Annotated in this window: 45 protein-coding genes, 1 tRNA gene and 3 pseudogenes; 40 read left to right on the forward strand and 9 right to left on the reverse strand. The window is 68.8% G+C overall.

Annotated features, from left to right (window positions below):
* The first annotated feature begins 364 nt into the window (after positions 1-364).
* Entirely contained in the window at positions 365-991 is a 627-nt protein-coding gene (locus ACZ3TS_RS20190; protein ID WP_467619666.1) for a hypothetical protein, read from the forward strand.
* Here the strand turns inward: ACZ3TS_RS20190 and ACZ3TS_RS20195 are convergent.
* Positions 909-1,739, reverse strand: coding sequence for an IS5 family transposase (locus tag ACZ3TS_RS20195; RefSeq protein ID WP_467619668.1), 831 nt, complete (start codon positions 1,737-1,739; stop codon positions 909-911). The genes ACZ3TS_RS20190 and ACZ3TS_RS20195 overlap by 83 nt on opposite strands.
* 919 nt (positions 1,740-2,658) lie before the next feature.
* The gene (locus tag ACZ3TS_RS20200) at positions 2,659-4,176 is read right to left on the reverse strand and encodes an AAA family ATPase (protein ID WP_467619670.1); all 1,518 of its coding nucleotides are present in this window, start codon (positions 4,174-4,176) and stop codon (positions 2,659-2,661) included.
* Between the two features lie 383 nt (positions 4,177-4,559).
* On the opposite strand from ACZ3TS_RS20200, the gene ACZ3TS_RS20205 reads away from it, so the two are divergent.
* From ACZ3TS_RS20205 to ACZ3TS_RS20235, 7 genes and pseudogenes are all read left to right on the forward strand, one after another.
* Positions 4,560-6,083, forward strand: a complete 1,524-nt coding sequence (locus ACZ3TS_RS20205; RefSeq protein WP_467619673.1) for a TIGR02677 family protein — start codon at positions 4,560-4,562, stop codon at positions 6,081-6,083.
* Positions 6,080-7,555: a TIGR02678 family protein gene (locus ACZ3TS_RS20210; RefSeq protein ID WP_467619675.1), complete on the forward strand. Its 1,476-nt coding sequence runs from the start codon at positions 6,080-6,082 to the stop codon at positions 7,553-7,555. Before ACZ3TS_RS20205 ends, ACZ3TS_RS20210 begins: the two co-directional genes overlap by 4 nt.
* Positions 7,552-11,706 (forward strand): TIGR02680 family protein, encoded by a 4,155-nt coding sequence (locus tag ACZ3TS_RS20215; RefSeq protein ID WP_467619676.1) that lies wholly within the window; start codon positions 7,552-7,554, stop codon positions 11,704-11,706. Before ACZ3TS_RS20210 ends, ACZ3TS_RS20215 begins: the two co-directional genes overlap by 4 nt.
* Entirely contained in the window at positions 11,696-12,946 is a 1,251-nt protein-coding gene (locus tag ACZ3TS_RS20220; RefSeq protein ID WP_467619678.1) for a TIGR02679 family protein, read from the forward strand. The genes ACZ3TS_RS20215 and ACZ3TS_RS20220 overlap by 11 nt, the downstream gene beginning before the upstream one ends.
* Before the next feature lie 703 nt (positions 12,947-13,649).
* Positions 13,650-14,703: pseudogene (locus ACZ3TS_RS20225) on the forward strand (IS630 family transposase); the annotation flags it as partial.
* A gap of 134 nt (positions 14,704-14,837) precedes the next feature.
* Complete coding sequence (locus tag ACZ3TS_RS20230) at positions 14,838-15,410, forward strand: hypothetical protein (RefSeq protein WP_467619680.1); 573 nt, start codon at positions 14,838-14,840, stop codon at positions 15,408-15,410.
* 81 nt (positions 15,411-15,491) lie between these two features.
* Positions 15,492-15,776 (forward strand): annotated as a pseudogene (locus ACZ3TS_RS20235) (ISKra4 family transposase); the annotation flags it as partial.
* Between the two features lie 58 nt (positions 15,777-15,834).
* On the opposite strand, the gene ACZ3TS_RS20240 reads toward ACZ3TS_RS20235, so the two are convergent.
* Positions 15,835-16,551, reverse strand: coding sequence for a YoaK family protein (locus tag ACZ3TS_RS20240; RefSeq protein WP_467619682.1), 717 nt, complete (start codon positions 16,549-16,551; stop codon positions 15,835-15,837).
* A gap of 219 nt (positions 16,552-16,770) precedes the next feature.
* Here ACZ3TS_RS20240 and ACZ3TS_RS20245 point away from each other — a divergent pair, with 219 nt between their 5' ends.
* Complete coding sequence (locus ACZ3TS_RS20245) at positions 16,771-17,664, forward strand: LysR family transcriptional regulator (RefSeq protein ID WP_467619683.1); 894 nt, start codon at positions 16,771-16,773, stop codon at positions 17,662-17,664.
* 780 nt (positions 17,665-18,444) lie between these two features.
* Positions 18,445-20,142 (forward strand): lamin tail domain-containing protein, encoded by a 1,698-nt coding sequence (locus ACZ3TS_RS20250; RefSeq protein WP_467619684.1) that lies wholly within the window; start codon positions 18,445-18,447, stop codon positions 20,140-20,142.
* Between the two features lie 400 nt (positions 20,143-20,542).
* Here the strand turns inward: ACZ3TS_RS20250 and ACZ3TS_RS20255 are convergent, their stop codons facing one another.
* Complete coding sequence (locus tag ACZ3TS_RS20255) at positions 20,543-21,076, reverse strand: hypothetical protein (RefSeq protein ID WP_467619685.1); 534 nt, start codon at positions 21,074-21,076, stop codon at positions 20,543-20,545.
* Between the two features lie 485 nt (positions 21,077-21,561).
* Here ACZ3TS_RS20255 and ACZ3TS_RS20260 point away from each other — a divergent pair, with 485 nt between their 5' ends.
* Entirely contained in the window at positions 21,562-22,572 is a 1,011-nt protein-coding gene (locus tag ACZ3TS_RS20260; protein ID WP_467619687.1) for a DUF6414 family protein, read from the forward strand.
* Positions 22,573-22,680: 108 nt separating this feature from the next.
* Positions 22,681-24,000: a DUF6602 domain-containing protein gene (locus tag ACZ3TS_RS20265; RefSeq protein ID WP_467619688.1), complete on the forward strand. Its 1,320-nt coding sequence runs from the start codon at positions 22,681-22,683 to the stop codon at positions 23,998-24,000.
* Between the two features lie 97 nt (positions 24,001-24,097).
* Here ACZ3TS_RS20265 and ACZ3TS_RS20270 read toward each other — a convergent pair whose 3' ends face one another.
* Complete coding sequence (locus ACZ3TS_RS20270; RefSeq protein ID WP_467619691.1) at positions 24,098-24,376, reverse strand: hypothetical protein; 279 nt, start codon at positions 24,374-24,376, stop codon at positions 24,098-24,100.
* 62 nt (positions 24,377-24,438) lie between these two features.
* Entirely contained in the window at positions 24,439-25,641 is a 1,203-nt protein-coding gene (locus ACZ3TS_RS20275) for an IS110 family RNA-guided transposase (protein WP_355131445.1), read from the reverse strand.
* Between the two features lie 1,069 nt (positions 25,642-26,710).
* On the opposite strand from ACZ3TS_RS20275, the gene ACZ3TS_RS20280 reads away from it, so the two are divergent.
* The 3 genes from ACZ3TS_RS20280 (at position 26,711) to ACZ3TS_RS20290 (ending at position 29,582) form a co-directional block, all read left to right on the forward strand.
* Positions 26,711-27,190 carry a YxiG-like protein gene (locus ACZ3TS_RS20280; RefSeq protein ID WP_467619693.1) on the forward strand — a complete coding sequence of 160 codons (480 nt, stop codon included), beginning with the start codon at positions 26,711-26,713 and terminating at the stop codon, positions 27,188-27,190.
* A gap of 596 nt (positions 27,191-27,786) precedes the next feature.
* Positions 27,787-29,022, forward strand: a complete 1,236-nt coding sequence (locus tag ACZ3TS_RS20285) for a helix-turn-helix domain-containing protein (protein ID WP_467619695.1) — start codon at positions 27,787-27,789, stop codon at positions 29,020-29,022.
* Positions 29,019-29,582 (forward strand): flavoprotein, encoded by a 564-nt coding sequence (locus tag ACZ3TS_RS20290; protein ID WP_467619697.1) that lies wholly within the window; start codon positions 29,019-29,021, stop codon positions 29,580-29,582. The genes ACZ3TS_RS20285 and ACZ3TS_RS20290 overlap by 4 nt, the downstream gene beginning before the upstream one ends.
* Positions 29,583-29,798: 216 nt before the next feature.
* On the opposite strand, the gene ACZ3TS_RS20295 is transcribed toward ACZ3TS_RS20290, so the two are convergent.
* Positions 29,799-30,194: a GntR family transcriptional regulator gene (locus ACZ3TS_RS20295; RefSeq protein ID WP_467619698.1), complete on the reverse strand. Its 396-nt coding sequence runs from the start codon at positions 30,192-30,194 to the stop codon at positions 29,799-29,801.
* 154 nt (positions 30,195-30,348) lie between these two features.
* On the opposite strand from ACZ3TS_RS20295, the gene ACZ3TS_RS20300 reads away from it, so the two are divergent.
* The 17 genes and pseudogenes from ACZ3TS_RS20300 to ACZ3TS_RS20380 all read left to right on the forward strand — a co-directional run bounded on the left by ACZ3TS_RS20300 (position 30,349) and on the right by ACZ3TS_RS20380 (position 43,719).
* Positions 30,349-30,648 (forward strand): hypothetical protein, encoded by a 300-nt coding sequence (locus ACZ3TS_RS20300; RefSeq protein WP_467619699.1) that lies wholly within the window; start codon positions 30,349-30,351, stop codon positions 30,646-30,648.
* On the forward strand, positions 30,645-31,643 hold the full coding sequence (locus tag ACZ3TS_RS20305; RefSeq protein WP_467619701.1) for a DUF2637 domain-containing protein: 999 nt from the start codon (positions 30,645-30,647) through the stop codon (positions 31,641-31,643). The genes ACZ3TS_RS20300 and ACZ3TS_RS20305 overlap by 4 nt, the downstream gene beginning before the upstream one ends.
* On the forward strand, positions 31,640-32,290 hold the full coding sequence (locus ACZ3TS_RS20310; RefSeq protein ID WP_467619702.1) for a GGDEF domain-containing protein: 651 nt from the start codon (positions 31,640-31,642) through the stop codon (positions 32,288-32,290). The genes ACZ3TS_RS20305 and ACZ3TS_RS20310 overlap by 4 nt, the downstream gene beginning before the upstream one ends.
* Positions 32,290-32,673: an RRQRL motif-containing zinc-binding protein gene (locus tag ACZ3TS_RS20315; RefSeq protein ID WP_467619703.1), complete on the forward strand. Its 384-nt coding sequence runs from the start codon at positions 32,290-32,292 to the stop codon at positions 32,671-32,673. The genes ACZ3TS_RS20310 and ACZ3TS_RS20315 overlap by 1 nt, the downstream gene beginning before the upstream one ends.
* Before the next feature lie 77 nt (positions 32,674-32,750).
* Entirely contained in the window at positions 32,751-34,982 is a 2,232-nt protein-coding gene (locus ACZ3TS_RS20320; RefSeq protein WP_467619706.1) for a cell division protein FtsK, read from the forward strand.
* Between the two features lie 141 nt (positions 34,983-35,123).
* Positions 35,124-35,378: a hypothetical protein gene (locus tag ACZ3TS_RS20325; protein ID WP_467619707.1), complete on the forward strand. Its 255-nt coding sequence runs from the start codon at positions 35,124-35,126 to the stop codon at positions 35,376-35,378.
* 28 nt (positions 35,379-35,406) lie between these two features.
* Positions 35,407-35,601, forward strand: coding sequence for a hypothetical protein (locus ACZ3TS_RS20330; RefSeq protein ID WP_345546985.1), 195 nt, complete (start codon positions 35,407-35,409; stop codon positions 35,599-35,601).
* Positions 35,602-35,615: 14 nt separating this feature from the next.
* Positions 35,616-36,092 (forward strand): hypothetical protein, encoded by a 477-nt coding sequence (locus ACZ3TS_RS20335; protein ID WP_365301948.1) that lies wholly within the window; start codon positions 35,616-35,618, stop codon positions 36,090-36,092.
* Between the two features lie 11 nt (positions 36,093-36,103).
* On the forward strand, positions 36,104-36,568 hold the full coding sequence (locus ACZ3TS_RS20340) for a hypothetical protein (RefSeq protein WP_467619711.1): 465 nt from the start codon (positions 36,104-36,106) through the stop codon (positions 36,566-36,568).
* 90 nt (positions 36,569-36,658) lie between these two features.
* Entirely contained in the window at positions 36,659-37,558 is a 900-nt protein-coding gene (locus tag ACZ3TS_RS20345; protein ID WP_365316263.1) for a bifunctional DNA primase/polymerase, read from the forward strand.
* Positions 37,555-38,712, forward strand: coding sequence for an AAA family ATPase (locus tag ACZ3TS_RS20350; RefSeq protein WP_365316261.1), 1,158 nt, complete (start codon positions 37,555-37,557; stop codon positions 38,710-38,712). The genes ACZ3TS_RS20345 and ACZ3TS_RS20350 overlap by 4 nt, the downstream gene beginning before the upstream one ends.
* Positions 38,709-38,903 (forward strand): helix-turn-helix transcriptional regulator, encoded by a 195-nt coding sequence (locus ACZ3TS_RS20355; protein ID WP_365316259.1) that lies wholly within the window; start codon positions 38,709-38,711, stop codon positions 38,901-38,903. The genes ACZ3TS_RS20350 and ACZ3TS_RS20355 overlap by 4 nt, the downstream gene beginning before the upstream one ends.
* On the forward strand, positions 38,900-40,360 hold the full coding sequence (locus ACZ3TS_RS20360; protein ID WP_467619714.1) for a tyrosine-type recombinase/integrase: 1,461 nt from the start codon (positions 38,900-38,902) through the stop codon (positions 40,358-40,360). Before ACZ3TS_RS20355 ends, ACZ3TS_RS20360 begins: the two co-directional genes overlap by 4 nt.
* Before the next feature lie 304 nt (positions 40,361-40,664).
* Positions 40,665-41,108 (forward strand): annotated as a pseudogene (locus ACZ3TS_RS20365) (tyrosine-type recombinase/integrase); the annotation flags it as partial.
* A gap of 352 nt (positions 41,109-41,460) precedes the next feature.
* On the forward strand, positions 41,461-41,862 hold the full coding sequence (locus ACZ3TS_RS20370; protein WP_467619715.1) for a hypothetical protein: 402 nt from the start codon (positions 41,461-41,463) through the stop codon (positions 41,860-41,862).
* A gap of 660 nt (positions 41,863-42,522) precedes the next feature.
* Complete coding sequence (locus tag ACZ3TS_RS20375; RefSeq protein WP_467619718.1) at positions 42,523-43,290, forward strand: hypothetical protein; 768 nt, start codon at positions 42,523-42,525, stop codon at positions 43,288-43,290.
* 255 nt (positions 43,291-43,545) lie between these two features.
* Positions 43,546-43,719, forward strand: a complete 174-nt coding sequence (locus ACZ3TS_RS20380; RefSeq protein WP_467619719.1) for a hypothetical protein — start codon at positions 43,546-43,548, stop codon at positions 43,717-43,719.
* Between the two features lie 395 nt (positions 43,720-44,114).
* Here ACZ3TS_RS20380 and ACZ3TS_RS20385 read toward each other — a convergent pair whose 3' ends face one another.
* Together ACZ3TS_RS20385 and ACZ3TS_RS20390 are read right to left on the reverse strand one after the other, a co-directional pair.
* Positions 44,115-45,044 carry a S41 family peptidase gene (locus ACZ3TS_RS20385; protein ID WP_467619876.1) on the reverse strand — a complete coding sequence of 310 codons (930 nt, stop codon included), beginning with the start codon at positions 45,042-45,044 and terminating at the stop codon, positions 44,115-44,117.
* A gap of 394 nt (positions 45,045-45,438) precedes the next feature.
* Positions 45,439-45,510, reverse strand: a tRNA-Arg gene (locus ACZ3TS_RS20390).
* A 299-nt stretch (positions 45,511-45,809) separates the two neighbouring features.
* Between ACZ3TS_RS20390 and ACZ3TS_RS20395 the strand changes: the two genes are divergently transcribed.
* From ACZ3TS_RS20395 to ACZ3TS_RS20430, 8 genes are all read left to right on the forward strand, one after another.
* On the forward strand, positions 45,810-46,322 hold the full coding sequence (locus ACZ3TS_RS20395) for a response regulator (RefSeq protein ID WP_467619720.1): 513 nt from the start codon (positions 45,810-45,812) through the stop codon (positions 46,320-46,322).
* Positions 46,323-46,715: 393 nt separating this feature from the next.
* The gene (gene nrtL / locus ACZ3TS_RS20400; protein WP_467619721.1) at positions 46,716-47,909 is read left to right on the forward strand and encodes an ArgS-related anticodon-binding protein NrtL; all 1,194 of its coding nucleotides are present in this window, start codon (positions 46,716-46,718) and stop codon (positions 47,907-47,909) included.
* 24 nt (positions 47,910-47,933) lie between these two features.
* Positions 47,934-49,325, forward strand: a complete 1,392-nt coding sequence (gene lysA / locus ACZ3TS_RS20405) for a diaminopimelate decarboxylase (protein WP_467619723.1) — start codon at positions 47,934-47,936, stop codon at positions 49,323-49,325.
* A gap of 278 nt (positions 49,326-49,603) precedes the next feature.
* On the forward strand, positions 49,604-50,896 hold the full coding sequence (locus tag ACZ3TS_RS20410) for a homoserine dehydrogenase (RefSeq protein ID WP_467619725.1): 1,293 nt from the start codon (positions 49,604-49,606) through the stop codon (positions 50,894-50,896).
* 6 nt (positions 50,897-50,902) lie between these two features.
* Positions 50,903-51,961, forward strand: coding sequence for a threonine synthase (gene thrC, locus ACZ3TS_RS20415; protein WP_467619726.1), 1,059 nt, complete (start codon positions 50,903-50,905; stop codon positions 51,959-51,961).
* 244 nt (positions 51,962-52,205) lie between these two features.
* On the forward strand, positions 52,206-53,123 hold the full coding sequence (gene thrB, locus ACZ3TS_RS20420) for a homoserine kinase (protein ID WP_467619729.1): 918 nt from the start codon (positions 52,206-52,208) through the stop codon (positions 53,121-53,123).
* Between the two features lie 408 nt (positions 53,124-53,531).
* Positions 53,532-55,484 (forward strand): transcription termination factor Rho, encoded by a 1,953-nt coding sequence (gene rho / locus ACZ3TS_RS20425; protein ID WP_467619730.1) that lies wholly within the window; start codon positions 53,532-53,534, stop codon positions 55,482-55,484.
* Positions 55,485-55,908: 424 nt separating this feature from the next.
* Complete coding sequence (locus ACZ3TS_RS20430; RefSeq protein ID WP_467619732.1) at positions 55,909-57,057, forward strand: LCP family protein; 1,149 nt, start codon at positions 55,909-55,911, stop codon at positions 57,055-57,057.
* The last annotated feature ends 614 nt before the right edge of the window (positions 57,058-57,671 follow it).

A 57,671-nucleotide genomic window follows, 5' to 3' on the forward strand; every position in this document is an offset into this window, starting at 1 on the left:
CGCGCCCACCTGATCCACGTCCCCGCCCGGATCGCCCGCTCCGCCCGGCGCCTCACCCTGCACCTACCGCACAACTGGCGCTGGCAGCACGCCTGTACACACCTCTTCGACACCGCCCACGCCCCGCCCGAACCCGGCTGACAGCCCCTGCCCACCCCGCCCGCCAGGGCCCGACCGGAACCGAACCGTGGAAAAGCTGGGCAGACCACCAGATACCACCTGCCCAGGCACAGACACCGACCCGGAACCCGCTCAAAAACCCGTCAGAAGATCCATTTCAGACCACGTCGGTGGATCAAGGCTAAGTGCGTTGTGGCAAAGGGAGTCCCTGTTCGATGAACAGGGACTTCTTCGTGTGCGGGGCATGATCGTGGAGGGGTGGGGGCAGGCAGCGGACGACTTGTCGTGGATCGAGGAGGGTGCGATGCCGTCGGTGCTGGGGTTGATGGAACAGCGTGAGGCGCGGGCGAGGCAGGATCTGGAGTCCTGGACGGAAGTTCTGGAGCAGGCTCAGGCCGAGGTGGATGCCGCGCGGGAGCGAGTCGAGCGGGCCCGGGTGGGGCGTGAGGAGCTCGTGTCGGTGCTGGCCGGGGAGAGCCCGGTGAATACGCCGGTTTCCGTGCCGTCCGGTGGTGAGATGGCTGCCGCCGTGGGATCGAGCGGCCCCGGCGCGGGGCATGGCGAGCGGCCGCCGGTGTGGCGGTCGGGCATGGGCGAGGAGGTGCTCGGCGGCCTGTATCGGGAGGTGTTCGCCGCGGTGATGACCGCCTCGGGGCCGATGAACGGGGTGGAGCTGACGCGGGCGGTGGGCCGCGAAGCGGAGATCAAGAACGAGGTGGAGAAGATCCGTCACCGTGCCTACGTGCTGGAGAAGCGGGGCTGGCTGGTGCGGGCGAAGGACGGACGGTTCATGCCCGCGCCTTCAGCAGTCGGCCGGGACGCTTCTCCGGCCAGCGCGGAGCGTCCCCGGCCAGGCGCCGGGACAGCCTGATCACGGCGGCCCACCACACCATCTGGGCGTGGTGGTCGAGGCGGCGTTCGTGGTCGCGGTTGAGGCGGCGTGAGCGCGACAGCCAGCTCAGCGTGCGCTCCACCACCCACCTGCGGGCCAGTACGACAAATCCGCGCCTGTCGTCGGAGCGGCGCACGACCTCGACGCGCACTCCGTGGCGGGCGAACGCCTCGGCCAGTGCGGGGCCCTGGTAGGCGCTGTCGACCCACACCAGCTTCAGCAGGCGGCCCGGCTGGTCCATGAATGTCTCCAGCAGCGCGGGGGCGGCCTTGGAGTCGTGCACATCGGCCGTGGTCACGGTCACTTCCAAGAGCAGGCCCTCGGTATCGGTCAGGATGTGGCGCTTGCGCCCATCACGTGACTTGCCGCCGTCGTATCCGCGACTGTCCTGGCCGACGGTCTCGGAGGCGTCCACCGACTGACTGTCGATGACTCCCGCGCTGGGCTCAGTGTTGCGGCCTGAGCGTTCCCTCGCCGTGCGGCGCAGGCGTTCGTGCAGTTCACGCACGTAGTCGCAGGCCCGCCACCGGCGGAAGAAGTCGTAGACCGCGCGCCAGTACGGGAAGTCGACCGGCATGGCCATCCACTTCACGCCGTTGTCGACCAGGTAGCGCACAGCGTCCAGCATCTCGCGATGGCAGTACGCCTCCGGACGCCCGCCCCGCTTCAGGAGCCAGGCCGGCACCGGCATTGCGGAGCGGACCTCGGCCCACTCTGCGTCCGTCATGTCACTCGGATAGCAGCGCGCCCGCTGTCCCGGAGCGATCGAACCGAACCGGTGCACGTAGCAGTCACACCCAGGGGTGACCGCAGTGGACGCAGCCACAGTGGTACTGCTCAACTGATCAGGCAACGGGCTTCCTTGGTCGTGCTGGTGTCGTAACCGCGTCACTACCAAGGGGCCCGTTCTCTCATGCCCTCGACCGCACCCGAACCTCAGTCCAGACGATCACCCGCTGCCGCTCGAACAAGATCCGGTTTGCCACAACGCACTAAGGGAGGGGCGACGACGGGCTGACAGCGATCGCCTTTGCCGCCTCAGACTGCCTGTGGCTTTGGCGAGCGACGGCCTATAGGGAGTCGCCAACCGCAAGATCGAAGAGCTGTTGCGCGACTACGATGGCCGGCAGCCTCCAGCAAACCACCCGCCTGACCGACACCCAGGCCAAACTCTACAAGGACTGCGGCGTGCCCATCCCGCCAAAGATGAGCGGCCTGAAGACCCCCGAATAGCTCCTGACCTGGGAAAACGCCCTCCGGAGCCGTGGGCAAACGGCCCCGGAGCGTCCTCATGCCCATCGCCCCAGGTCAGCCCACGGATCCGGCACCGCCGCATGCCCACCAACTGTCGAACTCGGGAGCCGCTTCGGGCGGCATACGCCTGCACAAACACGAAGACCCCGGCCTCAGCGTTTCCGCTGGTGACGGGGTCTTTGGGCACCTCATGCAGGGTGCCCCCGGCGGGGGACATGGAGGATGGGGACGGGAAGAGCCCCACATCAATGGGGATGCGCTGACCATCCAGGCGGTGATGTCGCTGAAGCGGTAGGTCGGAGCTGCACTTCCGCGTTCCCGGTCGGTTTCCCGAGCCCTCACTGGAACATCGGGAATGGTCCATGGCGTCCGTCCCGCGACACTGGCGCATGTCATGCCAGGCCGCGGAGGGGCCCGTCGCCGTACAACGCTCCGATGTCTACCAGGAGGACATCACGGCGGCGCCTGGCGGTGTCGATGACGTCGGGATGGAAGCCGTGCAGGGAGAACAGCGCGAGAACCGCGTCATCGGGTCGATGCCCCTGGTCGGCGAGGAGGGCACGGATATGTTCGAGGCGCTCGAGGTCCTTCAGTCCGCGGGGCTGGACGGTGGCCTTGGCCTCGCCGATCAGCGCGATGGCCGCCCGGGGGCTTTGCGGGCGCTCGCCGGGGGCCACGGCGAGTAGGTCGACCTCGTGCCTGGTCCGGGCGGCCGGGTCGGCGATCTCCGCCGTGCCCACCGCGCCGAGCGACAGCCCCGTCTCGTCGATGGCGAAGGAGCGGGCCCACACGCGCGCGGTCTCCTCGAAGTGCGGGCCGAGGATCTTCGAGTGGTACGTGGGCCGGGACGACTGCCACACCTGGGCTCCGCGCCGCCGTTCCACCAGGTCCACCATGGGCAGGGTGATCAGCTGGTTGAAGCGGATCACCGGGTCCGCCACGCTGATGACGGGGTGCCGTGCCTTCAGCAGGTCCTGCTCCTTGCGGAGGTAGCCCGTGGACTCGAGTACCTCCAGCGGAGCGACCATGGCGGAGCGGGAGCGCTCCAGCATCGAACCGACCTTCGCGGGGGTCGAGGCGCCCCGGGCCACTGCGGACAGCACGTCGTAGTACAGCGTGCGGTGGGTGATCCGCGGGTCCTCGCGCAGCAGGAACTCCGCCTCCACCCGGGAGTACAGGGCCCGCCCCGGGTCCAGCAGGGTGCGCTCCACCCAGGGGCCGAACTCTGCCTCGCTCTGCGGCGCCGGTCCCGCAGCCAGCGGCCGGTAGCCGGGGGCGCCGCCCAGCACGGCATCGACCTGCAGTGCCACCGCCGGATCCTCGATCCCCCAGTGGATGCGGGCGGTGCGGTAGTCGAAGGCCGGCAGACGCAGGTCCAGCACGGCCCGGCCGCGCAGCGGCTTGGTGCCGGACAGCAGCTCCGACATCACGCTCATCGCCGAGCCGCACAGCACGATCCGGCCGCCGGGGGCTTTGCCTGACTGCGACTGGTCGTACAGCAGTTGCAGGAACCCGGGGATCTCCGGGGAGTGCTGCAGCAGGTACGGCAGCTCGTCGATGACGATCAGCGGCGCCCCCGAGGCCCGGTTCACCACTTCCAGCGCGGCGGTGAGCACATCCCGCCAGTCGTCCAGCCGCATCGCCCCGGGCCGCACCCCCGCGTGCGCGGCGATCGCCTCGGTGAACCGGTGCAGCGCGGGCACCCGGCCTTCCTCTTGCACTGCGGTCAGATACAGCCCGCCCACCGCCTCTGTGAGAGCCTCCAGCAGGAACGACTTCCCGTTCCGCCGCCGCCCCGAGACGATGGCCAGCCGCAGCTCGGGGGCGGGCTCGGCGAGGAAGTCGTTCAGCAGGGCCCACTCGTGGTCACGGTCCAGCAGTCGCTCCGGCTTTCCCAGCTGTTCCGCCATGCCCCTCCCACTTTGTTAAGATGAGCCTTAACGAGATACGTTCAGGCCTAACCCTAACGCCCCCCGCGCCGTGAGCGCCACGCTGCGGGTGCCCCCGTGGTGTCTCGTGTTGGCGATGGCACGCAGGCGCGAATTTCCGGTCGGCGGGAATGGCCCCGCATGGCGTCCGGCCGCGGAGGCCGACGCCAATGACGGTGGTGCGGGTATCCGGTGCCACGACCTGTCCGCTATGAGGGCGGGAAATTCGGCAGGGGCTGTGGAGGGCGGCGTACGGTAGCACAGGGAGCGCAACGCGAGGAGCGCGTTGAAGGAGACGGTGGCCCGTACGGCAGACTGGGTGTCGCTCATGCCGTCCCCGACCCAACGAGAGAGCCATCGTACCCGTGACCGACGAGCCCGCGGCCCCGGAATCCGCCGACGAGGACGCCTTCGGTATCGACGCGTTCACCCTGGACGACCGGCTGCGGCTGTTCCACTTCGCAGCCGCCGAGAAGCGCCACGAATACCTGTGGCTGTTGCGTGCCTTCGACCGGGGGCGGGCCAACTACCAGGTGCTGCTGCACGCCTCGGACGCGGCGAGGCTCCTGAAGCGGCTCGCCGCCGACCACCCCGGCGCGGCGGCCGTCGGGGACGTGCAGCCGCTGCTCGACGCGCTCGCCGACTGGCAGGTCCTCGACCGGTCGTACGACGGGACACGCGCCGCGAACCTCGCCGAGTACCGCAACCGGCACTACGTCTACCAGTTCACCCAGGCCGGCTACCGGGCCTACCGGGCGGTGGAGGACGTACTCGGCGCGCGGCTGGAGGATGCCCAGCTGTCCCGGCTCGTCTTCCCTGACATCCTCGCCGACCTTCACGCGCTGGCCGACGCCAACGCCGCCGGCGACGCGGAGGAGGTGTACCGCAAGCTCGGCCGCCTGGACTCCGTACTGAGCGAGATGGCGCAGCGCGCCGCCCGGTTTTACCTGATGCTCGGCGACCTGGCACGGACCAACGACGCCCGGCCCGAGGTGTTCCTCGCTCACAAGGACGCTCTGCTGGCGCATATGCGGGAGTTCACCGCCGAGCTCGGCCGCTACGCCCCGCTGCTCGCCGAGGCCGTCGGGAAGGCCGCCGTCACCGGCGTCGACCGGATGGTCGAGCACGCCGCCGAGGCCGACGAGCGGCTCTTCCGCAGCCCCGCCGAACGCCTCGCGGACTGGCGGCAGCGTTGGCAGGGCATCGTCCACTGGTTCGCGGAGCGCGAGCACAGCGAGGCCGAGCGGCTGCAGGACGCCACCGTCACCGCCATCCGCTCCGTCCTCGCCCTGCTGCGCCGGGTCACCGAGGCCCGCCGCGGCGGGGTGAGCCGGGAGAGTCAACTGCGGCACCTCGCCCAGTGGTTCACCTCCTGCGAGAGCGACGAGGACGCGCACGCCCTCTTCCAAGCCGCCTTCGGGCTCGGCGCGCCCCGCCACATCGCCGTCCCGTACGCCGACCCCGAGCTGATCGCGGGACGTACGTCCTGGTGGGAGGCGGAACCGGTCGAGCTGGCGCGCACCCTGGTCCAGTCCGGCCGCAGCCCCGGCCTGCACGGCCCCGGCCGCATCGAACGCAATGAAGCCCAGCGGGAACGGCTGCGCGCCGAGCAGTTGAAGCAGCAGGCCGAGCGCCGCACGGCTGCTGCCTCGCTCGCTACGGACGGAGCGCATGGCAGGGTGCTGGGCGAGGCTGAGACGCGGGTCCTGCTGGCGCTGATGGACGTGGCGCTCGCCGCTCGCGTGCCGGCCAGCCGCAGCGTCACCGCCGGCTCCGGTTCCGCCCACGGCGTACGCCTCACCCTCAGCCCCGTCGAGGGCTCCACCACGGTGCACACCGTCCGCGGCAACCTGCACCTGAACGGGCTGCGACTGGAGGTCACGGCATGAGTGCGGAGCGAAGCACCTCCGCTCCGGGTGGCGGTGGGCGACGGGCAGCGGAGCGTGTCGCCGAGCACGTTTCACCTCTCGAACTCGCCGACTACCAGAAAGCCGTTAGGCTGGCCCTGCGGCATCCGCTGATCACATCCTCGTATCCGGACCGGGTGGCCCTGCCGACCGTGCGCCGCTGGGCGGCGCAGCTGCGCACCGACCTCATGGAGGTCCTCGGCTACCGGCTCGTCACCACGGCCGACACCGCCCGGCTGCTGCGCGTGCAGGACCACCTTGACGCGACACGGCCCGCCGTCACCCGCGCCGGCCGTCCCTTCGACCGGCGCCGCTACGCCTACCTCGTCCTCACCCTCGCCGCCCTCGGCCGCCACGGTGCGCAGGTCGCCCTCGGCGAACTCGCCGACGCGGTCGCCGCCGACGCCGCGCGCATCGACGGCCTCGGCCTGGACACCACCCGCAAGACCGACCGGGACGCCTTCGTCGACGCCGTCACCTGGCTCACCGAGCGCGGCGCCCTCTCCATCACCGACGGCTCCGCCACCGCCTGGGCCGGCGACCCCGAGCGTGCGGAGGCCCTGTATGACATCGACCGCGAGATCCTCACCGCCGTCCACCAGCCCACCCGAGTCCTGCAACACCTCACCTCGGTGACCGGGCTCCTCGATTCCGGCAGCGCGCTGGGCCTGGCCACGGGCCGCCACGTGCAGCGCCGCGATCAGGCCCGCCGTGCTCGCCGTCTCGTTCTGGAGAACCCGGTCGCGTACTACGCCGACGCCGACCCCGAACTGCTCGGCCAGCTGCGTGCCCCCTCACTCGCCGAGGACCTTCAGCGCCTGACCGGCCTTGCCGTGGAGCGCCGTGCCGAGGGCGTCGCGCTCGTCGACACCTCCGGCAGGCTGTCCGACATCCGTTTCCCCGGTGGAGGTACGGTCGCCCAGGCCGCGCTGCTCCTTGGCGCCCGCATCAGCGACGCCGCCCGGCGCACCGGGCGGCACGCCCCCGACCTGCTGCCCGCTCCGACCGCCGCGGAACGCCTCGCCGCGCGCGTGCGCCGCATCGACGCGGCTCTCCCGGCGCGCGGACTGCTCGCCGAGCTTTCCGCACCGGAGGAGGAGCCTGCGTACGAGACACGCGAGGCGGAGGAGACAGAGGACGAGCGGGAGGAGATCCGCTACCCCTTTGTCACCGACTCCTGGCTGCGCGGCAGGCTCAAGGAGATCATCGGCGAGTATGGCAAGGGTTTCGCCGCCGACCTGCGCGAGGACCCGGACCGGCTGCTCGCCCAGGTCCTGGACCTGCTGGCCGCCCTATCACTGGTCGCCCGCGTCGACGGCGGAGTCCTCGCGCTTCCGCTCCTCGCCCGCTACCGCGGGGTCAGCGCCCGCGTGAAGTCCCGTATCGCCGCCCCTCGGCCCGCCGCCCAGACCCCCCTGTTCGCCGACGCAACCGTGAAGGACCCGACGCCGTGAGCACCCCGGCCAGCACCCTTGCCCCCACCTCGGCCGCCCGCTACGTCCCCACTCGCGCCGGGATCGTCAACCTCTGGGACTACCGGGACGAGGAGTTCTCCTTCGCGGGCGGCTGGCTGGTGCTGCGCGGGCCCAACGGCTCCGGCAAGACCAAGGCCCTCGAAGTGCTCTTCCCGTTCGTCCTCGACGGCCGTATCGACCCCAAGCGGCTCAATCCGTTCGCGGCCGAGGACCGCACGATGAAGTCCAACCTGCTCTTTCGCGGGCAGGACAGCGCACTCGGCTACGTCTGGATCGAGTTCACCCACCGCGACAGCGGCGAGGCCGTCACCTGCGGCATCGGCCTGCACGCCCAGCGCCACCGCGACACCCCCGCCCGCTGGCACTTCGTCACCGACGGCCGTGTCGGTGAGGACTTCTCCCTCCTCACCGACGACGACCGGCCGATGACGAAGAAGCAGCTCGCCGCCGAGCTCAGCCACGAGTTGATCGCCTCCCCGACCGACTACCGCGCCGCCGTCGACCAGCGGCTGTTCGGCCTCGGCCGGGAGCGGTACGAGCAACTGCTCACCCTCATCCTCACGCTGCGCCGCCCGCAGCTCGCCAAGAACCTCGACCCGGCCAAGCTCTCGGACACCCTCACCGAGGGCCTGCGCCCGCTGGACGACGACCTGATCGCCGAAGCGGCCCGCTCCTTCGACGACATGGAGTCCGTGCAGCGCACCCTGGAAGGGCTGGCCGCCGCGGACGACGCCACCCGGGCCTTCCTCGCCGGCTACTCCACCTACCTGCGCGTCCACGCCCGCGTGGCCGCCGACCGGCTCACCGCCCGCCGCACGGAGACCGCCGCCCGCACCGCCGCCCTGGACACCGCCGCGGCACAGCTGGCGGCGGCCCGCGAGCAGCAGGCCGCCGCCGAGACGCGCGCCGAGAGCGCCGACGCCGCGCTCATCGCCCTGCGTGCCCGCCCCGACCAGCTGCGCTCCTCCGCCGCCTACCAGGCCGTCGAGCAGCTCGCCGACCTGGAACGCCTGGTGCGCACCTGCGAGCACACCGCCCAGCAGGCCGCCGCGGAACGCGAACGCCGCACCGCCGCCACCGGCCGCGCCCGCGCCGAAGCAGAACGCGCGGCCCAGCTCGCCGCCGAACTCGAGGCCGCCGTCTCCCGTGACGCCGCCGCCGTCGCCGACCACGCCCGCACCGCGGGCATCGCCTGGACTCCGGCCGACGCCGAACCCGCCCGGCTCGCCGAGCGGTCCGCCGCGCTCGCCACCGCCCGCCACGACGGCGTGCGGGCCCTGCGAGCCGCCCAACAGGACTGCCGCAGCGCCGAACAGGCCCGCGATCTCGCCCGCAGCGCCCTCGACCGCGCCCAGCAGGCCGTCACCGGCGCCGAAACCGCCGAGTCCGAGGCCGAGGGGGCGGTCGAGGCCGCCCGCGCGCAGGCCCGGGAGGCGCTCACGCAGTGGACGCGGGCCCATGGCCCGCTTCTCCCCGAGGGTGCCGCCGACCGACTCGCCGAAGCCCTCGACCTCACCGGCGAAGACGTCACCCGCGAAGGCCTCACCGGCGAGGGGGAGGTGGCCACCCTCGCCGACACCTTCGCCGAGGCCGCCGCCCCCGCCGTGCAGGAACTGCGAGACACCCTTGCCGCCCTGCGCACCCGGCGCACGGACCTCGAACGCCGCCGCGCCGAGACCGAGGCCGAGCGCGACCGCATCGCCGCCGAGCATGACGACGCCCCTCCCGCCGCCCGCGGCCGCACCGCCGACCGTGCCCAGGGTGGGGGTACCTCCCAGGCCCTTAAGGCACTGGGGGAGGGCGTACCGCTGTGGCAGCTCGTCGACTTTGCCGAGCATCTGACGGAGGAGCAGCAGGCCGGTCTGGAAGCAGCCCTGGAGGCCTCCGGCCTCCTCGACGCCCTCGTCACCGTCGAGGACACCGCCGTGCCGGCCGGGCACAGCGACGGCTACCTGCACGCCCGCACACCCGTCGACGGACCCAGCCTCGCCGACCTGCTGCGCCCGGAGGACGGCACACCGATCCCCGCCGCGCGTGTCACCACCGTCCTGCGCTCCGTCGCCGTCACCTCCGACCCCGGCTCCGGCACCGCGCAGATCACCCCGGACGGCCGATACGTCGCCGGCGTCCTCGTCGGCGCGCACACCAAGGAGCACGCCGAGTACGTCGGTGCCACCGCCCGCGAGCGCCGCCGCGCCGCCCGCATCGCGGCCTGCGAGGCCCTGCTCGCCGAACTCGCCGCCGAGCTCGCTGAGCTGGCACGTTCCCAGGCCCGCACCGATGCACGGCTGGAGGCGTACGCCGCCGCCCGCGCCGCCCTGCCCCGCACCACCGGCATCACCGCCGCACTGCGCGAACTCGACAAGGCCGCGGCGCGGCTGCGCGCCACCCGCGAGGCCGTCGACGCCGCCCAGGCCTCGTACGACGAGGCCGTGGCCGCCTGTTCGGTGGCCGAGCGCGCCCTGCGCCGCACCGCCGCCGAGCACGGCATCGCCCCCGACCGCGTCGACGCCGTAGAGACCGCCACCCGTGCCTTTGAGGCCGCGGTACGCGAACTCGCCGCTCACCGCCGCGAACACGCCCGGCAGTCGGAGGCAGCCGAAGCTGCCACCTACCGGCTGAGCGCGGCCGCCGAAGACGAGGAAGCCGCCCTGGACACCGAGCGCGCCGCGTGTCGCCGCCACGCCGAGGAGGCCGCCAAGTTCGACACCCTCCAAGAGGCCGTCGGCGCGGAGGCGCAGGAAGTGATGCGCCAGGTACAGGAGGCCGAAGACGCCCTCGACGGCGCGGTCCGGGAAGCGGAGACGGCCACCGCCGCCCTGCACACCGCCATCGCCGCCTCCGCCTCCGCCGAGGCCCGCCGTACCGCGGCGGCCGAGGCCCGCTCCGTCGCCGCCGCCGAGGTGAAGGACACCGCCCGGGGCCTCGCCCCGTACGCGGCTCGGGAACTGCTCGATATCCTGCGCTGCCCGCCCGGGCTCGCCTGGCCCGCCCAGGAGGCGGACTGGGCAGGCGCTGAGTTGCCCTCCGCAGCGGTCGCCGTCCACGAGGCGATCCTGGCCGCCACCCGCGACCTCGCGCCCACCGAGACCAGCGTCAAGCAGTCCGTCACCCGCCTGACGAAGGCCCTGGACGACCTGCAGGCCCAGCTCGCCGCCGCTGGACAGGACTACCGGCCCGAATGGGACGGCTCCGACGGCGTCATCGTGGTACGCGTCGCCGACGAGGAAGGGCTGCTGCCCGTCGCCTCCTTCGCCGAGAAGATCGCCGAGCACCGCCGTGACCAGGCCGAGCTGCTCAGCGATTCCGAGCAGCGCATCCTCGAGGACGCCCTGCTCACCCGACTCGCCCAGCAGATCCACGACCGCACGGTCGACGCCCGCGACCTCATCCGGCGTATGAACGCCGACATGCGCGAACGCAGGATGTCCTCCGGCACGACGGTCGGTGTCAGCTGGCTGCTCGCCGACGACCTCGACGACGAGCAGCGCGCCGTCTGCGCGCTCCTCGACGCGGACGCGGCCCGGCTCGGTCCCGAAGGGCTCGCCCGGATCCGCACCCACTTCGCCGCGCAGATCAAGAACGCCCGCGCCCGCCACCGCGACCTGCCCTACCGCGAACTGCTGACCCAGGTGCTGGACTACCGCCGCTGGCGGCAGTTCGCCTTCCAGCTCGTACGCCCCGACAGGAGCGAGGAGCGGCTCACTCGCGCCCGGCACAGCCGCCTCTCCGGCGGAGAGCAGTCCGTCTCGCTGCACCTGCCGCTGTTCGCCGCCGCGCACGCCATGCTCAACTCCGCACACCCGCACGCCCCACGGCTGCTCGCTCTGGACGAGGCGTTCGCTGGCGTCGACGACACCGGACGCGGCGAACTGATGTCGCTGGCCGCGCAGTTCGACCTCGACCTGTTCATGACCGGATACGACCTGTGGGCCGCACACGCCTCCGTTCCCGCCGCCGCCCACTACGACCTCGCGCACTCGGCGATCGACCACACCGTCTCCGCTCTGCTGCTCCTCTGGGACGGTGAGAAGCTGCTCGCCGACGACATCGGCGACCTCACCGCGGCTCTCGGCTCACCCGGCACCCGCCGCGTACCCGCGCCGGAGGAGGTCGGCGTTGCCGACTGAGCAGCACAGTTACGAGGAATTGCGCGGCGAGGGTTGGACCCGGCTGCTGGCCGCCGCCCGCCGCAAGCTGGAGCGCACCTCAGGCGCGCTCGACGGCGAGATAGGCCTCACCGCTCCAAGCGAGGCAGAGCGCCGCACCGTCATCGGCGTCACCGGCCGCTACCGTCCCGAGACCGCCAAACGCCTCGCCGTCCCTCTGACCGCCCTCGAGGCCTACCTGTACGACCGCTACGGCACCGGCCTGCTCCAGACCCTCGGCCGCCTGAACGGCCCCCTTCGCGACCGGCCCGCCGAACGCGCCGATGAGGACGCCCACCGCGAACGGGTCCTGGCCTCCGCCCACTCCAGCCGCCTCGCCACCGAGAGCTGGTTCGCGGACTGGCTGGACCGCCTCGCCACCGACGGCACCCTGACCCGCCTACTGCGCCGCGGGGACGCACTCCTGGTCGACGCGGCGGTGCGCGTCCTGGAGGAACTCGAAAACCTCCGCGAGGCCCCCTCCCGCATCGTGCCGCTGCCGGTCCTCGCCGAATGGACCACCGGCGACACCAAAGCCCTCGTCCCCGGCACCCCGCTCGAACAGCTCGTCCTGCGCGCCCTCGCCCAGCGCACCGGCGGCGACGTCCCGCGCGAGAGGGCCGGACGCCGTGCCCTGTGGGAGAGCGCGGGCGCCATCGCCGACGACCTCGCCAGCCAGGTCCTCGTCCTAGGCATCCGTCCCGAGGGCGACACGGTGGTCTGCGACTGGCTGCGCGATGCCGCCGACTTCGGAATCCCGTTCCGGCTCACCCTCCACCAGCTGGCAGCCGACCCCGTCGTCCCCGCCGCCCGTGACATCTACGTGTGCGAGAACCCGGCCGTTCTGCGCACGGCCGCAGCCGAACTCGAACCCGGGAGCGCGGCCCTGGTGTGCACCGAGGGCGTACCGTCCGCCGCCTGCCACAAGCTGCTCGCCGACGCGGTACGAGCCGGAGCCCGGCTGCACTGGCGCGCCGACTTCGACTGGCCGGGCCTGCGCATCACCGCCACCGCCGTGAAACGCCACGGGGCCCGCCCGTGGCGCATGACCACCGCCGACTACCGGGAAGCCCTCGACCAGGGCCAGTCCACACCGCTCGGCGGCCCGCCCGTGGCCAGCCCCTGGGACCCCGAACTGGCCCGGACCATGGGGGGGTCGGGTCAAGCCGTCATGGAGGAACGCCTGCTACCCACGCTCCTGGCCGACCTCACCCGCACCTGACGCCGATGGACCGCCCAACCCACTCGGATTATCAGGGAGCCGGCCAGGATCCACGCCACACGGGCACGCGATAGCAGGCCCTGTTCCCATGTTCTGGGTGCTGGGGAGGGCCCACACCTGCGCAAACTCCCCGACCAAGCGGCGAGCGCCGCACGGGGCGGCCGACCTGCGAGTTTGGACGGACAGCTGCCAGACAGAGGCTGAGAAGGAAGCTTCGCGATATACATCGCAAAGGCCCGTCTCCTGGTAAGGGAAACGGGCCTGGGCACCCTGACCTGCGAGAAAGCAAATCACATGGGTGCCCCCGGCAGGATTCGAACCTGCGCACACGGCTCCGGAGCACAATCAGTGTTCGGGTTGCGAATGGCCTCTGACCAGCAGGTTCCTTGATCCGTGGTGGTGTGAGGTGCCCTCCTGTATCGCAGATAGTGCGAAGTCGGAAGTCGCCTCAGGCTCCTGCGCCCATTGAGAGGTCGGCTTCGCCGACGGGCTGTACCACCCTGGGGGTGTTGCAGCCGTCTGTGACCGGATGGCCCGGACGCTGGCTCGCCTGGATGGTCGCCCCAGCCTAGCCTCACCAGACATGCCGACCGGCTCATCCCCGAAGGGACCGACAGGTCATCCGGCCGCTACTGAACTTGATTGGGTGATGTCGGTCTGGTTCGCCTGGCGGCGGTTGGCGAGTTCCGGTAGTTCTCTGACCGTGAGGTATGCGCAGGGCGGCGGGTTGACCGACGCTGGGAGGGCCGCGCGGGAGCGAATCAGGTTGCAGGCCGTGGAACGCTTCGAGCGCGGAGAAAAGAACCGGGAGATCGCGACCGCGTTGCGGGTGAGCGAGCGGTCGGTGGAGCGATGGCGCCGGGCCTGGCGGGAGCGTGGTGAGACGGGCGTGCTGTCCAAGGGATCGCCCGGCCGATCGAAGCTCAGCGAGGCTCATCTCGCTCGGCTGGAGCGGGAGTTGGAGCGCGGCCCGCTGGTCCACGCGGATGGGCGGACCAGCGGTGGACGCCGGCGCGAGTCAAGACGCTGATCGGCCGGCTGTTCCATGTCTCCTACACGGTCGAGGGCACCTGGCGGCTGCTGAAGCGGCAGGGCTGGTCCTGGCAGCAGCCCGCCAGACGGGCGATCGAGCGCGACGAGGACGTCGTCGAGCTGTGGAAGAAGGAGATCTGGCCGCGGGTGAGAGCACCGCGGCGGCGCGCGGCGCCTGGCTCGTCTTTGCTGACGAGGCCGGGCAGTCGATGACGCCGCCGCGCTCGAAGACCTGGGGACGCGTCGGCCGCACACCTGTGGTGCGGGTGCGCGGCCGGGGCTCTGGAAGGATGTCGATGGCCGGGATGGTCTGCTACAGGCCAGGGGCGCGGTCGAGGCTGATCTATGCAATCCGTGAGTACCACGGCCGCAAGGACGAGCCGAAGGGCTTCGGCTGGCGGGACCTGCGCAACCTGCTGGTGCGGGCCCGCATCCAGCTCGGCGGACCGATCGTGCTGGTCTGGGACAACGTACGGCTCCATCTTGCTGCCGGGATGCGAGAGTTCGTAGCGGCGAACACAGAGTGGCTCACCGTGTTCCAACTGCCCGCCTACGCACCCGACCTCAATCCGCAGGAGGGCATCTGGTCCTTGGTCAAGCGCGATCTCGGCAACCTGGCTGCTGCGGACCTCGGCGAGATCACCAGGGCCGTGAAACACCGGCTCAAGAAGATCCAGTACCGTCCGGACTTGATTGACGGCTGCCTCGTCGGCACAGGCCTGTCCCCGCACAGCGGCGAGCCGACGACCAACCAGCCGAACGAAGGCAGTGGCACCGCTGGATCCCCGATCGAACAGCTCGGGTATCGGCGCGCCGCCGGCTGTCCAGGCCGAGGTGCTCTGTTGACAGGAGGTTGATCGTGGTGACGGACGTCTGGGGTGTGCTGGAGGAGGAGCAGCGTTTTCCGTGGGCGTTCACGCCGTTCGAACGTGTCGGGCCGCTGGAGTTCGGCATGACACACGAGCAGGCGGAGGCGGCAGTTGATGGCGTCCTGGAGACCGGAATTGCGAGTGGTTCTTCCGGGGACAACTACGTATGTGCTGAGTTTTGGTCGGTGCAGCTACTTGATGCACCGTTCTTCGGGCCAGCGGTAACCGTGTACTACGACCGATCGGTCGGCCTGGCAGGCATCGCGGTCAACGCACTGCGCGGCCCGCAGGTGACCCTGGACGGGTTGGCACTCGTAGGTCAGGTGCCGTCACGCTTGGAGGATCAGTTCATCGACTACCTCGAGACGCACACGAAGGAACTGCAGTACTCGCAGCATGCCGATCCGTGCTCGGAGCAGCTCGGTCTGGTGCTTCGGGCTCAGCGGGCCGGTGACCTCGTGCTGAGCCGCCCGGTCATGGTGGCCGAAGCATGGGCCGACCGTTGCGGGGACACCACGGAGGGCTGCATCCCCCAACAGGAGTGGAAAACCTTCGAGTGGTGAGCGCCGGCAGGCCCTTCCAAAGTAACTGCCGAGCGGATGCCCTCCTCCCCATCTCTTCCTCCGACATCACGCTTTCAAGTTCAGTACCTCAAGAACAAGGCCGCCTACCTGCGCTACGACACCGCACTGAACGAAGGCTTCCCGATCGCCACCGGCATCATCGAAGGGGCATGCCGCCACCTGGTCAAAGACCGCCTCGACATCACCGGAGCCCGCTGGGGCCTTTCCGGCGCCGAAGCCGTCCTGAAACTCCGAGCCCTGCGCAGCAACGGAGACTTCGACACCTACTGGGCCTGGCACGAGACACAGGAGTTCACCCGCAACCACCAGGCCCGCTACCGCGACACGCTCATACCGGCAGCTTGATCGCGAGAACGTTCATCAGATCTGCACCCATCCGCGTTCCGGCTGTACTTTCCCACGCTCACTGATCGCCCACGGGCACGAGCGAGGACCGGACCCCCGAGGCCGCCGACCGCCCAGTCGCGAAGGCGCCGGAGACCAGCGCGACCAGGACCGCGGCGAGGGCGACTACTGACGTGGCCGACTCCTGGAGCAGGGTTGCTCCGACCGCGGCGCCGCCGACCATCGCAGCGACCGAGCCGAGCCGGCGGTGGGCCTTCGCCCCGGACCCCCCGCCGAGGGCACTGTCGGCGGTCAGCCCGGTGAGGGTCAACGTCAGCACGGACGTGTTGAGGTCGCGTACACCGAAGTGGCGGACCGTGCTGTTCTGGAGCCCGGCCGCCAAAGCGAGCAATGCGATGGATGCGTACGCGCCGCGCCCGCCGGGTGTGGCCTGCCCACCGCCGCTGAGCAGAGCGACGAGGGCGAGTATGACCGCTTCGGCGGCCAGGGCCGCGACCAGCCAGCGGCGCGGCCGGTGGGACAGGTGGGCGGCGATACGACCGCCGGTGAGCGATCCCAGGACGAACCCGCCGAGGGCGGTGGCCGAGGCGGCCACCGCCGAATGGGCGCCCGGTCGCAGGCCGGCGCCGAGAAAGATGACGTTGCCGGTCATATAGGCGACGAAGACGTGTCCGAGTTGGAGATAGCTGAAGACGTCGATGAGTCCGGTCACCGCGGTCAGCACCAGCATCGCGGCCACCGTCGGGCGGCTGTTGAGGGGGGAGACGACGGCCATGGCGGCTTTCTTTTCGACGGGCCGGGGCGCGGCGGCGGACCCCAGAACCCGGCGGGGCGGCCAGGTCCAGGTGGCCCACCGCACGCGGTGGGCCACCTGCTCCGCCTACGCCCCGTCGGATGGCGTTTCAAGCGTCCACCACGCCTCCTCATCATGTCCAACGATCACAAGTGCTGACGCATCATCGATTTCATCGATGATGCGCCCTAGACTCCGGCCATGGAGATCCGCGAACTCGAGTACTTCCTCGCCTGCTGCGAGACCGGGAGCTTCACCGCCGCGGCCCGCAAGGCGCACATCGTGCAGTCCGCGATGTCCAGCGCGATCGCCCGGCTGGAGCGGGACTTGGACGTACCGCTGTTCGACCGCTCGGTCACGCCCGTCGCCCTGACCGAGCACGGGGACGCCCTGCGTACCGCCGCCCAGCGCGTGCTGAACGCCGTACGGAGCGCGCGGGACGAAGTCCACGCCGCCTCGGGCCGGGTACGGGGGACGGTCGTGCTCGGCAGTACGTTCAGCACAGGACCGCTCGACCTCGCCACGGTGCTTACCGACCTACGGACCCGCCATCCGGAGGTCGTTGTCCAACTCCGCCAGTCATCGGCCGGCTCCACGGGCAACCTGCGGGCGATCCTGGACGGTTCGCTGGACATCGCGCTGACGGCCAGCGGCGAGCGGCAGCCCGACGGGATCATGTTCAGGCCGCTGATCGAGGAACCGCTGATGTTCGCCTGCCGCGCGGACCACCCGCTGGCCGGCCGTGCCACGATCACACTGCCCGACCTGTCGGCCGAGCCGATCCTGCGCTTCCCACCGGGCTGGGGAATGCGGGACACCGTGGACCGCGTGCTCGGCCCGGCGCAGTCAGCGACCGAAGTCGCCGACTACGGGCTGATGACCAAGCTCGTCAGCGCCGGCTTCGGCACGACTCTGCTGCCCGCCTCGGCAGTGACCGGCGGCGACGGCCTGCTCGTGATCCCTCTCGACGCACCGGGTCTGACATGGCAACTGTCCGTGGCCGTCAGCGCCCGCCGCCGCCCCACGGCGGCCACCGAAGCTCTCCTCGACGCCCTCACCGCCACGGCGAACAATGCTGCTGGCTCCCGTACCTAGACCTGGCACGAGAAGCAAGACCTCAACCGCAACCACCAACACCGCAACCAGGACAACCTCATACCCACGGCCTGACCAACAGCACCCTCAAAAGATCTGCACCCATCAGAGTTGAGCTTGCAAATGAACCCTGAGCAGGGGGTTCCTTGATCGGGTCGAGTGTGTGGCGCCCTCCTGTATCGCAGATAGTGCGTAGCGGAAGGGGGGGGTGCGTTTCTGCTTGAGTGAGCAGGTTGTGAACGGCTGTGCGGCGATGTCGAGTTGTTCCTGGTAGAGGGCTGCGTGGGTGCGTTGGTAGTCGCAGCGCACGTGGTGTTGCCAGTACTCGGTGAAGTCGCCGTTGGCGATAGTGGTGCGCAGGAGCAGGACGGCTTCGCAGCCGGGAGGACTCCACCTCGGGCCTGTCACATCGAGACGATCTTTCATGAGGAAGCGGCAGCTTCCCTCGATGACCCTGCAGGTCGTCCGGGCGGCGGGGCTGCGTTGCGGCTCGCGGTCACCGCGCCTGGCGCGCTGGCTTCCCTGACCCGCGACCTGTCGACCGTGTGCAACAGGTCAGTCCGATATCCGCAACCGGCGACCGTGCCGCACCGATGGCGCCGGGCCGGTCGGCACCGGGTAGGCACGCGCTCGCTGTTCATCTAACCGTGGCTGCGCGTTTCGGCTGTCGCGGTGGTGTGCCCATCGGCCGAGCCGGGATGCTCGCTCGGTCCTGCCACTCACGATGGCCAGGAGGAGCGGGACTTGAGCAATACCCCAACACGGAAAGGGTCGTTGTCGATGAAGCTTAGTCTCCGCGCACTCGTGGGGGCACTGGTGGCCACCGTGGCGCTGGCATCCCTCAGTGCCGCTCCGGCGGCAGGCGCAGCCACCACCCCGATCCCGTCCCAGGGATCACCGACGCAGCTCGATGTGGGCAACTGGAATGTCGAATGGTTCGGTGCGCCGGACTTCGGCCCGACCGACGAGGCGCTGCAGCAGGAGAACGTCCGCGACGTCATGTCGGGGCTCGACATGGATGTGTGGGGCCTGTCCGAAGTCGTGAGCACCTCGGCGTTCGACCAGCTCGTCGCCGGCATGCCCGGGTACACCGGCGTCGTGGCGAACGACCCGGTCGTGACGAACGGCGCGCAGTACTACTCCGACTTCGGCAACACCGAGCAGAAGGTCGCGCTCGTGTGGCGCTCCAGCATGGCCACGCTGGTGAGCGCGAAGGTCATCCTGACGAACCAGAACAGCAACTTCGCCGGCCGCCCGCCGGTGGAGTTCACGTTGCGGGGAACCTTCGATGGCGTGACCAAGGACCTCGTCTTCATCGTTCTGCACGCGAAGTCCGGGGCCACCGGGGATGCGTGGAACCTTCGCAATCCCGCATCACAGGCTCTCAAGTCCTACCTCGACACCACGTATCCGACGCAGAACGTCTTCGTCATCGGCGACTGGAACGACGACGTCGACACATCGATCGCGCCCGAGAAGGCATCGCCCTACGCCAACTTCGTGAATGACACGGCCCGCTACAGCTTCCCGACGCGTGCACTGTCGCTGGCCGGAGTGTCGTCGACGGCTGGCTACCCGGACTTCATCGACCACCAGCTCAACACCAACGAGGTCTGGGCGAAGTACGTCGCAGGCTCGGCGACCGCTTTCCAGCCCCAGGCGTACGTTCCGAGCTACGCCACCACGACCAGCGATCACTACCCGGTGCTCGCTCGCTACAACTTCGTCACCGGCGGCGGAGGCGGAGCGAACCAGCCGCCCACCGCGTCGTTCACGCACTCCTGCACCGATCTCGCGTGCACCTTCACGGACACCAGCAGCGACGCTGACGGCACGATCGCGAGCCGCAGGTGGGACTTCGGCAACGGACAGACCTCCAGCGCCACGAACCCCAGCGTCACCTACGCGTCGGCGGGCACCTACCCGGTGTCCCTGACCGTGACGGACAACGGCGGTGCCACGCACACCACGACCACGAACGTCACTGTCACGGCGGGCGGCGGAGGGGGTCCGGCCAACGTCATCATCAACGAAGTGCTGGCCAACGAGCCCGGCAGCAGCACCGCGGGCGAGGGCGTCGAGATCGTGAACACGGGCGGCACAGCGATCGACATCGGAGGCTGGACCCTCCACGACGGGACGGCAGTGCGCCACACCTTCGCGTCCGGGACGACGTTGCAGCCCGGCAAGGCGATCACTGTGTTCGGCGGAGCCTCCGCCATCCCCGGTGGCATCGTGGCTGTGGCTGCGAGCACCGGCGGCCTCAACCTGGCCAACGCCGGTGATCAGGTGATCCTCCAGAATGCGGCTGGTGCGACGGTCCAGTCGATGAGCTACTCCTCAAGCCTGGCGAGCACCGACGGCGTGTCCATCAACCGCAGTCCCGACGGTTCCGCCTCCGGGGCCTGGGTCAAGCACAACACCATCAGTTCGCTGGCGCAGTCACTGGGCCAGCGCGCCAACGGAACGACCTACTGAGTAGGCATCGACAAGCGCCGGGGATCGTCGGCACCGCCGCGGTGAGAAAGGGCGGGAGTCAGTGAGACTGACTCCCGCCCTTTTCTGTCGGCATCCGCCCTGGTCAGACGATGGTTTTGGGTCTCTGACCGGCGAGTGCCCCCGGCAGGATTCGAACCTGCGCACACGGCTCCGGAGGGCAGGCGCCAGGAGTACGGAAATGGGCCTCTGAGCTGGGCGAACGTTCACAGCGCTCCCTCCGCACACGTCCCTCACTCGCTGCTCACTCGGAGGTCGGGTCCGCGGGGCCAGCGCCACGGCATACCAACGGATGTAGTGGGCGCCCTCGCACGGCCCAGGGCCGGCCCAGGAATCATCCGATTCGGAACCGAGGATCGGGAGGCAGCGACGACGACGCTCATCACCTGAGGGGCACCGGAGCGACTGGGAGCTGTTCCCTGTAGGGCCACCTGAAGGTGCGATCCGGTTCGAGGTGAGCCTCCCCCCAGTAGATGATGTGGATCCCGTTCTCCGCATCGGCCGTGAAGAACACGCATACAAGCTTTGTGGAAGCCCCCAGTTCCTCGAACGCTTCGTGCAGCCCCAGGTACTCCTCCGTCGCCAGGTCGCCGTCAACCTCGAACAGCCCGTCTGGAGACTGCGGCCCATGGGCCCGGAACAGCCGACGGCGTGTGGGCGACGCATTGGAAGGCAAGCGGGCACGGTCAAGGGACCTCGGCTTGTCTGCGTACCTGAAGGGAAAGAGTGCGTGATCATTGATCACTGCGTACTCGTACCCGCGCACGTCTCGCACGGACTCCCCCAGCTCCCGCGCAGCGCCCGCCAGGCCCTCGCGCACAGCCCCTGCGAGGGCGACACCGTAGGGACTGCGCTTCTTCAACCCCGCCGCGATGTGCGCGGCGTGAGCCCTCGCATGCGCGTTTGCCAGTTGCACCGGAACCGCAGTGGCGAGGGCGCCGGCATTCCGCCCGAACTGCTCAATGGCCCAGGCCGATGGCCCTACTGGATGGTCACCCGACACAGACATGCAGCGTCCCCCTCCACCCGATCACCCCGGCCCTCAACTGTGTGACACGTACATGAAAGGTGCGCAAGGGGGCGATTTAGCCAGGGCTCGACCACAGATGCTCGTCCCTCAGAACAGCCACAACTGATCACGGGCGGCCGTGACCTGCGGCCGCCCACTCGATCAACGCTCTGAACTGCGGTGCAGTCGCCACCAGTTGTCAGCGCTGGTCACCAACGAGCGCCCTTCCACGGCCCCAGGACGGCCCGGGAGGGCGCTTTGGTGTTGGAGCGCGTTGCTCTTGGTGTAGCACCAAGCCACACAGGAGCCGTGCGCGAAGAGTCCTGAAGACCCTCGTTGTCAGGTAGGGCGCCTATATCATTCCGTCCCAAGGGTTGTGAGGGGTGAGTCGATTGATTCTGCGTGAGTTCCTGTATGTGGACACTGACAAGGTGCGGGCCATGCTGGCCCAGCTTGATGGGGGGATTGCAGAGGAGGAGCGGGAGACAAGCACACAAGAAAAACGGTCTACAGTCGGACCGCGCAGCTTCGCTCAGCATCTGCAGGTTACGGGAAATGAGAGGTACACCCAGAAATCACTGGGTGATGCTCTTTTCCCCACTCTGGAAGAGGCTTTGGAGTCCGAAGGCCTTCTGAAGGACCTATCGGAAGAGGCTTCTGATCGTTCCCTTTGGGACTCTGGGGCGATTAAAGCGAGCGCTCCGCCAGGTTCGCTCGTTCGGATTACCGCGATGGGATCTCTCTTCGATACTCGATATACGGCCAGTGTATTTTCGGCTTTTGCATCCGTGGCGCTCGGGCTTCAGGGCATGGGTGTCGATCTGGATCCCAACGTAAGCAGTGCGCCATCGGGAAAAGGGAAGGGGAGGGGCGGGCAGCAAGTTAAAGGTCCGAGACCAAAGCCGGGGAATGCTCTGTCGGAACCGCAACTAGAAGACGCAATCCCTGAGTTCGCGGGGGTCGGAGGAATAGACGGAGACTCTCTTCGTTCTATTGTCCGCATGGCGCGCGGTATCTTCGCTCCGGGACTACATATCAATCTCAAACCTGTTGATTCCGGGGGCGTGCTGATCGGTTCTCGGTTGCAGGAAGGTCGCCAATATCTAGACTCGGAAGCGGACATTCTCTTCGCGAGGTACGGGACTGAACCGCAAGAGTGGACGCTTGTTGGAAGCATCGGGAGCTATGGTCCGGAAGATACAACCGTGCCCGATTTCGATTTTTTCGGACCTGACGGCACCGTGTACAGGGATCGATTCGCGGACAACATTAATGGCCTCATGAAGACCCTGGGTGGGATGGGATTTATTGACCTCCCGCAGCACCCGGGATTTTCTGTAATTCCATTTGCTGTCTATCGAACGATTCCGCGTATTGCCAACCTCGTCGCAACGCGTGGCTAGTAGGTTGGCCGGCCGCTTTCAACTGGAGCTAGACCAAGGGTGAGAGCGGCCACGCTTTCTTTGCTTTATGTTGCTGGCGACAGGCATAATAGTTGTGAGTGAGGTCTAGTGATTCGCACGGTTTCCGACCTTCTTTCAGGAATTCTCCGAGACGAGTTGCCGAAACTCGACAATGCTTCCGTAAAACATGCTCCGACCATCGGGGACATGTATGAGGGTTTGTCTTCCGCGCTACTGAGTCGCGCCCTTCCGGATGGCCTGGGGCTACGGGTGGTACCCGGATTCGCCCGCGATGGTCGGGGACGTCTGTCCGGTCAACTCGACTGCATGGTGGTGAGGGGAGAAGGGGAGAAGCTGCCATACACTGATTCGTACGTGTGGCATGTTAAGGACATCATCGCCGTCGTCGAAGTTAAGAAGAATCTCCACTCCGCGGAGCTCCGTGATGCCTTTGCTCATCTCAAGACAGTAGGTGAAATCGAGCACGCCTATTATCAGAGTGAAGATGAAGAGCTGGACGACCCTGATCGTGATGTATCTCCGGCTACTAGAACTTTTGCAGAAATGACAGGGCGGATTGCTTGGGATGCGGATGGGCTAGCCGCTCTTCCGTACGAGGATGAGGCTGTCTTTCACGTTCTCCTCTTGGAGCAAGTTTCTGCGATTCGCGTGATTCTCGGGATGCACGGATTTAAGAGTGAGCGGGCGTTCCGATCTTCAATGATTGAATATCTTGAGCGGAATATTGGCAATAACGGATTCGGCCCGACATCCTTTCCTCAATTGATCATATCGGGCGGATATTCTCTAGTGAAGACCAATGGGCGGCCGTTTATGGCGCCTTTGGTTGACGGATGGTGGCCGCTTTATTTTTCCACGCCGGAGAATCCGCTTAGGTTGCTCCTAGAGTTTATTTGGACGCGACTGGATGAAATGTATGGACTTGGGCATAGTTTCTGGGGGGAAGATCTTGAGATGGAGGTCGGGAGGGCTCTATTGAGCTTTCGTGCCACACATGCCGATGGGAGGGCTGGTTGGGAGGTTCAGGCGCATGAGGCAGATGATGATGCGCTGAACGGGGTTCCGGTAGCGGAGCAGTGGAGTCCAGAGTTCGTTGGAGAGGAAGAATTCGTCCTGCTCACGCGGCTATGTCAAGGGAAATCGGTTCGTTGCGATGACCCGAAAATGCTCTCGTGGCTAGAGTCTTGCGGGGTTGAGATTGACGACGTGCGTAACCGACTGCTGGAAACCCGTCTTGTCGCCTCCTTTGGGCAAGAGCTAAGACTCATCACGAAGAAATGTCAATTGGCAATTCTTCCCACGGGTGAATATGTTGCCGCGGAAAATAGTACTGGCCGTTTGGATCGTTGGATCTCACGTCGCATCGAGAGCCTGCGCGAGGGCGCTTCCGATGGAGGGTCGGAGTGAATATTTCTGCGATTCACGGAATCGCTGGCACGTTGGCGAAGTAGGTCGGCGGAGTCTTAATGGCCGAGTCAAGAGGCTCTGCTTGTCGCCGGTGCTGTCAGGCGTCGGTGTCGGCGGCCTCTTCGAGCAGGTCCAGGGCGTGGTTGTGGAACCGGCGTTCGGCATCGCGGCATGGGGCGTTGAAGAAGGCTCGCTGAGCCTCGGCAAGATCGCAGTTCAAGAGCCCCATGGTCACGAACACGGCTTCCACGCCGTGGCACCCGTTGTCTTTGAGGAACTGCTGGAGTGCGTCCGTGTCGCCGGTCGCCTCCCAGACGGGCCGGGCGGTTTCCTGCATGGCTGCGATGCGCGCTGATCGTTCTGCGTCGAAGCTCACCGGACCCGCCTCTCTGGGATGGGTCCGCAGACTATCGCCAGTGGTGGGGCGCGTTGGCCCAGTTAAGCGGCGCGAGCGACTGGTGGGCGCAGGGTGAAGGGCCTTCCATCGCGTAGGAGGGCCCACAGGACATCGACGCGTCGGCGGGCGAGGGCGATGACGGCTGGGACGTGCTTGCAGCCCTCGGCTCGCTTCTTCGAGTAGTAGTCACGGTTGGGGCCTTCACGGATGATGCTGGTCTGGGCGGACAGATAGAAGACTCGGCGGAGGCGTCGGCTGTAGCGTTTGGGCCGGTGGAGATTGCCGGTGCGGCGTCCGGAGTCCCGGGGAACGGGCACCAGGCCGGCCGCGGAGGCCAGGTGGCCTGCGTCGGCGAAGGCGGCCAGATCACCCGCGGCAACGATGAACTCGGCACCCAGGATGGGCCCCATGCCGGGCAGGGATTCGATGATGTGGGCCTGGGGGTGGGTGCGGAAGGTCTGCCGGATCTGCTGGTCGATGTGCTTGAGCCGATCGTCCAAGGCCAGGATCTGCGTCGCGATGTCGGAGACGATGTCGGCGGCGACGTCTTGGCCGGGCAGAGTGGCGTGCTGTGCCTTGGCGGCCTGCAAGGCCGTGGCGGCGACCGAGTCGGGGTTGCGCACGTTGCGGCTTGCCAGCCAGGCCGTGAGGCGGGCTTGGCCGCGGCGGCGTATGGCTGCCGGAGTTTGGTAGCCGGCGAGCAGGATGAGCGCGCCTTTGTGGTCGGCGTAGTCGAAGGCTCGTTCCAGTGCGGGGAAGATCCCGGTGAGCACGTCGCGGAGCCGGTTGAGCATGCGAACGCGGTCGGCGATCAGGTCGGAGCGGTGGGCGGTCAGCAAAGCCAGATCGGCTGCCAACTGTGCGGGAACGGCGATGGAGGTGAAGCCTCGCCGCAGCCGGGCGGTTTCTGCGATCACGTAGGCGTCGCGGGCGTCGGTCTTGGCTTCACCGCGGTAAGCCCCGGCCATCCGGTTGACCGTCCGGCCAGGAACGTAGACGGCCTGCTGGCCGTGGGCGGCAAGTAAGGCCAGCAGCAGTGCGGACGCGGTGCCGGCGATGTCGACTGCCCAGTGCACCTCATCGGCTATGACGAGGATCTCGCCGAGCGCGGTCAGGATGGCGCTCTCGTCGTTGGGAACCTTCCTGCTCCAGATCGTGGCCCCAGTGGCATCGACCGCTGCCAGCCAGTGATGGGCTTTGCCTGCGTCGATCCCGACCCAGAGATGAGTTTGATGCTCGGCCATGTGCGTCTCCTCGGTTCAGGCAGCATGCCGTTTTGGCCCGAGGAACACCCGCCGTCAGCTCCGTAAACAGCGATCAGATCGCACATCTCAATCAGCGGCCGGGGCGTCCCGAAGAGCGGGGCGGCCACTCCACCGGAGCCACTTGGGCAAGCGACTTTAGAGCCACACCCCACTCTTCCGGACCGCCAAACAACTTACGGAGCGACTTTGGGCTGGAGCTGCTTTGGGGCGAGTGATCATGGCCCGTTAAGCTGATGGCGAGTCGGGCAGTCTGTCGACCCGCCCGTTAAAGCACGACGTTGGGCCATGATCTTAGAGGCTCGCCCCAAAGTGGCTGCCTAAAGCCGTGGAGCCGACCGCCCCAGCCATAGAGGGTGATCCCTGACCTTCGCCCGCATGCACGCAGCGGGCTGCCGGGCCGCCGGGGCGGAGACATGAGGCAGGCCGGGCCGCTGAGGCGGCCCGCGCCCGCGCCGTGCGCGGGCCTTGATCGGGTGCGTGGACGCTCGGCTGGCCAGCTCGCGTAATGGGGGGCGGGCAGCATCTATCCGCGTGGCATGATGGCGGTGTGACTCTGATCCGAAAGGGCGATGCCGCGTAGGTCGCCCGGCGCGTTGCGCGCCCAGAAGCAGTTGGTCCGGGGTGATTCTCGGCGGTTCAGTCAGATATCGGGACTTGGGCGTAGCGCTCAGGCTGCCGTCCGGCGCTTGGAGGCAGACCGATTCTGGCCAGGTTGCCTGCGGGATTCCCTCGACCAGTTCGAGCAGTTCCTTCCGCGCCCCGGGCGCTGGCTTTATGTGCCACTCGCGGACTGTCCGTGCCACGATCCTCTGGCCAGCCGGGACAACGTGGAAGCGATCTTGGGTGCCTTGCCTTTGCGTGCCCGCCGTGAGCTTCGGCAGATTGTCGCGCGACTCGACGAGGAATTCGAGCAGCGGACGCTGCCAGATCCCATGGCGCTCGTTAGGTTCGGGGCTGGCTGGTGGCACGGACGCCTGACGGGACGGTAGCCGACGGCGGCGGCCTCCCACGCATTCAAGCCCAACGTCGCGCCATGTAGAACTGCGCCATGGACGTCCCGGATCTCCAGCGCGTACTCGACGAGATGTTTGATCACGCCCTGATCTATCACGGCTACGCCGACTACATGCGCGACTACGAACTGATCGTGTACATGGCGGCGGATCCGCGCGCCGACATTCCGCCAGCCCACTACCGGTACCTGTTCCGTCACTGCGTGGAGGCCAGCTGCCGTACCTCACTGGCGCCCGCAACGTGGCAGGCCTCGTTGGACGACAGGCTCACAACCCACGAGAACGGCAAGGATCTCGACGGTTTCGTCTGGGGCGTCAAGTGGCAGCCCCTCTATCCCGGCGCGACCATCGTTTCCGGGTCGGAGGCTGCTGCCCGGTGGGCGCAGGCCATTGGCATCGACTTCCATGAGGTACGCATCGAGACCAACGCCCACGACTTCACGCTGGTCTTCTCTGACGTCCAGGTGAGCGAGGTGCCTCCGGGGTACGCCCCATTCACGGTAGAGAACGAATAGGCACCAACCGTGACGAAAGGTGTGGGTTAGGGCTGATGCCAAGCGACCGCCCCAGCCACGACGTGTTCTGACTTCATGCACTGTGTGCCTGCCTCTTGGGCGGGAGCGGGCGGCCGGCGGTGCCGAGCGGGGCGGAGACATGAGCGCGGGCGCCGCCGGCCGCCCGCGCCCGCCCGGAGGAGCGAAGCGACGACGGGTGCTTGATCAGGCAGGGAAAGTTTCGGGTCCTGCTGTGCACCCCTCGCGAGGCGAGCAGATCGGAAGTCACCTCCGGCTCCTGTGCCCATCGAGAGGTCGGCTTCGCTGACGGGCTGTAACACCCGGGGTGTTGCAGCCCGTCTGTGACCGGACAGCCCGGACACCGGCACTTTGAGCTGTCCGGCCGTTTGTGCAGGTGAGAGCCCTAACCGGACAGCCGGACAGCCCGGACATCTCCGAGCAGGGTCCTATGAGACCCGGACAGTCCGTCCGGGTTCTCTCACGTTCAGCGCCACACGCTGGTCATGGTGGCGGAAAGGGGTGAGATCACTTACCCGCTTCTCGCCGCGTCGGTACCGTGAATGACGCCCCTACTCAGCAGCGGGAGGCAACACCCCATGCGTGGTCTTGGAGATCACCTCAGTATCGGCGAGCGCATCGCGTTCTACCGGAAGCGCCGCGGCTACACGCAGGAGGTGCTGGCCGGTCTGGTCGGACGTAGCACTGACTGGCTCGCGAAGATCGAGACGGGACGCCGGAAGCCGCCCCGTATCGACATGCTCACGGAGCTGTCGCGCATCCTGCGGGTGCCTCTCGGGGATCTGCTCGGCCAGACCGCGCTTTTGGAGGACGAACGGCAACAAGACGATGTCCCCGCTGTGCGTGATGCTCTCATGAGTCCGCGGCGGCTCTCACGTCTGCTCTTCGGCCCCGAGGCTGAAACCCAACTTCCGACACCTGCTCCTGTGGCCGTGCGTGTCGAGCAGGCATGGAACGACTATCAGGGCGGACGACTCGGCAGCGTCATCGGAGCCCTTCCGGCACTGCTTCAGACCGCTCAGGAACTGGAGGACCGAGCGGGGCGCCGCGGCGATGACCGTAGCGACTGCTGGGCAGTGTCAGCCCGCACGCACCACCTTGCGGCTACGACTCTCGCGAAGATCGGCGAATCGGACATCTCATGGCTTGCTGCAGAGCGCGCGATGCGGGCCGCTGACGAGTCGGACGACCCGCTCGTGTTGGCGTCGGCTGCGCGATCCGGCACGCACGCCTTGCTCGCCAACGGGCGCTATGACGATGCGCTGGAGCTGGGCAACACGGCAGCTACGTGGCTCTCGACTCAGGTGACCGACAGCGACCCGGCGGCGCTCAGCCTTCTAGGCATGATCCACCTGCGTGCCGCCGTCGCGGCGGCACGGCATCAGGACCGGCCCACCGCAACGACGCTATTGGACCGCGCTGAAGAACTTGCGGATGACCTCGGATCGGATGGGAACTACTGGCAGACCGGGTTCGGGCCGACGAACGTACTGCTCCATCGCCTGTCCATTGAGCTGGACCTCGAGAACGTCTCGTACGTGGTGGAACACGGCCGGATCAACGTCGACCACATGCCGCAGGAGCGCAGCGTCTCGCACCGTATCGACTTCGCCCGTGCCCTGTCCCTCGCTGGACAGGGGGAGGAAGCGTTCGCGGAGCTATGTACAGCTGAGCGGACATCGCCGCAGCTCGTGCGCAACAATCCGAGGGTGCGCGAGACACTTCGGGACCTGATCAAGCAGTCCCCCGTGACCGGCGGCTCGCGTTCGTCTGAGGTGTTCGTGATGGCTCAGCGGTGTAGGGCGGTGCAGTGAGTTCAGGCAAGCGCGGGGTGCTCGGTGTCGTCGGGTCGGCGGCCGGAGGCGTAGAGGTTCTGCGTACCGGTCTTGTCGAGCCCGCGATGGACCGGGGATGGCAGGTGGCCGTCACCCTTACGCCGACCGCAGGTAAGTGGCTGCGGATGATCGGCGAAGTTGAGCGGCTGGAGGAGCTCACCGGCCTTCCTGTGCGTGATGAACCACGTCTCCCCGGAGAGGACCGACCACACCCGCCGGTTGACTGCTACGTGGTTGCTCCCGCGTCGGCCAACATGGTTGCCAAGCTTGCGACCGGCCTCATGGACAACCAGGCGCTGACACAGGTCGGTGAGGCCATCGGCACCCTCGGTCTGCCGGTTGTCGTCTTCCCCCGGGTGAACGCGGCGCACGCTCGCCACCCTGCCTGGCAAGGCCACATCGACGCTCTTCGGACTGGGGGAGTGCACGTCGTTTATGGCCCGGACGTCTGGCCGCTGTACGAGCCGAGGGAAGCGCCGGCGGGGCGCGAACTCCCGTGGGCCGCAGTGCTCGACGCCGTGGAGCAAGCCACTCGGTGACGAGTCGTCAACCCCACTGACCTGCAAGGAAAGAGGACCCGGACAGTCTGTCCGGGTCCTCTGCCATTTCCGGCCGCATGCTCATTGGCATGTTAGGGATCAACGAGCGAAGCGGCGAGTTGGGAGGGCTGTCTCCCACGGAACTTGCCTTGATCGAAGCAAGTTTGAGCGAGGCGCGCGCCACGGTCGAACGACTGCTGAGGCGTGCGGACGAACTCACGGCGAGGGCGGAGTCCCGTCGCCGTGAAGCCGTTCAAGGCGGTCCAGGCGCTCATCGAGCAGACGAAGAGCGTCATGAATCGAGCTGAGTTCTGCTGCCAGCGCGGTGAATGCGGGGCTACTGCCCGGTTCGGTGCCGAGCGGCGCCGATGGGTCACGGACGAACGTCCCGCGACCCTGCTGGGTGAGAACCAACCCCTCGTCGCGGAGCTGGCCGTACGCACTCTGCACGGTCATGAGCTGCACGCCACGGTCTTTGGCGAGCTTGCGAGCCGTAGGGAGCTGGTCTCCCGGCTCGTACTCGCGGTTCGGGCCCGTGATCTTCTCGCGGAACTCGGCGGCGATTTCCTTGGCCGTGGGCGTGTGCTTGGGCGCTTCTGAGCTCTGCTCCATGGGTTCGAGAGTAGCCGGACCTAGGTCAATCTCTGCTCCCCTTGACAGTCAGATTGACATAGGTCAATCTGAGATAGGCCGCGGCGCTGGGGCTCCCCAGCAAGGTCGCCCGTCGCCGTGGTTCTCCCTGCCTCACCGACTCAGGAGAACGTCTATGCGCACCTACATCGGCCATCAACAAGCCGTATCCGCTGAGGACTTCATAGAACTCGCCCTCGGTACGCCGGTTGCGCTGTGGCTGGGGGTGGAGGGCGAGACGGATGAAGAGCGTGCGGCCCGCCTGGACGCAGCGCGCGACATCCTCGCCGACCCGGAGTACAGGAACCTGCCGGATGACGTGGCCCGTATCGCCGCCGAGGTGATCGAGGCGCACGCCCCGGAGCTGTTCAACGTCGTCCCGCTGACGCGCCCGGCCAGGCGCCGCCGGTCCTCCCGCAAGGGAGCGGCGGCATGACGAGCGCAACCGAGACGGCGCGGTCGGCGGTGCCGCCGCTGACGAAGCCGGAGATGGGCCTTGCCGGAGTTGGCGCGTTAGCCGCGGCCGGGGTCGGTGCCCTGGGGTTGATCGCCTCGTTCGACGCGGTTTCCTCTGCCGCCGCGCGGTGGGGTTTTGGCGAGCCGTGGATGCTGCCGGTCGGGATCGATGTGGCCATTCCGGTGTTCACCGTGGCCAACCTTCTGTTGATCCGGATGGATATGGCGTTGGCGTGGGTGCGGTTCGTGCCCTGGGCGCTAACGTTGGTCACCTGCGGGCTGAACGTCGCGGCCGGGCACACACTGTGGGCGAAGGTCGCGCACGGCACCATGCCGCTGCTGTGGGTGGTGTTCTCCGAGATCGGCGCCCACGTCTACGCCGTACGGATCGGCGCCGCGACCGGCCGGCGGATGGAGAAGGTGCGGTTCTCCCGCTGGATGCTCGCTCCGCTGTCGACGTTCGCTCTGTGGCGGCGGATGACGCTGTGGGAGATCACCTCTTACTCCGAGGCGCTCAAGCGGGAGCGTGAGCGGCAGCTGGCCCGTGCCCGGCTGCGGGAGCAGCACGGCCGGCGGTGGCGGTCGAAGACCCCGCGCCCGGAACGCGTGCTGCTGAAGCTGGGCGAGCTGGCCCCGGCGAGCGAGGACGTCCCGCCCGCGCCGCAGCAGCAGACGGAGGAACCGACGCCGGAGCCGCCTAAGGCGCCGCGCAAGCGCCCGGCCGGCACCAAGGGCAAGGCCAAGACCGCCAAGGCGCCGCGCACCCCGGCCGAACTCCTTGCCGAGGCGCGCCAGGCCACGGCCGAGTGGGCCGATGACGCGATCAACGCCGAAGCCATCCGCACCACGCTGCACTGCTCTGCCGCCAACTCCCGTGTACTGCGTGACCTGCTGCTGAACGACCGGGCCGAAGGGCGCCACCTGCACACCGTCGACGGCGACGACAGCGAGGGCACCCAGGGGGCGGCGGCATGAACACCCTGGTGAGCATGCTCGCCGCGGCGGCCCCGGTCGCCTACGGCTGGACGGCCCACACGCTGTGGCTGCGGCGGCGCCTGAACGCCGCCCGCCGTGACCCGCTGACCGGGCTGCGGACACGCGAGGCCTTCACCCGCCGTGCCACCACCCTGCTGCGTGACCCCCGTGCGGTCGTGGTGCTCGCCGACGTCGACCGCTTCAAGCAGATCAACGACACCTTCGGCCACGCGGCCGGAGACGCGCTGCTGAAGGCGACCGCGGACCGGCTCGCTCACCACGTCGGCCGCTCCGGAGTGGCCGGGCGGCTCGGGGGCGATGAGTTCGCCGCCGTCCTGATTGACGAGCACGGCACCGCCACTGACATGCTCGCCATCCTGCACGGCGTGCTCGCCCGGCCGGCCGACGGCCAGGACCCGGCCGTCCACACCACGGTCTCTCTCGGCTGGGTGCGCGCTGCGGACTTCCCTGACGAGGACCTGTCCGCCTTGTTGCGGCGGGCCGATGAGGCGATGTACGCGGCCAAGCAAGCCCGCGCCGGAGCCCGCCGTGCGGGTCTGGGGCGGCTGTTCGCCACCGTCACCGGACGCCGCGCCGGACGCACCGGGGCCCGCACCGATGCTCCGGTCGTGGGGGTGGCTGCCTGATGGCCGCCTACGGCAAGTGCTTCGACCCGTCCGGCGCCCGCTTCGGAGTCCCCACGTACCCGTGGCGGTTCGCCCCGGACGGCTACGCCACCCGCCGGCAGTTGCGTGTGGCCGGGCTGCGGCCCGGCGGACAGCCGGTCGCCGCTCAGGTCATGCGACGTCACCGCGGCCGCAAGGCCGGGGTGCAGGTCGCCTACCTCTACCGCGTCGACCGCGCGATGCCGGTCCGGCCGATGACGTCGCGTAAGTGGGGTGCGCTTGCCCTGGCGATGCTCGCCCGCCGCACCTGCCCCACGTGCCAGGTCACCTACAGCTACTGCATCCCGACCTCGCTCGGGATGTGCCTCCTCTGCGCCTACCCCGAGGAACAGCGCGCCGCCTGACCAGCAACGGGGCCCGGTCCCAACCGACCAAAGCAGCGGCCGGGCCCCGTATCCCTCCCAGAAAGAAGGAAGCTTCAGTGAAGCACCCCGACGACGACAACGAACTCTTCAACCGACTGGAAGCCGAGATGGCTGCCGACTCCGGAGGCGAGGTAGTCGACCTCGACAAGGCGCGGTCGGCCCGCTCCGAGTCGGCCGACTCGACCGCCCGACCCGACGCCGACCGGTCGCCCGACTCGGCTCCGGGTGAGTCGGGGATGGAGTCGGACGACCCGACCGCGCGCGTGATGGTCGACTCTCCGACCGTGAAGGCGTCCGGGCCCGGCTACCTCGGTCGGCTCGCCGCCGCCAAGCGCCGCGACGTGGTACCTGTCTGGCTGCGCTCGGTCGCGGAACTCAAGACCGCCGCCGCGTGGGTGGCCCGTCACTGCACGCACGCCGCCGCCTACCACGCCCTGCGCTCCCCGGTGTACGCCGCCCGCCTGACGATGCAGGCGCCGACCGGGCTGGCCCGGTTCGTGGGCGGCACGATGCGGTGGGTCGCCGACCGCGAGGGCGAACCGGTCCGACTCGCCGCAGTCCGTCGCGAGGACGCAGCCGAATACCTGAAGCTGTCGCGGCAGCGCGACGGCCGCGTCCGACTGCGCACCCTGGTGGCCGTGCTCGGCATCTTCGTCGGCTTCGCCCTTGCACTCGCCCTGTACGTCCTCGCCCCCGACTGGCTCCAGGCCGTCTCGGTCGGCACGGTCGTAATGGCGCTCGGGGCGACTGGGCGCAAGGCCGACGCCCCGGTTATCCACAGGGCTGTGGAAGTCCCGAAGGCATCCAAGCTCACCAGTGACATCGTCCTGCGGGCGCTCGGGGCGCTTGGTATTCCCGCGATCAATCAGGCGCAGGCCAAGGGGCGGGACGGGTTCGAGTTCACGGCCCCGATCACCCGCGACGGTCCGGGATGGCGGGCGGAGGGCAACCTTCCCTACGGCGTCACCGTCACTGACGTGATCGAGCGGCGGGAACGCCTCGCGTCGGGTCTGCGCCGGCCGCTGGGCTGTGTGTGGCCGGAGGCCGTCTCAGACGAGCACACCGGGCGCCTGGTGCTGTGGGTTGGTGACCAGGACCTGAAGTCCGCGCCCAAGCCCGCGTGGCCGCTGTTCAAGTCCGGCACGGTCGACCTGTTCAAGGCCATCCCGTACGGCACTGACCAGCGTGGACGCTGGGTGTCGGTCACGCTCATGTTCATCGCCGGGGTGATCGGCGCGATTCCCCGCATGGGCAAGACGTTCCTCCTGCGACTGCTGTTGCTCATCGCCGCCCTGGATCCGCGTGCTGAGCTGCACACCTACGACATGAAGGGCACCGGCGACCTCGATCCGGTCGGTGAGGCCGTCTCCCACCGCCACGGCGTCGGCGAGGAAGACGAGACCATCCAGTACGCGCTGGGCGACTTCCGCGCCCTGCGTGAAGAACTCCGGCGCCGTACCAAGGTGATCCGGTCGCTGCCCCGGGACATTTGCCCCGAGTCCAAGGTGACCAGCGCTCTCGCGGACAAGCGCTCGCTCGGTCTGCACCCGATCGTGATCGGGGTGGATGAGTGCCAGGTGCTGTTCGAACACACGGAGCATGGCAAGGAGTTCGAGGAGATCGCGACCGACCTGGTCAAGCGCGGTCCTGCCACCGGGATTGTGCTCCTTCTGGCCACCCAGCGGCCGGACGCGAAGTCCCTGCCCACCGGCATCAGTGCGAACGCGGGTGCCCGCTGGTGCATGAAGGTCATGGGCCAGACCGAGAACGACATGGTGCTCGGCACGTCCGCCTACAAGCGCGGCGTGCGGGCCACGATGTTCGCGTGGGGGGACAAGGGCCTGCACTACTTCGTTGGTGAGGGCGCGGACGCCCGGATCGTCTACGGCTCCTTCGTCGACGCGCCCGGCGCCGTGGCCGTGGCCGCTCGCGCCCGCACCGTCCGGGAGAAGGCGGGACTCCTGTCCGGCTACGCCCTCGGGGAGGTACCCGAGGCTGTCACCGGGCCCGCCTACGACCTGCTCGCCGACGTGGTGGCGGTCGTGCCGGAGAAGGAAGAGCGGGTGTGGAACGAGCGGATCGCCGTCCGCCTCGCCGAACTCCGGCCTGACGTCTACGGCGGCTGGAAGGGCGAGAACGTCACGTCCACGCTGAAGCCGTACGGCATCAAGACCCGCGACGTGGCCGGCACCACGGAGGACGGGACCCGCACCACCCGGCGCGGGATCGTCCGTGCCGACGTCCTCAAGGCGATTGCGGAGCGTAACGAAAAGCCGGGCGCCGCATAGCCCCGACGGGGTGCTACCGGTAGCACCCACACCTGCTACCGGTAGCACCCCCGCTAGCACCTTATCTGCGCCTCCACCTGTGATCTAGCGGATAGCACGCCACCTGCGGAAACCCCCGAAAACCGCCCTGGAGGGCCCCTGATGACCCCCATCCTCCTTGCTATCGCCTGCCTGATAGTCGTCACACTCGGTTACGGCGGGCTGTGTGTGGCTTCGCCGTTCGGCGACTGCCGCACGTGCCGCGGCATGGGCCACGAGCTGAAGACCGACCGCAAGGGACGCCTCAAGCGCGGCAAGGACTGCCGCCGCTGCAAGGCGACCGGCAAGCGCATCCGCACCGGCCGCTGGCTCTACAACCGCTGGGCCCGCATCTACCGCGCCGGCACCACCGACTGACCCTCACTCTCCCGCTAGAAGGTTCTCGATGATTCTCAACATCTCCGCCGTGCTGCTGTTCGGCGCCGCCTCCGCCCTCGCCGTCAAGACCAAGTCCGCCGGGGGTGGTGCCGCCCTGGTGCTGTTCCTGTTCGGGTTCTTCACCGCCGGGACCGGCGCCTACGAGCCCATCCACAACCTCGTACAGGCGTCCGCCGACGCCATCGCCCAACTCGGCAACTGACAGGAGAACCCGCCATGAACCAGCACGTTCCCGCCCTCCGGCCGGACACCCCGACCGCCCCCGTCTACGACCCGGCCGCGCTCAACCTGTACGCGCCGGACGCGGCGGCCGTCGAACTGGCCGCCGAACGCGGCCCGGTGGTCTGGGTGCCCGACGCCTACGGCCGCATGGTCCCCATGCCCAAGCACCTCGCCCCGCCCACCATGCCCATGCCGGAGCCGCGCGACCTCGCCCCGCTGCCCCTGCTGGACCCCATCGCACAGCGCTTCCTCGGAGCCGGTCTCGGAGGCGGCGCCCTCGCGGCCGGGGTCGGCTACGGCATCAGCGAGGTCATCAACGCCGCCGCCGGACTCGGCTCCGGCGCCCTGCTGTGGGTCGCCCTCGCCGTCCTCGCCTGGCGCACCCCCGCCCGCACCATCAGCGGCGGCCGCAACGGCAGCACGGTCCACATCCGCAAGGCCGTCATCAAGCGCAGCCACTTCCACGGCTGAGAGAGGAAACCATGTTCGAGATCCGCGTCATCTGCGACCCCGCCGACACCGAACGCGTCAGCCACGCCCTGGCCGCCGCGTTCGACACCGGCACGGCACGCCAGTACCCCACACGCGACGGCAAGCGTCGGCGCCTGTACGTCACCGGTGACCACCGCCCCGAGCCGGAGGCATGGCCCACGCCGGAAGAGGCGTACACGCTCGCCCCGAGCATCATCAGCGAGATCGGATGGACCGCCCGGACGGCGGCCGGCAGGCCGTTCTACGACGGGCTGAACCGTGAGTTCTGGCTCCGCAAGGCCGCGCTGTTGGACCGCATCGCGCTCAGCGACGAAACCGACAGCGTCCCCAGCGACGCGGCTGACCTCGCCACCCGAGCCGCCCTCCGGCTGATCGAGCTGGACGACACGGCGCCGATCTCCGACCCGCGCCACTACGTCCGGCGGCAGTACGCCGCGTGGGCCAAGAACCAGTAGCAACGCCGCGGCGGCGGGACTCCCCAGCAAGGTCGCCCGCCGCCGCGGTTCTCCCTGCCCGTCCGTAGACAGAACAGGAGAACCCCCAGCATGCCGTACCTGGACGGCTCTGCCCAGCTCACCGCCGCGCTTGACGCAGCGTCGCGTGACTGGCGCGTCTTCCCCCTCATCCCCGGTGACAAGCGCCCGGCCGTCTCCGACTGGGAGACCCGCGCCACCACGGACCCGGAGCGCATCACCCGCGCGTGGTCCGTTGGCGCCTTCAACGTCGGTATCGCCACCGGCCCTTCCGGCCTGATCGTCATCGACCTGGACAAGCCCAAGCACCCCGGCGACACCCCGCCGGCCGCGTGGGCACAGCACGGGGTCACCGACGGCACCGATGTGCTCGCCGTGCTCTGCACGCGCCACGGTCAGCCCTTCCCCGGCGACACCTACACCGTCCGCACCTGGAGCGGCGGCACCCACCTGTACTTCCTCGCACCCGAGGGCGAGCCCCTGCGCAACACCGCTGGGGACAGCGCGCGCGGACTGGGCTGGAAGGTCGACACCCGCGCATGGGGCGGACTCGTGGTCGGAGCGGGCAGCACCGTCGCCGGGCACCCGTACAAGGTCACCCGCCACCGGCCTGTGGCGCCCCTGCCTGGCTGGCTCGCCGATCTCCTGCGCCCGGCGCCGCTGCCCCCGCAGACGCCCATCACGGTCGCCCTTACCGGCGACGGACGGCGCACCGCCTTCCTCCGCTCCGCGATCAACGGGGAGGTGGAGCGGGTCACCGGCTCCGGCCCGCACGAGCACAACAATGCGCTCTACGTCGCTGCGGTCGCCCTCGGACAGCTCGTTGCCGGGGGAGAGCTGAGCGAAGCCGAAGTCACCGGCTGGCTCCTGACCGCCGCGCTGCAAGTCGGCCAGGGCGAGAGGGAGGCACGGCGCACCATCGCTTCCGGCCTGCGGGCCGGAGCCCGGCGCCCAAGGACGGTCGCGGCATGAGCGCCAACCCCATCCCGCCCCTGCACCTGTACTCCGTGCCCAGCGACCCCGAACCGGCCCCCGTGACGCCGCCGAAACGGGAGCGCCCACGGACCGCATGGACGGCCGATCAGCTCATGGCCGCACACTTCCCCGAGCCGAAATGGGCCGTGCCCGGCATCCTCGCCGAGGGCGTCAGCGTGCTCGCCGGGCCGCCCAAGGTCGGCAAGTCCTGGCTCTCCCTCGGGCTGGGCCTGTCCGTGGCGGCCGGAGGCAAGGCGTTCGACTCCGTGCCCGTCCAAGGCGGACCGGTGCTCTACCTCGCCCTGGAAGACACCCCGCGCCGTCTCCAGACCCGCATGGGCAAGCTACTCGGAGGCCAGCCCGCCCCCGCCGGTCTGACCCTGGTCACCGAGTGCCCGCCCTTCCCCCAGGGCGGTACCGAGGCCATCGCCCAGTGGCTGGAGCGCAACCCCGACGCGCGCATGGTCGTCATCGACGTGTTCGCCAAGATGCGCGGACAAGCCCCGGCCGGCGTCTCGGCCTACGACGCCGACTATGTCGCCGTCGGCTACGCCAAGCGGCTCGCCGACCACTACGGCGTGGCCGTGATCCTCGTGCACCACGTTCGTAAGGCAGGCTCCGAGGACTTCCTCACCGAGGTCTCCGGCACCAACGGCATCGCCGGAGCCGCTGACGCCACCCTCGTACTGAAGCGGGCGCGCGGTCAGGCGGATGGCATCCTGCACGTCACCGGCCGCGACGTGGACGAAGCGGAGTACGCCCTCAGCTTCCAACCCGCCTCCGGCGCCTGGCACTTGTTGGACGGCCCGGTCTCCGACCACACCGTCGGCGACACCCGCGCCACGATTCTGCGCTACGTACGCGCCCATCCCGGCGCCAAGCCGAAAGACATGGCGGGCGAGCTGCCGAACGTCGACCTGGACACGATCCGGCGCACCTGCAACCGAATGGCCGACGCCGGACAGCTCACCAAGGACCCCAGCGGCCGGTACTACCCGGACACCGACACCCGGACACAGGGCGCCGAAGAGGTGTCCGCACTGTCCGGCTGTCCGGTTACACCGTCTGACCAGCACGAACACCCCGGACAGTCGGAATTGGAGCTGTCCGGCCTGTCCGGTGTCGACGAAGCCCAGGGGGAGGCGGAATGAGCGCCCATACGCGGGACGAAAAGATGACCGTCCAAGAGGTCATCACCGATCTGAAGGTTGCCCCATCGACCTTCTACCGGTGGCGCCAACTCGGCAAAGGACCCCGCGCAATCAAACTCCCCAACGGCGACGTACGGATCCGGCGGTCCGAGTACGAGCGTTGGCTTGCAGAGCGGGAGGATGCTGCGTGAGCACGGATGGCAACACTCCTGTTCTCCGACCGCACGGGGAGGCCAAGCCGGGGTATTCCCTCGACATCCGACTGTGGAAGGTCACGAAGGTCAATCGGGAAGCGCGCCCCTACCAACTGCGATGGGTCGTAGGCGGGAAGGTGAGTAGCGCGACGTTCGCCACGTCGGCACTCGCCGAAAACCGAAGCTCGGAATTGCGGCAAGCAATGCGCCGGGGCGAGGCTTTCGAGATTGCAAGCGGACAGCCTGAGTCCGAAGTCCGCGCGGCAGCGGAAGCGGCGAAAGCCTCAGAAGAAGAACCGCCGTTGCGGTGGTTCGAGTTCTGCCGCAAATACGTCGCCGGACGGTGGCGTACGAGCGCAGCCAAGACCCGAGAGGGCATGGCGGACAGTCTTGCAGCCGTGACTCTCGCCATGGTCAAGCGCGGGGACGGTGCTCCATCGGATGAGCAATTGCGGTTGGCCTTCCGGTGGGGGATCGTGCCCGCGAATGCGGGCGAGGACCCGCCGGCCGACCTCAAAGCCGCGTATGACTGCCTCACGACGACCGATCGTCCGGTGGCCGACGTGGCAGACGCTGCGGTGTTCGAGGACGTGCTCTATCGCCTCGGGTACAAGCTGGACGGCACCCCGGCGGCGGGCGACACGTACAGGCGCCGCCGCCGGGCCCTGAACACCGCTCTCGAACACGCGGTGCTCGCGGGCGACCTCTCGGAGAACCCGCTTCAGCGCGCCCACCGCAAGCATGTCGGCTCCAATGACGTGGTGGACCGGCGCGTACTCGTGAACGCCCTACAGGCCCGTCAGTTGCTCGCGGCGGTTTCCTACGTCGGGTCGTGGGATCGATGCCGTGGGCGGCGCCTCGTGGCCTTCTACGCGGTCCTGTACTACGCGGGCCTGCGTCCGGCTGAGGCGGTCGGACTGAGGCGGTCTGACTGCCACCTCCCGGACGAAGGATGGGGCACGCTCACGCTCCGGGAGACGCGTCCCGTCTCCGGGAAGCAGTGGACCGACTCCGGCGAGCGGCACGACCGCCGCGGGCTGAAGGCGCGGGAGGCCAAGAGCGACCGGCCGGTACCCATCCCGCCCGTCCTGGTGGCGATCCTGCGGGCGCACCTGGACGCGTTCGGCACGGCCAAGGAAGAGCGCGTGTTCGGCAATGAGCGCGGGGGAGTGGTTGGCTCCTCTACCTATTGGCGGGTGTGGGAGGAAGCGCGGGAATACGCGCTCCCGCCCGAACGGGTCGACTCGCCGCTGGCCGGGCGCCCGTATGACTTGCGGCACGCATGCATCACGCGGTGGCTGAATGCGGGGGTACCGATCGCTGAGGTAGCCCGGCGGGTCGGCAACTCTCCTGAGGTGATCCACCGTCGCTATCACGGTTGCATCGACGGTCACGAGGAAGCCGCTAACGCGAAGATCACAAAGGCGTTGGAGGAGGACGGAGACGCTGCATAGCGGTCCGTGTCATCACGCTGCGAGGGCGGTCCGGGAGACCAGACCGCCCTAACCTCATGAATTCACCAGCGGGCCGGTGCTGGTGACGCAGTGTGAGACTGATAAGAGGAGGGTGCCTCGACCTGCGATGATTCAGCTTCTCTAGGACTGGATCATGGCGGGGAGGAGGCACCCTCCGGGTGTCGAAGCTTACCGAGTGGGCGGAGGGCCTGTCGCTGTCGGCGGGCGGGCGGAAGCTGGTGAGCAAGGCGGGGATCGTGCCGGTGCGGCGGCTGGTGGACAAGGCCGGACTGACCGACGCGCTGTTCTCGAAGAGCGCATGCGATGGCAGAAGCAGGAGCAGGCATCGAGAGGGATGGAGTGGAGCCCGACCGGCCGTGTCTTCACGACCCGGTTCGGCGAACCGCTCGACGCGGCCAACGTCCGGCGCGACTTCAAGGCCATTGCGAAGAAAGCCGGACTGAAGCCGGAGTGGACGCCGCGGGAACTCCGGCACAGCCTCGTGTCCCTGCTCTCCGACCACGGCATCCCCCTGGAGCGCATCGCGCTCTTGGTCGGCCACAGCAGCCAAGCCACCACAGAGGCGGTCTACCGCAAGCAGCTTCGCCCGGTGATCACGCAGGGCGCCGAAGCGATGGATGACATCTTCGCCGAAGATCAGGGAGACGGGGAGACGGACTCTTGCCCCAGTCCCTGGGCTGGCTTCCGGAGGGGGATCTGGGGGGATCACCGGAGGTCCGGCACGTAGGGGAAGCCGAGGGGCCCGGACTGTGACCGGGCCCCTCGAAATGCTTGCAGCGCAGCAGCGCAGGTGCCCCGAACTCACAGGCTGCGGGGCGCATCCATGTCGCGGACGGGTTATTTCCACAGGTCTTTCCAATAATCGCAGATCAAGGTGCTTGCAAGTGGCACCTTTTCTATGACTGCGCCATTAATCCCAGGGATTCGGCGGGCAGTGGAACTGCAAGTTCCCAGGTCACGTCTGTATAGTCGGGTCCGCCGTACGGCAAGGCCCCGAGGGTTTCCGGTTTTCTCTGACTTATTAGACGGGGAATTCAAAGGACCCTTGTCGAAGATCATTCTTGACCAAGGAGTTTGCTATGAAGGCTCGTGCAGTCGCCGTTTCCCTCGTCTCCGCCGCCCTCGTCGTGGGCGGCGCGACGGCCGCCGTCGCCGCCCCGGCCAAGGCGCCGAACCCGAAGGCGTCCATCCCGGCCAAGGCGCCGAAGCCGAAGGCGTCCATCACTCTCTCCGCGAGCAACTCCCACGCCAAGCCGGGCCAGAGCATCACCTTCACCGGCCGGACCGCCGGCCTGAAGGACGGCAGCACGGTCACGCTCCAGGTGAAGCACGGCGCCAAGTGGGTGTCGCTGCCGGCGACCACCACCGTCAAGAGGAGTGCATACAAGCTCACCGATGAGTTCAAGGCCAAGGGCGTGGAGGTCCTGCGCGCCATGGACGGCACGACCGCGTCCAACGCCGTGACCGTCACCGTCCGCTAACCTCGTACTTTCGCGAGTGTGGGTGTCCGAGGCTTAATCAAACAAGCCCAGATCTGGTTTGGGTTTCGATGCTTAGAGCCTGCTGCTCGTCAGGCCGCGATCTCCGCATCACCTCCCGGGGCCTGCACCAGCCCGGCGACGGCGGCGGCCCGTTGCTGCCCGTCTGCGCGACATCCCGCAGGTTCCTCTGAGCCCCGCTGAGTCCTCGTGGCCAGGGGATTCTTCGACGGCACGATCCGCGGGGACGTCGGGCACCTGGAGCAGATCAGGACCTGGTTCGGTCGGCCGCTGTGGGAGATCGAGCCCACCGACGCTGCAGCAGCTCGGCCTGCCGGTCGAGGTGCTACACGGCTACGGGGTGTCCCGGGAGGGACAACATCGGCCTTCACGACCACAACCGGGTCGTGAAGGCCGACGTCACGCCGGGCCCCGGATTGACCAACGGCATCATCGTTTGGTCGGCGGGGCGAAGTCGTGTGAAGCGGCTGGTGCAGCACCCGATGACTGCGGCCGGACGGTCCTGGAACGCCCCGGATCAGGCATTTCATCCGGAGGTGGCAGTGGATCACCCAGCTTGATCACAGGTAAGCAAAAGCACCTGCACATGACCGACCAGCAATCTCTGCGTTGTTCGTCACTCAACTAGCTAGGAGTAGCCGCATGAACGACAACGACCCGACAAGCCAGTCGCCTGCCGGGGCAAACCCGGGGACCGTGGCCACGCACGCACGCCGAGGGAGCGCGCTGCGCCGGCTGTCGAAGAAGAAAGGTGCTTGGATCGTAGCCGCCGGGCTCACCTGCGCGCTGGCCGGAGTCGCCGGTCTCGGCACGGCTTCGGCGGTCACCCCGACCGCCGCCACGGTGTCCCCGTCCCCGTCCGGCGGCGGTGCCCGGTCCGCCCCGTCCGACGGTGGCGCGACCGGCATCGTCGACTCCACCTCCGACTCGGGCTTCACCTTCTCCACCGCCACGGGTGTCGAGGTGACCGTCGACGAGACGTCCACGACCGCCTACACGATCAACGGCCACGACACGTCGGCGAAGACCGTCGAGAAGGGCAAGAGCGTCCTCGTCCTGGGCGTGGTCGACAGCGCGACCATCACGGCCACCCGTGTTGACGTCCAGCCCGGCGGGGACGGCGGGGCCGCGGCGGCCGAAGCGGCCGGCGTGATCGCCTTCCAGCAGGGGACGCCGTCGCCCGTCAAGTCGGTCGGCCAGATCCCCAACTACACCGAGGGTGAGGGCACGATCGTCAGCGGAACGATGGCGTACAAGGCCACCAAGGCCGCCCAGGCTGTCGTCCCCGGAGGCATCGTCGACCGCGTGGTGGAGCTAAGCAACAACGAGTACGAGGTCCACAACATCAGCATCAACTGGCCGCACCACGTCTTCGTCAGCAAGGACTTCAAGGTCCTCGGCTGGGAGTGACCGGCACGGCACGGCCCCCGTGCCCCTGCCTTGAATCAGCTGCCCCTGGTGGTCCGCCACCAGGGGCAGCACCACGTTTTCCAGCACGGCCTTGCGGTGGTTCGTGTCCAGTCCTCCGCACGTGCACGACGGGACACGGTCAGCGGTCGCGTGTGCGTCCCCGCCTCGTGCCCACTCACCGGCCTCCTGGCCTCGCCACGGACAGCGCCCCCACGCCTCATGAATTCACCAGCGGGCCGGTGCTGGTGACGCAGTGTGAGACTCACCAAGGCCGAACCCGCCACTGTCCGCAGCGAACTCTTCGACATTCCAGCCAAGTTGACCGATCACGCTCGCCGCCGGGAGCTCAAGTTCGATCCCGCATGGCCGGGCTCACACCGGGCTGTCGCCGCCTGGGACCGCATCCAGGCGCTGCCCGAGCCCGGCTGACTCCACGCCCAGACCCGACGAGACACGGAAGGAGAGACCCGCAGCACCCCGGCGCGTGGAGGCCGGCGCCACCACGCGGCGACACGCGGCCCGGCATGCACGCCCACCACCGCACAGCCAGAAGATCAAACCGCTCCGAAGCGGACACCCCAGCCGACCTCACCAGGCCGGCGCGCGCACGTGAATGATCGAGGCTAAGCGGTTGCGGCGAAGTCGGCTGCCGATCCCTTCGCTGCCCGAGGCCAGCGACAAGTTCCGACGGTGGAGGGTCGGCAGAGCGCATCGCCGAGTCCGCATAGCACGGGAGCATTTACTGCTACGAGGCCGTAAACGGCTGACCGCCCCCGGAGGGCCTGGCTCTCAGCCACGAACCTTTGGCATGACCGAACAGCAGTTCATCGTTGCCGGCAGGCGGCCTGCTTGAGCAGCCAGTTCTGGGCCGCATCCAGTACGGCGTCCTGGTGGCGGGCCACCGGGCGGGGGTCCTTGATGACCTCCTCGTCCGGCGGGATCGCTGCATCGTAGGCACGGCCTGTACGGTCCGCGTCCTTGACTTCCGTGATGAAGAGTGTGGCTCCGTCGGACAGGCGGTACGAGGCGTTTCCCGTCGGGACGCCGCTGGTTTGTTCGCCGAAGGACCGGGTGTCCGGACGTCCGCGGAAGGCCACCGCGACCGCCTCGCCCGCGCTGGACGTCCGGCGGCCAGTCAGGACGGCGACCGGTGGCCTGTCGGTGGCGAGGGGGCGGCCGCCGACACTCCAACCCTGCGACTTGCCGTCCAGGTACGGGGCACCGTCCTTGATCGACCACACGGACTTCCTGCCGTCCGCGTCGACGAACATGCCCGCCGTGCCGTCGCCCAGAATCGGTCCGGCCACGGCGAGGACCGGCCACATGCCGCCGCCCGTCTCCGGCCTCAGGTCCACCACCCAGCCGCAGGCTCCCGCGCCGTCCGCCTTCGCCACGGCAGCCCGGCCCTGCCGTACGTACGGGTCGTACGTTTTCTGGGAGCCGTCCACGCCGGGCAGCGCGACGTACCCGATGGCGTTCTTCAGAGCACGGGCCTGCGGAGGGCCGGAAGAAGAAGCCGAGGACCCCATGGTCTCCTTGGTCTGCTTCGGATCCCAGAACGTGCTGTGCCGGTCGCCCAGAGCCCCCAATGCCGACTCGATCGCCCCGTAAGTGTCCGCAGGCTTTTGCGCCCCGCGAGCCTGCGAGAACGCTTTGCTACGAAGGCTGGCCCACTTGATCTGGTGACGGAGCAAAGAGTGTTCTTCCATGATGCTCAGCGCCTTCGACAAATACGTCCGCGCCGCGGGCGCCATGTCGTCGCCAGCCGAGTTCTGCGCACCGCTCGAGCATCCCGTCGCCGCGAAGACAACTCCGGCCAGCGCCGCACAGGCTGGCATGCGCAGTGAACGTCCCCGCCCCATCCATCCCCAGGCTCTCGTCACAGCAAGCGACCCTAACGTTAACGATCACCCGCTGACGAGCTCAGATGAGAAGCAAGTACTGAGGGCCTTCCGCACGCGACGTCGTCGGGGCGCCCTACGCGTGTGGAGCGCGTGAGTGCGTCGGAGGTGTGTCGCGTGTATCGCAGATAGTGCGTGAACGCTGAGAGACAACGAGAGAGAGCGAGAACCAGTGAGACTGACTCCCGCTCTCTCATGTCGACATTCGCGCTGGTCAGGGCTTGATTTTTGCTGACTGACAGGCGAGTGCCCCCGGCAGGATTCGAACCTGCGCACACGGCTCCGGAGGCCGTTGCTCTATCCCCTGAGCTACGGGGGCGTGTCGGCCGCTCTCTACGGCGACGGGTAGAACCCTACCAGCTCTTTCGGGGTCGCCATGAACTGGATTCCCAGGTCGTGCGTCGAGCGCGGCTCCCTCGGTCGGGGGTGCCGGTCGAGCCCCGGCTCCCTCCGGTCGGGGGTGCCGGTCGAGCCCCGGCTCCCTCCGGTCGGGCGTGGGAGTCAAGCGCGGCTCCCTCGGGCGCGGGCGGTCGGGTATGGCTGCCCCGGACAGGGAGACTGTCGACCGAGGCTCGCCCGGACGAGGGGGAAGTGGGGAAAAGCCGGACGCGACCTCCTGTGCCGACCTACTCTCGAGTTGTGTCAGGCGCGTCCGGCCGGGTGCTTGTTGTGGACGACAACAAGGTCATCCGGCAGCTGATCAGGGTCAACCTCGAACTGGAGGGTCTCGAGGTCGTGACCGCGGCCGACGGTGCCGAGTGTCTGGACGTCGTCCACCAGGTGCGGCCCGACGTGATCACCCTCGATGTCGTCATGCCACGGCTGGATGGGTTGCGGACCGCTGCCCGGCTTCGCGCTGATCCCCGGACCCGGAATCTGCCCCTCGCCATCATCAGCGCCTGCACCCAGTACGAGGTCGAGGCCGGCCTCGACGTCGGCGTCGACGCATTTCTTGCCAAGCCCTTCGAGCCGTCCGAACTCGTTCAGCTCGTCAGCGAATTGATGGAGCGTCGTGCGCACGTTGATGCCGGGACCGGCGCCGGGCTCGGCGGCGTATTCGGTGGTGGCCTCGACCCCGAGGAGACCGAGCGTGCCGGGCGCGCCGATCATGCGGGGCGCGCGGGCGGCTGAGTGCCGCTTGGCCGGTCGGGGAGTCGAGTTTGTCGGTCAGGAAGTCGAGTCGTCGGTCGGGGAGTCGGAGTCCTCGATCGGCCTGGATCGGCCTGGATCGGCCTCGATCAGCCTGGATCGGCCTCGATCAGCCTGGATCGGCCTCGATCGGCCTGGATGACCTCGATCAGTCTCGATCAATCTCGGTCGTCGATCGGGCGTCTCCTCCCAACCCCCGCCAAGCTCGCATGTGCCCACCCACACAGGCCCATCCACACCCCTACCCATGCGAACCCACCCACCCAGGCCACCCACCCAAGCCCACCCACACCCACAAGCCCGCCCCGTCCACATCCCGGACTACCGGCCAAACCAGTTCGCATACCCACCCCCCTCCTCCCATACCCTTGTGCCGTGACCCCCGTCGAGCTCTCCCGCACCGTGCTGCGCGCGGTGCGTCGTGCTGTGGACGGTGGGGAACTCAGCGTGCCCGTGCCCGCACGCGCTGTGGTCACTCCGCCAGGGCCCGGCGGCCGTGGCGATTACGCCACCAACATCGCGCTTCAGCTCGCCCGTTCCGCCGGGCGGCCGGCCCTCCAAGTCGCCGAGATCCTGCGGCCCCACCTCCGTGAAACGGACGGCGTATCCGACGTCGAGATCACCGGGCCCGGCTTCCTCAACATCCACCTCGAGCGGGCCACCGCCACCGCGGCCCTCGTCCAAGAGATCCTCGATCGCCGGCAAAACAGCGGCCACCTGAGCAACACCGGCCACGTCAGCCCCATAAGTGGCAGCGGCCACGTAAGCAACGTCATCGGCACCATCGGTCCCGAAAGCGGCAACGGCCACGTAAGCAACGCCATCGGCCCCATAGGCCCCGAAACCAACACCGGCCACTCCGGCGGTGGTAACCGCTCCGACAGCGGCAATGACCGCCCTTATGGCCACACCACCACCCTCGCCGACGCCGTCATCCCCCTCCGCATCCCCTACGACATCCGCGCCGAAGTCGTGGCCGACACCCTCGTCCGGATCATCGCCACCCAGGGCGGCCGAGCCGAGACGACCCACGCGCGGCCCGGGGAGCCCGTCGACCTCCGCCCCGTCCCAGCGCCCGAGGACCCCGCCCCCCTCGGCCCCGACGCCGCCCGCTGGGCCCTCCTGTATCCCGCAGCCCACGACCGGCCCCGGATCACCGCCGACCATCTGCTGCAGCGCGAGAGCAACCCGCTCTTCCGCGTCCGTTACGCCCACGCCCGCGCCCGTGCGCTCGGCCGCAACGCAGCCCGGCTGGGCTTCCACAGCGTTCCCGGTGACGTGGCGGACGTACCGGGCGTGACCCCGGGCGCATCCCCCCTTGTCCGTGCCCTGGCCGAGTACCCCAACGCCCTCACCCGGGCGGCCGCCCACCGCGCGCCCGACCGGCTCGCCCGGCATCTCGTCGCCGTCGCCGATGCCCTGCTCGCCTTTCAGCACACCGTGCTCCCGCTCGGCGACGAGAAACCCTCGGCCGCCCACCGGGCCCGGCTCGCCCTCGCCGAAGCCGCCGGGACGGTGCTGGCCGGCGGCCTGTCCCTGCTCGGCATCAGCGCTCCCGACTACCTCTGAGACCCCGAGAAAGCCCAGACAGACATGAGCCGTTCCGCACATCCCGCCGGGCCCCGCCACGCCGACGTCCTGCCCGAGGGCCACTACTCGGCCCCGCCCGCCGACCTCAACATTCTCGACCCCAAGGTGTGGGCCCAGACCGTCACCCGCGACACGCAAGGCGTGGTCACCGTCGGCGGCGTGGACGTCAAGACCCTCGCCGAGCGGTTCGGCACCCCCGCCTACTTCATCGACGAGGCCGACTTCCGGGCCCGGGCCCGCGCCTGGCGCACCGCCTTCGGGGTCGACGCCGACGTCTTCTACGCCGGGAAGGCGTTCCTGTCCCGTGCCGTCGTGCGCTGGCTGTATGAAGAAGGGCTCAACCTGGACGTCTGCTCGGGCGGCGAGCTCACCACCGCCCTCTCCGGCGGCATGCCCGCCGACCGCATCGCCTTCCACGGCAACAACAAGTCCACCGAGGAGATCACGCGGGCCATCGAGGCCGGCGTCGGGCGGATCGTCCTCGACTCCTTCCAGGAGATCGTGCGCGTCGCGCACATCGCCCGGTCCCTCGGCAAGCGGCAGCGCGTCCAGATCCGGGTCACCGTCGGCGTCGAGGCACACACCCACGAGTTCATCGCCACCGCCCACGAGGACCAGAAGTTCGGCATCCCGCTCGCCGACGGACAGGCCGCCGAGGCCGTGCGGCGTGCCCTCCAGCTCGACGGGCTCGAGCTCATCGGCATCCACAGCCACATCGGGTCGCAGATCTTCGACATGTCGGGCTTCGAGGTCGCCGCCCACCGGGTTGTGGGGCTCCTCAAGGACATCCGGGACGAACATTCCATCGAACTCCCTGAGATCGACCTCGGTGGCGGCCTGGGCATCGCCTACACCAGCGACGACGACCCCCGTGAGCCGCACGAGATCGCCAAGGCCCTCACCGAGATCGTGACGCGCGAATGCGAGGCCGCCCGCCTGCGCACCCCCCGTATTTCCGTCGAGCCCGGGCGTGCCATCGTCGGGCCCACCGCCTTCACGCTGTACGAGGTCGGGACCATCAAGCCGCTCGACGGGCTGCGTACGTACGTCTCCGTCGACGGCGGCATGTCCGACAACATCCGCACCGCGTTGTACGACGCCGAGTACAGCGTCGCCCTCGTCTCCCGCACCTCCGACGCCGAGCCCATGCTGGTCCGTGTCGTCGGCAAGCACTGCGAGAGCGGGGACATCGTGGTGCGGGACGCCTTCCTCCCCGCCGATCTCGCGCCCGGCGACTTCCTCGCCGTGCCCGCCACCGGCGCGTACTGCCGTTCGATGGCCAGCAACTACAACCATGTGCTCCGCCCGCCCGTCGTGGCCGTGAACGACGGCGAGGCCCGGGTGATCGTCCGCCGGGAGACCGAGGAGGACCTCCTTCGCCTCGATGTCGGTTGACGTCTCGGTGTCGTCGGCCGATGTCTGGGTGTCGGTTGACATCTCGGTGTCGGCTGACGTCCTGACGTCGGCCGACCGCCTCCCCAGGGAGCGGGGCGTAAGGCCCCGAACAGCCTCCGGAAGAGCCCCTGAGGGGCCAGAAGCCCGGCGGAAGATCTTCCTGTCTCCTGCCGCTGACAAAATGAAATGGACGTCTCACAATCCGGACGAAGGGCAGAAAGTCCCGTCCGGTGAGTGAGACTGGTCGAACCGTAGACCGCATGAGGAAACGAGGTCGGATGATGCGTACGCGTCCGCTGAAGGTGGCGCTGCTGGGCTGTGGGGTTGTCGGCTCAGAGGTGGCGCGCATCATGACGACGCACGCCGACGACCTCGCCGCCCGGATCGGGGCACCCGTCGAGCTCGCGGGCGTGGCCGTACGGCGGCCCTCCAAGGTGCGCGAGGGCATCAACCCCGACCTCATCACCACCGACGCCACCGCCCTCGTCAAACGTGGCGACATCGACGTCGTCGTCGAGGTCATCGGGGGGATCGAGCCCGCCCGGACCCTCATCACCACCGCCTTCGAGCACGGCGCCTCGGTCGTCTCCGCGAACAAGGCCCTCCTCGCCCAGGACGGGGCCGCCCTCCATGCGGCGGCCGGGGAGAACGACAAAGACCTCTACTACGAGGCCGCCGTCGCCGGTGCCATCCCGCTGATCCGGCCGCTGCGCGAATCGCTCGCCGGCGACAAGGTCAACCGGGTCCTGGGGATCGTCAACGGAACGACCAACTTCATCCTCGACAAGATGGACTCGACCGGCGCCGGGTATCAGGAAGCCCTCGACGAAGCCACCGCGCTCGGGTATGCGGAAGCCGACCCCACCGCCGACGTCGAAGGGTTCGACGCGGCCGCCAAAGCCGCCATCCTCGCCGGGATCGCCTTCCATACGCGCGTGCGCCTCGACGACGTCTACCGCGAGGGCATGACCGAGGTCACCGCCGCCGACTTCGCCTCGGCGAATGAGATGGGCTGCACCATCAAGCTGCTCGCCATCTGTGAGCGCGCCGCCGACGGGGGTTCTGTCACCGCGCGCGTGCACCCCGCCATGATCCCGCTGACCCACCCGCTCGCCTCCGTGCGCGGCGCGTACAACGCCGTCTTCGTGGAGTCGGATGCCGCGGGGCAGCTCATGTTCTACGGGCCCGGCGCCGGCGGTGCGCCGACCGCCTCCGCCGTCCTCGGCGATCTCGTGGCCGTGTGCCGCAACCGGCTCAGCGGTGCCACCGGGCCGGGCGAGTCCGCGTATGCCGCCCTGCCCGTGTCCCCGATGGGCGACGTCGTCACGCGGTACCACATCAGCCTCGACGTCGCCGACAAACCGGGCGTTCTCGCCCAGGTCGCCACCGTGTTCGCCGAGCACGACGTCTCGATCGATACGGTTCGCCAGCAGGGCAAGGACGGCGAGGCGTCCCTCGTCGTCGTCACGCACCGTGCGTCCGACGCGTCCCTGGCCGGGACCGTCGAGGCGCTGCGCAGCCTCGACACCGTGCGGGGTGTCGCCAGCATCATGCGGGTTGAAGGAGAGTAACCAGCAATGACCCATCAGTGGCGCGGAATCATCGAGGAGTACCGGGATCGGCTGCCGGTGTCCGACAGCACGCCGGTCATCACGCTCCGTGAGGGCGGTACACCGCTCGTGCCCGCGCAGGTCCTCTCCGAGCGCACGGGCTGTGACGTCCATCTCAAGGTGGAGGGCGCCAACCCCACCGGGTCCTTCAAGGACCGCGGCATGACCATGGCCATCAGCAAGGCCAAGGAGGAGGGCGCGAAGGCCGTCATCTGCGCCTCCACCGGCAACACGTCCGCCTCTGCCGCCGCCTACGCCGTACGCGCCGGCATGGTGTCGGCCGTGCTCGTGCCGCGCGGCAAGATCGCGCTCGGCAAGATGGGCCAGGCTCTCGTGCACGGCGCGAAGATCCTCCAGGTCGACGGCAACTTCGACGACTGCCTCACCCTCGCGCGGGCGCTCTCCGACAACTACCCGGTGGCGCTGGTCAATTCGGTCAATCCGGTGCGCATCGAGGGTCAGAAGACCGCGGCCTTCGAGATCGTGGACATGCTCGGTGAAGCACCCGACATACACGTCCTGCCGGTGGGCAACGCGGGCAACATCACCGCCTACTGGAAGGGCTACCAGGAGTACGCGGCGGACGGCGTCGCCAAGCGCACCCCGCGCATGTGGGGCTTCCAGGCGTCCGGTTCGGCCCCGATCGTGCGTGGCGAGGTCGTCAAGGACCCGTCGACCATCGCCACCGCGATCCGCATCGGCAACCCCGCGTCCTGGAAGTACGCCCTGGCGGCGAAGGACGAATCGGGCGGTTTCATCGATGAGGTGACGGACCGTGAAATCCTGCGCGCCTACCGGTTGTTGGCCGCGCAGGAGGGCGTCTTCGTGGAGCCCGCCTCCGCCGCGTCCGTCGCCGGTCTGCTGAAGGCCGCCGAGCAGGGCAAGGTCGACCCGGGCCAGACCATCGTCTGCACGGTCACCGGAAACGGCCTCAAGGACCCCGACTGGGCCGTCGCGGGAGCCCCGCAGCCGGTCACGGTCCCGGTCGACGCGCCGACGGCGGCCGAACGGCTCGGACTCGCGTAACGCGGCCGCCGCCGGGGGATAACCCAGTAGGCACCCGACAGAGGGTGCACAGGGCGCTTACGACACGCATCGTGCGCCTCCTGTGCGCCCTATGTCGCCACAGAACCTTCCTTCGATAGGCTGTACTGAACCCGCCCGCCGCATATGCCGCGGTACAGCGCCGTCCCTGCGGCCCGGCCCCGGGTTTCCCGCACATATCGAATGTCATTCGACCATCACGCAGCTCAAGGAGAGTCATCGAGCGATGGCCGGTCCAGCCTTCCGCGCCGCCGCCGTCCGGGTGCGCGTCCCCGCCACCAGCGCCAACCTCGGCCCGGGCTTCGACGCCCTCGGCCTCGCGCTGGGGCTGTACGACGACGTGGTCGTCCGGGTGGCCGACTCCGGGCTGCACATCGACATCGCGGGTGAGGGCAGCGAGACACTCCCGCGCGACGAGAGTCATCTCCTCGTACGGTCCCTGCGTGCGGCCTTCGATTCCCTGGGCGGGCAGCCGCGCGGCCTGGAAATCGTCTGCGCCAACCGCATTCCGCACGGCCGTGGCCTCGGCTCCTCCTCCGCCGCCATCTGCGCCGGAATCGTCGCCGCCCGCGCCGTGACCATAGGCGGCGACAGCCGGCTCGACGACGCCGCGCTGCTGGAGCTCGCGACCGAGATCGAGGGGCACCCCGACAACGTCGCGGCCTGCCTCCTCGGCGGTTTCACCCTCTCCTGGATGGAGCGCGGCGCCGCCCGCGCGATCCGCATGGACCCCGCCGATTCCATCGTTCCGGTGGTTTTCGTACCCGGGAAGCCGGTTCTGACCGAGACCGCGCGCGGACTGCTCCCGCGCACCGTGCCGCACGTCGACGCCGCCGCCAACGCCGGCCGTGCCGCGCTGCTCGTCGAGGCGCTGACCAGGCGCCCCGAGCTGCTGCTGCCGGCCACCGAGGACCGTCTCCACCAGGAGTACCGCGCCCCGGCCATGCCGGAGAGCGCTGCGCTGGTGGAGCGGCTGCGGGCCGACGCGATCCCCGCGGTGATCTCCGGCGCGGGACCCACCGTCCTGGCGCTGGCCGACGCGGACAGCGCCGACAAGGTGGCCGACCTGGCGGGCGAGGGCTGGGCCGCCAACCGGCTGGAGCTCGACAGCCAGGGAGCGAGCGTGCTGCCGCTTGCGCCCTGACACGCGGTTGCCGGATTTCGAGAGGGGGAATGTTTGTTGGATCCGGTAGTGTTAACCTCAAGTCTGCACCCGACCCAGCCATGGCGAGGTGCTTCGTGTCCCCGTCCGGGACCACCATTCTTCCGGGAGCCTCCCAAACCGCACTGTGTTACGTATCTCGTACCTGAGCCGTACGTCGTACGCGGACATTGAGCGTTTTGCCGAGCACGCTCCGGAATCGGCGTGACCGAGCCGCGTGACACAAATCCGGGTGCCACGGCTTCGGGAAGCGCCAATCACCAGATATTTCCTCCGCCGCTTTGGCGGACCACCGCCCCGGCACGGTCCTCACAGACGAGACCGAAGCCGGACAGCACAACCGGTCGCCGAGCCAGACAGGCCGACGTCCGCTCCAGGGAAGGACCCTTCGTGAGCGACACCACCGATCTGATGGGCGCACGTGTCGAGGAGACCGCTGCCGCGCCCGCCACGGACGCTTCCGCGCCTGCCACCGGTGCCGGCTCCCGGCGGCGCCGCGGTACCGGCCTCGAGGGCATGGTGCTGGCCGAGCTGCAGCAGGTCGCATCGGGCCTCGGCATCAGGGGCACGGCGCGCATGCGCAAGAGCCAGCTGATCGAGGTCATCAAGGAGGCGCAGGCGGGCGGCGCCCCGGCCAAGGCCGAGGAGGCCACCGAGGCCAAGCCCAAGCGCCGGACCACCTCCAGGGCCCGTACCGGCGACGAAGCCGCCGCGGCCGAGCCCAAGGCCGAGCAGCCTGCCGAGCAGTCCGTGGCCCCGCAGCAGATCGAGATCCCCGGCCAGGGAGCCGGTGACGACGCCCCGGCCGAGCGCCGACGGCGCCGCGCCACCGCCGAGGCCGGCAGCCCCGAGACGGTCGCCGCCGAGGCGAAGAGCGAGCCGAAGGCCGAGACGCCGGTCCAGACGCAGCCGCAGGGCGAGGCCAAGGCCGACGCCGGTGAGGGCGAGGGCCGTCGCCGTGACCGCCGTGAGCGCGGCCGTGACCGCGACCGCCGCGGCAAGGGCGAGGAGCAGCAGGGCCAGGGCGGCCAGCAGCGTCAGCAGCAGGGCCAGCAGCAGGGCGGTGGCCGCCAGGACCGCCAGGACCGCCAGCAGGACGACGACGACTTCGAGGGCGGCCGCCGGGGCCGTCGCGGCCGCTACCGCGACCGCCGTGGCCGTCGTGGCCGTGACGACATGGCCGTCGAGCCGCAGCTCGCCGAGGACGACGTCCTGATCCCCGTCGCGGGCATCCTGGACATCCTCGACAACTACGCCTTCATCCGTACGTCGGGCTATCTGCCGGGTCCGAACGACGTGTACGTCTCCCTCGCCCAGGTCCGCAAGAACGGCCTGCGCAAGGGTGACCACATCACCGGCGCGGTCCGTCAGCCGAAGGAGGGCGAGCGGCGCGAGAAGTTCAACGCGCTCGTCCGTCTCGACTCCGTCAACGGCATGGCGCCGGAACACGGCCGTGGCCGCCCGGAGTTCAACAAGCTGACCCCGCTGTACCCGCAGGACCGCCTGCGCCTGGAGACCGACCCGGGCGTGCTGACCACCCGCATCATCGACCTGGTGTCGCCGATCGGTAAGGGCCAGCGCGGTCTGATCGTGGCCCCGCCGAAGACCGGCAAGACCATGATCATGCAGGCGATCGCCAACGCGATCACCCACAACAACCCCGAGTGCCACCTGATGGTCGTCCTCGTCGACGAGCGTCCGGAAGAGGTCACCGACATGCAGCGGTCGGTCAAGGGCGAGGTCATCTCCTCGACCTTCGACCGTCCGGCCGAGGACCACACCACGGTCGCCGAGCTCGCCATCGAGCGGGCCAAGCGACTGGTGGAGCTGGGCCACGACGTGGTCGTCCTGCTCGACTCGATCACGCGTCTGGGCCGTGCGTACAACCTCGCCGCCCCGGCCTCCGGCCGCATCCTGTCCGGTGGTGTCGACTCCACGGCCCTCTACCCGCCGAAGCGCTTCTTCGGTGCGGCCCGCAACATCGAGGACGGCGGCTCGCTGACCATCCTCGCCACCGCCCTGGTGGACACCGGGTCCCGCATGGACGAGGTGATCTTCGAGGAGTTCAAGGGCACCGGCAACATGGAGCTCAAGCTCGACCGGAAGCTCGCCGACAAGCGCATCTTCCCGGCGGTGGACGTGGACGCGTCCGGTACCCGTAAGGAAGAGATCCTGCTCGGTGCCGAGGAGCTCGGCATCGTCTGGAAGCTGCGCCGGGTGCTGCACGCACTCGACCAGCAGCAGGCGATCGAGCTGCTCCTCGACAAGATGAAGCAGACGAAGTCGAACGTCGAGTTCCTGATGCAGATCCAGAAGACGACGCCCACGCCGAACGGCGACTGAGCGTCCGGCACCGAAGGGCCGCCCTGTCTCACCGACGGGGTGGCCCTTTGCGCTGTTCAGGTGCGGCGTATCTCCACAAGGGCACCGGAAAGGCCGCGAGCGAGATCTTTGCCACAAGGATCGAGGTCGGTACCGGTTTCCCGCCGTACGACATCCTCGCGTGTAACCGCAGGTCAGTGGAGTCTTCTCCGTCTCGCCGCTACTCAGCGTGTCCATCTCGGCGTCACGGGGTGCACGCCGCGTTGTGCAACTCTTTCCCCGGTTTCTCCGTCTGACCGTACGGAGCGACCATGGAACGACGGAGGTCCCCCACTCGGGTGAAGCCGAGAGCCGGGCAGAAGCCGAGAGCTTGGGGAGGGTCGCCGTTGACCGGGCCTGGCCCTTGAAGCAGGGGGTAACCGACCGGACAAGGACTGAGGAGCACATGCCTGCCGAGAGCACATCGGACGCCGGCACCGCCGGCATAGCCGACGCAGCCACGACGACCGGAGCACGCCGCGGGGCCAAGGGCCGCCGCCGCAAGCCCCGTGGCAAGGGGCGCAAGGCCGTCCTCGTCACGGCCTGGACCGCCGCGGGCATCCTCGTGCTCGGCGGCACCGGCCTCGGCTACCTGTACTTCAAGCTCAACGGCAACATCAAGAGCGTCGACATCAACCAGGCCCTCGGCACCGACCGGCCCATAAAGGTCGACAACGGCTCCGAGAACATCCTCGTCCTGGGGTCGGACACCCGCTCGGGCAGCAACAAGGCGCTGGGCGGCGGCACCGACGACGGCAGCGCCCGCTCCGACACGGCGATGATCGTGCACGTCTACAAGGGCCACAAGCAGGCCAGCGTGGTCTCCATACCGCGCGACACGCTCGTCGACCGCCCCGAGTGCACCGACACCAAGGGCACCGCGCACCCGGCGGCATCCGGCGTGATGTTCAACTCCGCGTACTCCACCGGTGGCGCCGCCTGCGCCGTGAAGACCGTCGAGTCGATCACCGGCATCCGCATGGACCACTACGTCGAGGTGGACTTCTCCGGCTTCCAGAAGCTGATCGACGACCTCGGCGGTGTCCGGGTGACCACCACCAAGGACATCGACGACAAGGACAGCCACCTCGACCTGAAGGCCGGGACGCACACCCTCGACGGGCAGCAGGCGCTCGGTCTGGTCCGCACCCGGCACGGCGTCGGTGACGGCTCCGACCTCGGCCGTATCCAGCTCCAGCAGGCCTTCATCAAGGCCCTGGTCAACCAGGTCAAGCACATCGGCGTCCTGACCAGCCCGACCAAGCTGTACGACCTCGCCGACACCGCGACCAAGGCCGTGACCACCGACTCCGACCTGGCCTCCGTCAAGGACCTGGCGTCCTTCGCCGACGGGCTGAAAAGCATCAGCTCGTCGCACATGAACATGGTGACCATGCCGGTCCAGTACGACCCGGCGAACCCCAACCGCGTCCTGATGGAGCAGGCCAAGGCCCAACTGGTGTGGGACGCCCTGAAGAACGACAGGCCGATCCCGGCGAACGCGACGAAGGGGACGGCGACGGGCGAAGCCAAGGGCGTCGTCACGTCGTCCTGAAACCGCCGGGGCCCTCGGGGCGTGGAGGGCCCACCGGCGGAGACGGTCTGTTGATGGCCAGGTGGGACTGTCCTGCGGACGGGCGTCGGGGACGACCGGTTGGGGCGCGCAGGTTTTTCCGGGACGTGCGCAGGCCCGTCTCCGGCGCTTGCGGGCGTCTCTCCGCTCGGTGAGGGGGCGGTTCCAGTGCCTGCGTCGGCGTCCCAGAAGCAGGTGGGCCTGATGCGCATCCGAGCCGCGCCGGGGCCACGCCCGCCTCGTCACAGGGCTTCCGGCCTGGTCGGGGCAGCGCTTTCCGGTGTCTGCCGGGGCTGTGGCCTTGGGCCTGGTTCGGCGCGGGGGGTTTCCGGTGCCCGCCCGGGGCCCGCCGTCTTGGGCTTGGTCCCGGACGGCTGTTTCTCGGTGCGCGCCGGGCCCATGGACTGCCGGAACCCGCCCGTCCCGGGCCGGTGGTCGTCCGGTCTCGCCCGGGGCCGCACGAGCGCTTCCCGGCCCGTCCGCGTCGTTCGCCCAGCCCTCGTCGGCGCCCCTGGTGGGAATAGATCACTTGTGCCCCCGGTTTTGGGGATGCGGTCAGTCCTGGCAGACTGGTACGTCGGCTCCGGTTCACGCTG

It is taken from the genome of Streptomyces sp. NPDC022910 (genome assembly GCF_055561075.1).

What these genes read in the sequence shown, in the direction of transcription:
- ACZ3TS_RS20280 (WP_467619693.1), top strand. Translation starts at nt 26,711, where the DNA reads ATGGACGTCCCGGATCTCCAGCGCGTACTCGACGAGATGTTTGATCAC.
- ACZ3TS_RS20355 (WP_365316259.1), top strand. Translation starts at nt 38,709, where the DNA reads ATGAGCGCCCATACGCGGGACGAAAAGATGACCGTCCAAGAGGTCATC.
- ACZ3TS_RS20385 (WP_467619876.1), bottom strand. Translation starts at nt 45,044, where the DNA reads ATGGCGCCCGCGGCGCGGACGTATTTGTCGAAGGCGCTGAGCATCATG.
- ACZ3TS_RS20340 (WP_467619711.1), top strand. Translation starts at nt 36,104, where the DNA reads ATGTTCGAGATCCGCGTCATCTGCGACCCCGCCGACACCGAACGCGTC.
- ACZ3TS_RS20370 (WP_467619715.1), top strand. Translation starts at nt 41,461, where the DNA reads ATGAAGGCTCGTGCAGTCGCCGTTTCCCTCGTCTCCGCCGCCCTCGTC.
- ACZ3TS_RS20375 (WP_467619718.1), top strand. Translation starts at nt 42,523, where the DNA reads ATGAACGACAACGACCCGACAAGCCAGTCGCCTGCCGGGGCAAACCCG.
- thrB (WP_467619729.1), top strand. Translation starts at nt 52,206, where the DNA reads ATGGCCGGTCCAGCCTTCCGCGCCGCCGCCGTCCGGGTGCGCGTCCCC.
- ACZ3TS_RS20195 (WP_467619668.1), bottom strand. Translation starts at nt 1,739, where the DNA reads ATGACGGACGCAGAGTGGGCCGAGGTCCGCTCCGCAATGCCGGTGCCG.
- ACZ3TS_RS20335 (WP_365301948.1), top strand. Translation starts at nt 35,616, where the DNA reads ATGAACCAGCACGTTCCCGCCCTCCGGCCGGACACCCCGACCGCCCCC.
- ACZ3TS_RS20285 (WP_467619695.1), top strand. Translation starts at nt 27,787, where the DNA reads ATGCGTGGTCTTGGAGATCACCTCAGTATCGGCGAGCGCATCGCGTTC.
- ACZ3TS_RS20240 (WP_467619682.1), bottom strand. Translation starts at nt 16,551, where the DNA reads ATGGCCGTCGTCTCCCCCCTCAACAGCCGCCCGACGGTGGCCGCGATG.
- ACZ3TS_RS20210 (WP_467619675.1), top strand. Translation starts at nt 6,080, where the DNA reads ATGAGTGCGGAGCGAAGCACCTCCGCTCCGGGTGGCGGTGGGCGACGG.
- ACZ3TS_RS20330 (WP_345546985.1), top strand. Translation starts at nt 35,407, where the DNA reads ATGATTCTCAACATCTCCGCCGTGCTGCTGTTCGGCGCCGCCTCCGCC.
- ACZ3TS_RS20305 (WP_467619701.1), top strand. Translation starts at nt 30,645, where the DNA reads ATGACGAGCGCAACCGAGACGGCGCGGTCGGCGGTGCCGCCGCTGACG.
- ACZ3TS_RS20345 (WP_365316263.1), top strand. Translation starts at nt 36,659, where the DNA reads ATGCCGTACCTGGACGGCTCTGCCCAGCTCACCGCCGCGCTTGACGCA.
- ACZ3TS_RS20350 (WP_365316261.1), top strand. Translation starts at nt 37,555, where the DNA reads ATGAGCGCCAACCCCATCCCGCCCCTGCACCTGTACTCCGTGCCCAGC.
- ACZ3TS_RS20190 (WP_467619666.1), top strand. Translation starts at nt 365, where the DNA reads ATGATCGTGGAGGGGTGGGGGCAGGCAGCGGACGACTTGTCGTGGATC.
- ACZ3TS_RS20250 (WP_467619684.1), top strand. Translation starts at nt 18,445, where the DNA reads ATGAAGCTTAGTCTCCGCGCACTCGTGGGGGCACTGGTGGCCACCGTG.
- ACZ3TS_RS20310 (WP_467619702.1), top strand. Translation starts at nt 31,640, where the DNA reads ATGAACACCCTGGTGAGCATGCTCGCCGCGGCGGCCCCGGTCGCCTAC.
- ACZ3TS_RS20295 (WP_467619698.1), bottom strand. Translation starts at nt 30,194, where the DNA reads ATGGAGCAGAGCTCAGAAGCGCCCAAGCACACGCCCACGGCCAAGGAA.
- ACZ3TS_RS20325 (WP_467619707.1), top strand. Translation starts at nt 35,124, where the DNA reads ATGACCCCCATCCTCCTTGCTATCGCCTGCCTGATAGTCGTCACACTC.
- ACZ3TS_RS20430 (WP_467619732.1), top strand. Translation starts at nt 55,909, where the DNA reads ATGCCTGCCGAGAGCACATCGGACGCCGGCACCGCCGGCATAGCCGAC.
- thrC (WP_467619726.1), top strand. Translation starts at nt 50,903, where the DNA reads ATGACCCATCAGTGGCGCGGAATCATCGAGGAGTACCGGGATCGGCTG.
- ACZ3TS_RS20275 (WP_355131445.1), bottom strand. Translation starts at nt 25,641, where the DNA reads ATGGCCGAGCATCAAACTCATCTCTGGGTCGGGATCGACGCAGGCAAA.
- ACZ3TS_RS20200 (WP_467619670.1), bottom strand. Translation starts at nt 4,176, where the DNA reads ATGGCGGAACAGCTGGGAAAGCCGGAGCGACTGCTGGACCGTGACCAC.
- ACZ3TS_RS20410 (WP_467619725.1), top strand. Translation starts at nt 49,604, where the DNA reads ATGATGCGTACGCGTCCGCTGAAGGTGGCGCTGCTGGGCTGTGGGGTT.
- lysA (WP_467619723.1), top strand. Translation starts at nt 47,934, where the DNA reads ATGAGCCGTTCCGCACATCCCGCCGGGCCCCGCCACGCCGACGTCCTG.
- ACZ3TS_RS20300 (WP_467619699.1), top strand. Translation starts at nt 30,349, where the DNA reads ATGCGCACCTACATCGGCCATCAACAAGCCGTATCCGCTGAGGACTTC.
- ACZ3TS_RS20245 (WP_467619683.1), top strand. Translation starts at nt 16,771, where the DNA reads ATGGAGATCCGCGAACTCGAGTACTTCCTCGCCTGCTGCGAGACCGGG.
- ACZ3TS_RS20315 (WP_467619703.1), top strand. Translation starts at nt 32,290, where the DNA reads ATGGCCGCCTACGGCAAGTGCTTCGACCCGTCCGGCGCCCGCTTCGGA.